Here is a 49,213-nt window from a genome sequence, read left to right as displayed (position 1 = left end):
TCTTCTGTTGCGTATTGCTTTCTTAAATATGCAATTCTTTCTTGATTAACCTCTAGGATTGTAACACTACATCCAATTCCAATTGCCATATCACAGGCATTAGTTGCAGCATTCCCTCCACCTAGGATTACAACTTTTCCGGCTGGGATTCCCTCAATACCTGATAATAAAACCCCCTCTCCTTGATGTTGTTTTTCTAAATAATAAGCTCCCATAAATACCGCACGTCTTCCAGCAATTGCACTCATAGGTTTTAATAATGCTAAATTTCCATCCTCACTAATAGTTTCACCAGCAATCGCAGTAGTTCCAGCTTTTCTCATCGCTTCTACACACTCTTTCGACGCAGCCAGATGTAAAAAGCCCCATACAATTAGATCCTTTTTAAAGTAATGGTATTCTGCAGGTAGTGGTTCTTTTACCTTTACTACCATATCAACATCCCATGCCTGACTTTGATTTACTATGCTTGCTCCTGCATTTATATATTCATCATTTGTATAACCAGAACCTAATCCAGCATCTTTTTGTACTAAAACTTCATTTCCAGCTGAAACTAATTTTTGAACATTTTCTGGAGTCATCCCTACACGAGCTTCCCCTTTTTTTATCTCTTTCACTACACCAATTTTCATATCTACACATCCTTTTTTAGAGTGAGTTATAAATTAAATTAATTATTGTCAGATAAATATAAGATTCAAAATATTCACCCTTAAAATATTTTTCAAATATAATTTAATTTATAACATTGGATTGCACCTACAAGATACCATTAGTAAAAATAAGAGGTCAACAATTTTGTGAAACATTTCACAAAATGTTTTATTTAGTTGATTTTCTGTATTTTATATCGAAAATATGATTGAACCCCTCAATACTTTGTGATATTCTTCACAAGAATATATCTTCTCTTTTGAATTTTGATTTACCACTTTACTATATCAAAATATTAAAATACCTCATTTATCCTTATTATTCATATAAAAGAAATCTCGTTTTTAACTTCATGTTTCGAGTTAAATTAAAGAATTTCTTTTAATGTATAATTCATGGAATTTTACTCGCCTCAAATCATGTGAAAATTTTCACATGATTTGAGGCGAAATTAAACTTTCTTTACTTATACGTTTAATTTCTTTTTTATTTAGTATCTGAAATGTATTCAAATTCTCTAGCTGGTAAGGATGAGGGGCGGCTATTTGTATGGATACAGGATATACTATCAAATAATTTAACAAACAGGATAAAGAATTCATAAGAGAATTTATATATTTTTCTAATTGGGAGTGATTATTTTGTCACAACAACAACTAAAAAAGGATATTGGTTTCTTTGCAGCATTAACCACAGTTATTGGTACCGTTATCGGCGCCGGAGTATTTTTCAAGCCCACTGCATTATATGGAGTAACAGGAACAGCTAGCCTAGGATTACTTGCATGGGTCATTGGTGGTATCTTAACCGTTTGCGCAGGACTAACTGCTGCTGAACTATCCGCCGCTATTCCTGAAACGGGGGGAATGATGGCATATTTAAAGAGGACTTATGGAAACTTAACTGCTTTCTTGCTTGGCTGGGCACAAACTGTCATATACTTCCCTGCAAATATTGCAGCTCTTGCTATTATTTTCGGGACACAAACGGTTAGTTTATTTGGCCTAAATGTTAATGAACACAAAATGCTAATTATCGCAATTGCAATTATCACAGCAACATTTGTAACTCTTATGAACTTTTTAGGAGCTAAAGCGGCTGGCGGTATCCAAATGGCTTCGACTATATGTAAATTGCTTCCACTAGCATTGATTATTATTTTTGGATTACTACACAAAAGTGACGTTACTTTTCAGCTTTTTCCAATTGAGGCAGGGCCGAACAAATCTATGATATCTGCCCTTGGATCTGGTTTACTCGCAACAATGTTCGCCTATGATGGATGGATTCATGTAGGGAATATTGCTGGAGAAATGAAAAACCCTAAAAAAGACTTGCCTAAAGCAATCGTATTAGGATTATCAACAGTAATGGTTGTGTATTTATTAATTAATGTCGCGTTCCTAATGGTCATGTCTGCAACATCGCTCGCAGGTACTGATACACCCGCTTCTCAAGTAGCTACAATTCTTTTTGGAGCTATGGGAGGAAAACTAGTTACCATTGGCATTTTAATTTCCGTATTTGGAACGATTAATGGTTATATTATGACAGGAATGCGAATTCCTTATGCCATGGCTATTGAGAACAAACTACCATTTAGTAAATGGTTTGCTACACTATCTAAAAATAGTCGGGTCCCTTATAATTCTGGTCTATTTATGCTATTTATTTCAATAATTATGATGGCCGTCGGCGGATTCAATACTCTTACTGATATGTTGGTATTTGTAATATGGATATTCTACACAATGACATTTCTTGCTGTATTCATCTTACGAAAAAGGGAACCCGAACTTGTGCGACCTTATAAAGTTCCATTGTATCCTTTTATACCATTAGTTGCTATTATTGGCGGATTGTTCATTGTTATTAATACCTTATTCACTCAACCTCTGCTAGCTTTATGTGGAATAGGTCTAACTGCACTCGGCCTCCCTATTTATTACACTATGCGTAAAAAGGGACAATTTGGTTTAGAAAATCATAACGAGTAGACCCGTCTTTCTTAAAGATGTGATACAAAATTTTATGATTAGATTGCAATTAATAAATAGTCTATTTTACTTCTTTATCCTTCTAAAAGATGCATTAGTCTAACAAATAATAAACAAGGAGAACCCTTTTTGGGTTCTCCTTGTTTATTATTTGCCAGTGTTCTAGTTTTTTACCCTAAGTTAATTTACGCTTTATCCATGTTGCATTTCTACCTTTAGAAACTAATTTAATGTATCCCTGTGAATTTAAAGCGTGTAATGTTTTATTTATAGTACTTTCACTTATGTCTGGATACATGTTTCGAATATTTTCTTTAGTAAAAGGATTATCTTGTCTGTCTATGTATTTTTCAATTCTTTTTCTTTTAGTATGAGTGCTAATACAATTTTTTATTACATAATTCAATTCTTTATATGCAACTAAAACAATATCTAAAAAATTTTTCATCCAGAAAACTACATTATGATCGCCTTGATACCAGTGAGCTGCAGATTTATACAGAGCATCATAATAATCTGATTCATATTCTTTGAAATATTTATCTATACATGTATATTTTACAAATGTAAATCCACTTTCAATTAATAACCATTGAATTAATATTTTTGCTAACTTGCCATTCCCTTTATTAAATGGATAAATACATAGGAAATTTAAGATAAATTGAGGAATTAGTAGGAGCGGATGAAAATTCCCTTTAGCCCTTAATGCATTATATTGTTCGCATAGATGATACAAATATTGCGGAACCATATCATATAAAACAACTGTACGTAATTTGAATTGATCTTTTAACTTTGGAATAGAAGATAATACAAGTTCGCTTTTTCTCCAATTACCACTTTCAGAAGTTGAATAATTCATTAATTGGAAGTGCAATTCTTGAATTGTTTGCGGTTTAATAGGTAATTTGTGGTTTTCTTTTTGCACAAGTTCTAATGTTTTGCAATAACAAAATAAAGCGTCCTCTTCCAATGTTTGAGGGCTAGCATGATGAACAAATAATTTTTTTAACTGTTTATTTGAGAATGTAAACTTTTCATATATATTAGGAAAAGTTTTAATATATTGCAGTGATATATTCTTTTCCAAAAGATTAAATATCTCAGGTTTTTGAGTTTGATATGCTGATATTGCTCCTTTATATTCACTGATTTTACTTATAATATTTATTAGTTCTCTTTTAAATTCTAAATTTGTATATTTTTCTTCAAAGAAATTTCTCATCTCGTTCCCTCCTTTTCCTAAGGTTTATTACCAACTTTGTATGCTCTATTATCCCCCTAATTTTCACATTTCCTACTGTATGCTCGTTGTTTTATAAACGTCCAATAAGAATGTAATTAAACGATAGCCAGATGCACATAGAAATCACTCTCTTCCATAAATGTATGTAATTTAATAGATTTCTAATGTTTATTAACAAATAAAAACGCACTTCCTTAAACTTCTAAAAAAGTGCTTTTTATTTAATCAAATATATCTGTCTTTAGTGACTTAAAGGAAACTATGCACAAAAGGTATCAATCTTTTGTGAAAATCATAACATATTTAGCTATAAATAATTATGTCGCTTCTAAAAACGTTCAATCTTGATATGTTATGAACTAATGTCGCACAGAATCTTAATTTCTTAATAATGTTTATAAAATGATTCTTTACAAGATGAAAGTACTTTATTTCTATTTAAACAAACATTTTTTCTATACTATTTGCTTTCAGAGTATATTAGATTAGGTCCCTTTAAACTATTGCTAAGTATTTATATATTCGACATAATTTTATACGATAAATTCATCTTATAGTATTGGTGACATGGTATCTTTTAATGTATGTACAGAATGATTAAAGTTAAACTTTTCTTCCGCATTTAACTCAATTTCTATAATTTCTCGAATACCTTCACGATTAATAACAGCAGGAACTCCTATATATACATCATTATGACCATATTCATTTTCAAGGTATGCAGATACTGTTAATACACTATTTTCATGATGTAGAATTGCCTTTGTTATACGTAATAAAGACATTCCAATTCCATAACAGGTTGCTCCCTTACGTTCAATTATATGATAGGCCGCATCACGTGAACGAACAAAAATTTCGTCTAAGTCACTTTGATTATACTGACTTTTATTTTCTAAAATGGTTTGTAGCTTTTGAACGCCCACTGACACATGACTCCAAACCGGAAGCTCCGTATCACCATGTTCACCAATTATATAAGCATGAACATTATGAGAATCGATCTCAAAATATTCTCCTAACATGTAACGGAAACGTGCAGAATCAAGTGTTGTACCTGAACCAATTACACGTTCTTTCGGCAATCCAGATTCTTTCCAAGTTACATATGTTAAAATGTCCACTGGATTTGTTGCAATTAAGAAAATACCATCGAATCCGCTTGACATGACATTACGTATAATTTCTTTAAAAATCTTAGTATTTTTTTCAACTAAGTCTAAACGTGTTTCACCTGGTCTCTGTGGCAATCCGGCCGTTATTACAACAATTTGTGCATCTTTACAGTCCTCACAGCTACCCTTCCATACTTTTGTTGGTGATGGTGAAAAAGGAATTGCATGACTTAAATCCATTGCTTCTCCTTCTGCTCTTGCTTCATTTACATCTACAAGAACGAATTCTTCTGCCAACCCCTGATTAATCATACAATATGCATAACTACACCCTACGGCCCCTGTACCAATTAAAACTACACGATTAATATTTTTATTCATTTATAGATCCCTCACTATTTATGTTATGTTTTTGTGCATTGTTGTTATTCTAATAAAAAGAGATTTAATTGATTTTGAATAAACAAATAATGAATTCGAAATACATTAATGTTCAATACCAAATAGTTAAACTTAAATTCCTTTTCATATGTATTTCCAGCAAATATTGCTCCAACTTTATTTTTTATTTAACTTAAAAAAATATTATGTATAGCTTCACTAGATAAGATAATTTTTCTTTATCTACATTCCAAAGATTCATTGATATTCTGTGAAAAATCTAGTTTATACATCTAGTCAAATAAAATTGTTAACGCTTACATTTTTATTAAGATTCATTAACTGATTATCACTTCTCATAATGACATTCATGCTTATACTATCTTCATTCAAATCTAATTACTGCAAATTTTAATTTTGTATATCGAAGGTTATCTCACCTATTTTAGCAATAACCCCCTAAAAGCACTTCTATACCAAACAAACTTTTTCAAAATTCATTTTCTAATAAACCTCCCACTAATTTTTTAGAGTTTTCTGTAATAAATTCGACATGTGATCTTGCATTTTATATTAACAAATTTAAGTCACATAAGTTGTGAATGTTTTTTGTATATTTCCCTTCCCTTATATGTCTAACAAAAACAAATAATATATTTTATAAAAGAAAAAAATATATTTAAAAGAATTATTAAAACGGTATTTCCAGCTAATTAAGCCAACTGATATAAAAATAACATTCAAAATAATTATGTTATTTTTATACGAAAAATGATTATATTAGTAGCTTAAATTTTTATTTGTGTTTGTAATGGGATGTTTTCCTCACATTGAGATTCAACTAAATCGCCCTTCTCTTCAGGGGTAGGATTGTTTTGGGTTATATAATGATATACCATGCCAACAAATACAGATCCACCAATAATATTTCCAATTGTAACTGGAATTAAATTATAAATAGCCCCACTAAAAGAAATTGTATTGGGATGTGGCGATACCAGGGAGATTGCAAATAGCGATAAATTTGCAATGCTATGTTCATATCCAGATAAAAAGAATGTAAAAACCAATAACATCATAACAATTATTTTTGCTGTATCCCCTTTTACTTGAGAAGGAAGGAAACATGCTAGACAAACAAGCCAATTACATAAAATAGCTTTGAAAAATAGCTGTATTGTCGGAGTATTCATTTTTACTTCAACAACATTACTTATCAAATGTTCATATTCAATTTGATCAAAAATACCAGTACCATAAAATAATAACGCAAAAAATATTGCACCTACCAGATTACCTAAAAAACAAGCACCCCAGTTACGACAAGTATCTAAGACCGTTGTTTTTTTTCGTAAGGTCGAAATTGTAAAATACATTGTATTCCCAGTAAATAATTCCGCTCCACCATATATTATTAATATAAGTGCAATTCCAAAAAATAAAGAAGCACTTAAATAAGTTGCAGGTGAATTTACAACGTGAAAAAAATCCCCTAATTTAAAACATAATACTATAATAAATCCAATATAGATGCCGGCTAGTAATGCACGAACAAAATATTGTATTGGGTTTATATCTAATATTTGTTTCTTCTTTTGTGCAAGTTTTATAGCATCAGCTATCCCTTGTTCTAACATAAAATTACACACTCCTTTAGTCCATGGTTATTATAAATAATCCTAAGAATAAACTACATGTTTCAATATTCACTTTCAAGATTTTGTTCAACATTTCACAAAATAAACACACTCACTTTACGAAATGATTCAAATGATGTGCAATCTGCTATATTCACTAAATCCTAGAAGTTGCATAATACACGAATATACCTATTCAATTTAGATTAAAAATCTGGCTCTAACCTATGAATTTATTGGGATCCAATTTGTATCCCAATACCCGAATAAAGATAATTTGTGACATATTTTAAAATAAACTACATATCAAGCACTCTGTTTTTAAAATTGGTATAATATGAACGGACATTATTGCTCAATACTTCACAATCGAAAGGGGAAATTGATATGAGAAAACGAAAACGCTTAGTAATAATCGGTAATAGTATATCTAGTTTACGTTGTATTGAACAGATTTTAATACAAAATCCTAATATGTATAGCATTTCTATTTTCAGTGATGAACTCTATCCTCTCTACAATCAAATAAACACTATTTCATTACAATTAGATATTAAAAATAGAATACAAAAGCAATATAATTGGTACAAACAACATAATATTAAGCTTTTTACAAACGAAAAGGTAATAGAAATTGATCGTGAGGACGAGGTCATTGTTACAGATAAACGCCGTATTGTTTTCTACGATAAACTCATCATTGCAACAGGATCTACTGCTTTTATTTTTCCCGTTAAAGGACTGCAATTATTTGGAGTAAATAAACTTAGAACAACTGAAGAAATCCAATTTCTATTAAATATTAAGAAGCATGCAAAAAAAGCTATTATTATTGGTAATGGCATGCTCGGTCTAAAAATTGCACAAAAATTATTTGATTTTGGAATAGACGTCCACGTAGTTCATTTCAGTTCACACTTAATGGCAAAACAAGATATCTTGGCTTGTTCATTACTATGTAACAAGCTAAAAGCAAAAGGGATTCAATTTCTCATGGAAAAAAACACGGTTAAAATCCTAGGTACAGACTATGCAGAGGGGATCCAATTCGAAGATGGCACTATTAAAAAATACGATTTAATTGTAATACCTATTGGTAGGCGACCTAATACACATTTAGCAAAAAAAGCTGGCTTATATGTTAAACGTGGCATAGTTGTTAATAAGTATATGCAAACAAATGATAAATTAATTTATGCAATTGGTGAATGCACTGAACACAATGGTATTACATTAGGATTTCCAGCCCCCCTCCACACACAAGCTACTGTATTAGCCGAGCATATAACAAATGTACAGACAAATACTCTTTTTGCATAATTTCTTAGTTAATTAAAACTAATTCTTTATAACTTTTATCTAAAAAACTCTTCTTAATAATTGTTTAAGAAGAGTTTTAAACCTTTGGAAACACATTAAAGAGAACACTTTAATATTGACACAATTGCAACCCCATTACGTACTAAATTAACGTATCAATTTAATTAAGGAGACATACTAAAATGCAACGACACAAAAATATGTATCTATTAATTATTTTATGCACGGTATTATGTATAATAACTCTAGTCCATAAAGGTGAAAATAATAGCGTTAAAAATACAACATATGAGACGGATAAACTTGTTAAACCCGATAAAAAAAAATCATATTCTAAAAAGAATAATCCTTTAGAAGTCCCTTTAATTCTACAAAATCCAGAATTAGAACGTGGATGCGAAGTGACAAGTTTAGCAATGCTTTTAAATTTTAATGGGCTATCCGTTGATAAATTAGAGTTAGCTGAAAATATTAAATATGTACCTTTTCAAAACAATGGATTTATGGGAAATATGGACGAAGGATTTGTTGGAGATATGTATGACATAGATATGCCTGGTTTAGGTGTGCATATTAAGCCGATTTTAGAGTTAGCCAAATTATACATATCAGAGAATTGTATTATAGATTTAACCGGAAGTAATCCCGAGGATTTATATAAAGCAATTGACAGAGAACACCCTGTTTGGATTTTAACAAACGCGAGCTTTCGCAAACTACCTGATTATGAATTTCGTACTTGGAAAACAAATATGGGTGAGAGACAAGTTACATACCGTCAACATAGTGTTTTACTAACTGGATACACCGATCAATATGTATACATTAATGATCCATTAGATACGGAAAAAAATAAAAGAATTGATAAGAAGTATTTTGAAGAAGCATGGGTTCAATTAGGCAGACAAGCCCTAACTATCATTCCTAAAAAAAACACAGAGCTATAAGATTTGAGATAAACTTAAAATTACTAATTTTTAATTATATAATTATTATATAATAATATCTAGTTTACATGAGAATCACTAACGTTATTAATTATATAAAAATTAAAGGACACACCTATACCATTGGAGTGTTACATAAGGTGTGTCCCTCACATAAATCAAAAATATAAGATAAAATAATTTGAAATTTATTTTTTAAGTTTGATTATAAGGCATGTGATATTTTGTGGCTCAAAAAATCCATACCTTATCAATTAAACCGATTGGTAACACATATTCCCTTTTTTGTGATTTCCTCATATATAATGATTTTAAGAATTTATACAATTAAAATACTTGCTAATTTGTAATAACTCCTCTTTTATATTCTGAGAAAGGGGGCTTTTGTCAGAAACTGATAAATCTTCTAATAGCTAACTGATTTTTTATTATTATTTTCTTATTTCCAACAGAGGCCATGAGTCCTAAACTTTCAAACTTATTCAATTTACGACTAATAGTCTCTCTTGTTACCCCCGCATAATTTGCCAATTCCTCTCGTGTCAATGGCAAGTTAATAAGTATTCCATCCTCAGTACTTTTGCCATATTTATCACAAAACTCCAATAGTATGTGAGCAATCCTAACTTCAGGATTGTTTGTAGCTAAATTTTGCACTAAATTCTCTATCTTGGCTAAACGTTTTGTGACAACTTTTAACAACTTTAATGCAATACTTGGATTTCGTTCCATTATATAATCCATATTTTCTTTTTTTAGCATACAGATATGAGTATCTTCTATAGCATATGCACTAAAATTACTTTTTTCATCATAATTAAATATATTTAATTCACAAAAGGATTCACCACTTGCCAGTATATGCAATATTTGCTCTTTCCCTTGAAAAGTTAATGTACATAGCTTTACTTGTCCACTATTAATAATAAATAATGTATCTGATTTATCTCCCTCAAGAATTAATGGCTGGCCCTTTTTAAACTTCCTATGTTTTGTCATTGAAGCTATATTACTAATTTCCTCTTCGGAAAGGGTCTTAAAAATTAGTACTTTTCTTGGACAAAGCTCTCTTGATTTTTTATGATTATCGTCCATATTTTCTCACCTTACTCTAACTATAGAATTAAAAAAATACTGATATCCAAGGTTATTATAGACATTTTTATCAAATATTGCAGTGACCCAAATCACAACTATATGTTTATGAAGACAGTGATATACACTATCCTCATAAACATATTTTGATATGGCATAGAAAAATATGGCCCTGAGGAGAAAGGGTGGCGTCAGGGCCATATAGAGTGTACCGAGAATGGCTGAATCGGTATAAGTATCTGCTACATAATTATTATAGAATTTTTTAAAGAATATTTCTGTGACCAGAATCACATTCAAAAATATAAAAAACAATGAGAATACTGTGCAGTATTCTCATTGTTTTTTCCTTCTTATTCATCTAGTGGTGCAAAATGATTTTTATCTTCTCCGCACACAGGACAAACCCAGTCCTCTGGTAAATCTTCGAAACTTGTTCCTGGTTCTATATCCTCATCTGGATCCCCTACCTCTGGGTTATAAATATATCCACATGGTAAACAAATGTATTTTTTCATGATTTCCTCTCCTTTTTGTACAGCTTTATATTTTTTCTTTTAACTTGCTCATTATTTCACTTATGTTTGTATTTAATAAATCTATTCCTTCTAACGATACATGCTTTTCAATCGCAGATTTGTAAGGAATAGATGCAGCAACTCCTTCTAATGAAATCACACCGACTATTTTATTATCCTTAATAAATAACCTTGTATACTTCTCCTTACCGTCTTCTTCAACAATTGTTGTATCACATTGCTCTTCATTAACAACTCCAATTGAAAATAAAGATACATTGAATGCGTTAAAAATAGTGGTTGGAATTTCTTTTTTATAAATGGCAGTTTTAGAGACCATATTACTACCTGCTACTCTTCCTTGTTCCAAGGCAGTCCCCCATAAGCCTTCAATTTCATTATTTACTTCTGCAACATCTCCCGCAGCGTATACGGAGTCTATATTTGTTTTCATCTTCTCATCTACAACAATACCTCTATTTAATTTAATAGCAGTATCATGTACAAGTTTAGTGTTCGGAGTAACGCCAATTGAGTAAACAATACTATCACAATTAATTTGAGAATTGTCGTTCATCTTTATGCCAGTTACAGATTCTTTCCCGAGAATAGAATCAATAGAAGTATTTAAATACACCTTTACTCCTTCCTTTTCAATTTTTCGTTTCAAGAGAAGCGAAGATTTTGTATCTAATTGTCTTCTCATTAATAAAGGAGCTACTTCTACAATGGATACCTTTTTACCAGCTTTCAGAATAGACCATGCTGTTTCTAACCCTTGTACACCCCCACCAATGGTCACAACACTTTCTTTGTCCTCTAAATGACCTTTAAGCTCATCTACTTCTTTCATGTCCCTAATAGTAAAAATATTTTTTTTATTAATTCCATTTATCTCTAATCTTCTATTATTCGCTCCTGTACAAATTAATAGTTTATGATAAGAAAATACCGCTTCATTGGATGTAACAATAAATTGCTCTTCTGTATTAATTTTTACCACCTTTGTATTTATAAAAACTGATATGTGATTATCTTGATACCACTTTTTCTTTTTAATTAACACTTTTTCACTGTGTAAATCTGAATACAGATCCTTTGATAATTTAATTCTTTTATAAGGTAGTAATGGCTCTTCACCAAAAATAAATATATTTGATCCTTTATCATACTCTCTAATAGTTTTAGCGGCATTTACAGCAGCTACACCACTCCCAATAATAACAAAATTCTTTTCCATGTTTTCACCTCCATTTTTCTATTAAATAGAACTCAATAATAAATCTGTAACAAATGTTGTTGCATGTTGGATTTTCTTTACTTTTCCCTCATCTTTTGGAGAGAATCTAATCCGAATAGGAAATTCAACATGAGTCATACCTGTAGATTTGATAACTTTTGATGTGCTTTGTACATTCATATTTGTTTCATTGAGGTAATCTTGTATCACTTCAATTGCCTCTCCACTCCAACCATATGAACCGAATGAAGCTGCAATTTTCTCTTCTAGGTTCATTTCTGTCATTTCTTTTAAAATTTCTTCTAAATTACCAATCATATCTGCATATCTAGTTGAAGATCCTATGAAGACTGCATCTGCTTCTTGAATACTCTTTAAAACCTCTAATTTCTTTGATTTATCAGCGTTAAATACTGATACACGAATATTATCTGCTTCTAAAGTTTCTTTAATAATATTTGCTACTTTTTTTGTATTATTTTTAATTGTTGTATATACAATTGTTACTTTCTTATCTTGATTGGTATCTCTACTCATATCCGCATATAATTTAATATACTTCTGTATATCCTGACGTAAAATGTAGCCATGAGATGGTGCAATCATTTGTACATCCAAATCTTTTAGTGCTTCTATTAATGTTCTTACATATCTTCTATGTGGATGAATAATAGCATTATAATAACCGATAAAGTCTTCCGTAATATCTACATTCGCTTTATCACTGAAAATCTCGTCATTTGCTATATGAGTACTAAAAATATCACAAGGAAATAAAATTTTATCCTCTACACAGTAGGTAATCATTGTTTCTTCAGTATGAAGATATGGCGTTTCTTTAAATTTTAATGTTTTTCCACCAATATCTAATGTATCACCGTCTTTTACTACTAAAAACTTTCGATTATGCAGTTTATACATCTCTTGTATTTCTGGTACTGCAATTTCTGTACATACAATCGTTGCATTAGTAGCTCTTGATGCTAATGCTGCCAATCCCCCTGAATGGTCGGGTTCTGTATGATTCACTACAATATACTGAATTTCTTGTGGATCAATTAATTTACTTAATGATTCTACAAATTCTCTTCCAAACTCTATATCAACTGTATCAATCACTGTTGGTTTTTCCGTTTTTAGCAAGTACGCGTTATAAGTTGTTCCTTTTGCTAAGATTAAACGATGAAATGGAACTTCTCTATTATCAACTTTTCCTACCCAATATATATCTTTAGTTAACTGAATTTCTTTGCCCATATAACTCAATTCCTCCTCAATCAGATTCGATTTACTACTGAATTATATAAACTTTTTTATAATTAAAAGAGGACTAGAATCACATTTTAAAAAAATTAATAAAAAAACACCTGAGTAACAGCTTTCTACTCAGGTGTTTTTAAAATTTATTTTGTTGCTACAATTACTAATGCCGGACCATCAAGTGAATATATTTTTTTATCAAAATTAGCGTAAGTTTCTACTGACTCAAATCCACAATCTATTAATATGGGAAGTAATTGTTTTTTTGTAATTGGATATAACTCTATACTATTTGAGAATTCTTCACCACTTGTATTTAATGTTACAGTAAATAGTACCTTTTTTCTCACGATTGCATAATCTCGTTTGAATGAGAAATGTTCTTTCGTAATTACTGGAAATATGAAATTTTTTTGATTTAATACTTTTTCATAGTTTACAATTTGAACTATGAACTTTCCATTTTTCTTAAGTTTTTTAAAAGAACGTTGAATGAAATCAGTAATTTCCTGTACATTGTCCAAATGAACCAACGTATTTCCAATACAATAAATACCATCAAATATCCCAGGCACATCGTCTATTTGCTGCATTCTAAGTGTATTTACAAAAAGTCTTCCCTTATGGGTTATAGCCTTCTCAGAAATTTTATCAGCCATTTTCTTCTCTGGTTCCATCGCAGTTACAATCATTCCTTTTTCAACTAATGCATTAGCCACATTCCCTGTTGCCGCACCTACATCAATTACGGAGTCCCCCTCTTGTAAATATGAAGCAATAAAATTCAATTGTTTTTCATTTTCTGGAAAAATTTCATCATAATACGGCATTAATTTTTGGTAAAAAGTCATTATTTATACATTCCTTTCTACATCCAGGATTGGAGAAAACATTAATACAACAATTAATCTAAACGAATTAATATATGAATATAATATAAACAATATGAATCATTATTAGTCTTTACGAGACAAAATATTTAAATACTATTATTGTTGTAATAAAAACGTAAATAGCATTTATACTCTCTAAAATCCCCACTTTTAAGATTGAAATATTTCTTCCATACAGTACTATAGACCGTATCAAACTTGGGATAAAAATAATGGTAATCGTTGGTGATAAAATAAGCGTAACAATCACAAGTAATAAATGGTACCACCATGACAGAATGCGATACGTTGGATTCTTTTTTTCACGTATCATTGTTTTTACATAAAACGTACTTCCTATAAAATATAAAAATGTTATAGTCGCTATTATCAATATATTTTTATCGACTGTTTTCATTGTGAAGTAATAACTTATAATGCCCCCTATACAAAACAAAAGAATTGCACATACATCATTTAATAAAGCTCGTTCATTTTTTTTGCTAGAAAAATAAATGTTTATACAAAAAAACGGGAGCATAATAATAGAAAAGTAAACTATACGCCATTCATAACTAAGAGCAATAGCTGTACATATACAAGCCTCACCAAAGTAAAGAAAAAAATAATATAAATAATACTTCTTTCGCGGCTGTTTTACATACATTAATAAGGGATATGTAGCTAAATACACAAAAAACCACGCTAAAAAAAGAGGTATATGATACCATGTCCATTTGCCAGTTAAAATACCTAAAACAAATGGAATAAGCAGCATTCCCCAGGCTCCATGCTGCTTTGGAATAATTAACTTCATTCTTCCACACCTCACATTTAATTTTTTATCAAAATGTTACGTAAGAATGATAATAAGTAGCATATATATCATTAAATTTATAGATAAAAAACTTTACCAGTGAGAGAATCCCCCCACTGGTAATCATACTCCACCAATTTAGGGAATACCCATCCCAAATAGTAAAATATAATGAATTTCTCATACTCACTCTTCTCTTATAAGATAAACTATGTTTTTAAAAAATACTGTGAGTGAAATCACTGCATTTTATTTTTATACCTTTTATTTCATAAAATATAACATTGTTCAGTGTGTTTTTACTCTCTATTGATATCCTCACTCTTTGAATCTAAAACAAAAGAATTTTTATCTATAAATAATTGAATCATTCTATATCTTTTTATTTTTTATGAGCAAGGTAATACGATAAACTTCTAGATTTAATCTCTTCTAAACAGAAAAGATTACATACTTCATTTATTAGTACCATTGCAGAAAAGAACTGTATATAGTATTATTTACCGATGTTATATACTACATATTGAGATGGAGTGAATTTGATGAACAACTCAGACAATGTAAAACAGCAAAAAAATACTTTATGGACAACTTTTGATAAAATTATAAACAGTTACGATCAAGACTTAATGCAAGAAAATGCAAATGTTGATGGTCGATCTCCAATGGGAATGATGGGAACATTTGCATCAGAGAGCGCAAAACTTTATGTAAGGGAACATTTGCTTTCTAAACAAGTAAAAGAAGCTATTAATCAAAATATTTTATACCCACACGATTTAGATTTTTATGCAACAGGAACAACCACGTGTTCACAAATCCCTTTAGCACAATTGCTGAAAAAAGGGTTCCACACTGGACACGGCCATATGAGACAACCACAAGATATTAAAAGTGCATTAGCACTCTCGTCTATTATTCTTCAAGCTAATCAAAATATGCAGCATGGTGGGCAATCTCTTGCCATGTTTGATATAGATTTAGCACCCTATGTGAGGAAAACATTTGAAAAAAACAAGAAAAAGTTAAAAGACTATCCACTAACAAAAGAACAAATTGAAGTGTTTGCATGGAAAGAAACAGAAAACGATACATATCAAGCATGTGAAGCATTTATTCATAATTCCAATAGTATGCATAGCCGTGGTGGTGGACAAGTTCCGTTTATTTCAATTAATTACGGAACAGATACATCAAAGGAAGGACGGTTATTAATTAAACAATTACTACAGGCAACACAAGCGGGATTAGGAAAAAGCGAAACGCCTATTTTCCCCATTCAAATTTTCAAGTTAAAAAAAGGTGTAAATTTTGAAGAAAAAGATCCAAATTATGATTTATTTGAACTTGCATTAGAAACAACAGCAAAGCGATTGTTCCCTAACTTTTCATTTTTAGATGCGCCATTTAATGCAGCGTATTATAATGGGCACCCAGAAAGTGAAGTATGTTATATGGGTTGTCGTACTCGTGTGATGTCTAATATTCATGGTGAGGAGACAGCAATTGGCAGAGGAAATCTATCATTTACCTCTATTAATCTAGTAAAATTAGCTTTAATAAATGATTCAAAAGAGGGATTTTTTAAATCGTTAAATCATTATATCAAACTTGGCATTCGTCAATTGCTAGAAAGATATTCATATCAATGTACAAAAAAGGCAAGAGATTTTCAATTCCTATATTCACAAGGGATTTGGCGCAATGGAGAAAAACTACAACCAGAAGACTCAGTTACTGAGATTTTAAAGCAAGGAACATTGAGTCTTGGTTTTATTGGACTTGCGGAATGCCTGGTTGCCTTAACAGGAAAACACCATGGGGAAGATAAAGATTCATGGCAACTTGGAAAAGAAATTGTTACCTTTATGAGAAATAAGATGGACCAAGCAACAGAAGAGCATTGCTTGAATTTCACCTTAATTGCAACTCCTGCCGAGGGACTATCAGGGAAGTTCATCAAAAAGGATCGTGCTGAGTTTGGAACTATTACAGGTGTAACCGATCATGATTACTATACAAATTCATTTCATATTCCAGTTTATTATCCTATTCAAGCAATTAATAAAATACGTTTAGAAGGACCGTTTCATGCTCTTTGCAACGGTGGTCATATTACGTATATTGAACTAGATGGGGCGGCAGCACATAATCTAATGGCTTTAAAACAAATTGTTCAAGCAATGGCACAGTATGAAGTAGGATATGGTTCAATTAATCATCCGGTGGATCGTTGTAAATGTTGTGACTATAATGGAGTTATTGAAAATGAATGCCCCAGCTGTGGAAATATAGAAGACCATTATATTGAAAGAATTCGCCGTATTACTGGATATCTTGTGGGGGACATGTCAAAATGGAACAATGCAAAGCGTAGTGAAGAAGCAGATCGTGTGAAACATAAATGAAGGTAATGAATATTATTCATGATAGTGTAGTAGATGGTGAAGGGCTACGGACAGTTGTGTTTTTTGCCGGTTGTCCGCATCATTGTTTAGGTTGCCATAACCCAAAATCATGGAATCTTTATAATGGTACCGAGATGAGTGTGAAAGAAATTATAAAAGAAATTTCCAAAAATCCTCTCACTGATGTAACATTTTCAGGGGGTGACCCATTTTTTCAAGCTATCGAGGTCAAAGAAGTTGCAAAGGCTGTAAAAAGTTTAAACAAAAATCTTTGGATTTACACTGGCTATACACTAGAAGAGATACAAAACTCACAAAACAAAGATATGATTGAGCTGTTACATTATGGAGATGTTTTAGTTGATGGAAGATTTGAAATCCAAAAAAGAGATTTGACTCTTCCATTTCGCGGAAGCTCAAATCAACGTATTATACGCCTAAAATAAGTATAATTCCCTTGCTTTTTTTCAATTATTAGTCATCACTAACCCAGTATTTATGAGCAGAAAGTATCTGCTCATAAATACTGGAAATATACAATAAAAAAATTTATAAAACAGGTTAAAAAAAGAGACATGCTCAATTCTTACACTTTTTCCGCAATACTTTTGGAACATATATACAAAAGGGTTCGCTTTCCATGTAATCCCCCGTCATCGCAAATGCCCTAGAACGAGATCCCCCACAAACATATCGAAACTCACAAACACCGCATTTTCCTTTATAATTGTCTGGATTACGAAGACTTTGAAAAACAGGAGAGTTTCGATAAATTTCAGCTATCGGTGTTGATTTAATATTTCCGGTTTTAATCGGCAATAGCCCACTTGGGTATACATCTCCAATATGAGAAATAAATACAACTCCATTTCCATCATTCACTCCTTTTGGAGCGCGTCCAAATCCATTAATTCCGTCCGTCATCCCTTCCATCAGCACATCTCTATATTGAATAATTTGATCTATTTTTTTAATTTCCTTCATTTTTTCTTGAAGAACAACGCGTCTATAGTGCTGAGCAGCTGTGGTTTTTATATCAAAAGAAACAGTTCTGCTTAGCTGGTATAGCCAGCGGAACACTCTTTCATGTTGAATTGGTGAAATCATATCTTTCTCTTTACCACGTCCTGTTGGGACTAAGAAAAATACACTCCACAACACACAACCTAATTCTTCTACCAAATTTGCCATATCTTTAAGTACGCTCAAATTATAATTAGAAACAACTGTATTAATTTGAATAGGGATTTTTAATTTATTTAAATGATGAATTGCATCCATTGTTAATTTAAATGACCCCTCTGTTCCTCTAAAATGATCGTGTACTTCAGCTGTTGGTCCATCTACACTAAATGCCCATCTAGCAATCCCAACATCTTTTGCTTTTTTAATCGCTTCTTTAGTAACCTTTGGAGTAGCACTGGGTGTCATGGAAACCCGAATACCTTTCTTCACCGCGTATTCAGCAATATCATATATATCCGAACGCATTAATGGATCCCCACCAGTAAAAACCAGCATCGGATTATCCATTTCATATATATCATCAATTAGTTTTTTTCCTTCTTCTAATGTTAACTCAAAAGGATCGCGATAATGCTGAGCTTCAGCACGACAATGTAGACATTTTAATTCGCATGCTCTTGTTAACTCCCATATTACAATAAATGGGTTTTTATTATAATCACGATTTATCAAAAAGAAAGCCTCCCATCAACTTACATACTATATTGTAAAATTATATGTGCATTTTTGTTGTGAGATTTATCACGCATAAGTTTTTAGCATTAAAAAAATCCCTCCTAAAATAGATGAAATTAAGATAAAAAAGCACTCTCCTATTTATAGGGGAGTGCTTTTTATTTTAAATATATCTTAAATATTTATATTTTATTGCTTTTTTATATAAATTTGATTTACTTATTATTTCTATTAGATTTCATCAAATCATTTAGTAATAAATCTAATTCTCTACTATAACAAATTACCTTTTCATGAGTGAATCCATACTGCTTAACAAGCGATATTAATTCTTCTTTTTTTTCAATTACTTGATTTAACTTCTTATAATTAGACATAGTTTTTGTACAATCCCGTCTTACCTACATACAGGTCATCTAGGCAGCATTTTTGTTAGATGCTCTATTTAGAACACAGCTCTTTATAATATTTATTTCCCCTTAACACCCATATACAATATATTTACAAATATCAAATACAAAATCTATGAACTAAAAAAGTTATACCTACTTAACTTATTACACACCTTTATATGCTTGTTTATATACTTCTTTTAATTCTGAAATCAATGGAAGTTTCGGATTTGCTGGTGTACATTGATCTTCAAATGCTCTTTCCGATAAGACATCCAAAACATTGTCAAATGCTTCTTGTTTTACTCCTTGTCCTGCAATACTCATATTAATATTTAATTCTTTTCCAAGGCTGATAATTGCTTGCACAAGAGATTCTACCCCTTCTTCCACTGTACTTGCAGATAGCCCCAATGTTCTTGCAATATATGCATAACGTTCATCTGCCACAAAATGCTCATATTTTGGGAACAATGCATGTTTTCTCGGCTTAATTGCATTATAGCGAATTACATGCGGCATTAAGATTGCGTTAGCGCGTCCATGTGGAATGTGAAATTCTGGTCCAAGCTTATGCGCCAAACTATGATTAATACCAAGAAATGCATTTGCAAAAGCCATACCTGCAATTGCAGAAGCATTATGCATTTTCTCACGTGCTTCTTCATCATTTCCATTTTTATATGCTCTCGGTAAATATTTAAATACTAGATCAATGGCTTTTAAGGCTAATCCATCTGTATAGTCATTTGCCATAATAGACACGTATGCTTCAATTGCATGTGTTAACACATCCATTCCAGTGTCTGCTGTTACATGAGGTGGCACTGTCATTACAAACTGTGGATCAATAATCGCTACATCTGGTGTTAATTCATAATCAGCAAGTGGATATTTTATATTATTTTTTTTATCTGTAATAACCGCGAATGGTGTCACTTCTGACCCTGTTCCTGATGTTGTTGGAATCGCAACAAATTGTGCTTTTTGCCCTAGTGTTGGAAATTTACATGTACGTTTTCTAATATCTAAAAACTTTTGTTTGATTCCAAAGAATTTTGTTTCTGGATATTCATAAAATAGCCACATTCCTTTTGCTGCATCCATTGCTGAACCTCCGCCCAATGCAATAATTACATCAGGTTTGAAGCTTCTCATCATCTCAGCACCCTTGAATACTGTTTCATCTGATGGATCTGGTTCTACCTCTGAGAAAACACCTACTTTTACATCATTTAAATGCTGTTGTAAGTAATGTGTAACTGTGTCCACATATCCCAGTTCTACCATTCCTGGATCCGTTACAATGAATGCTCGTGAAATGTTTGGCATCTTAGCTAAATATTGTGTCGCATGTTTTTCAAAAAAAACCTTAGGTGGTAATTTGAACCATTGCATATTATTTTTTCTATTCGCCAAACGCTTTACATTTATTAAATGTGTAGCTGTTACGTTTTGAGAAACAGAATTTTTACCGTATGATCCACACCCTAATGTTAAAGATGGAATAAATGCGTTATATATATCACCAATCCCACCTTGTGCTGACGGTGAATTTACTATAAGGCGACAAGCTTTCATTCTTAAACCAAATTGTTTTTGTACTTCTTTATTTGTAGAATGAATAACCGCTGAATGCCCTAAGCCACCTAAATTTAACATTTCTTCACAGTATTTAAATCCTTCTTCTTGTGAATTTGCTTTGATACAAGCTAATACTGGGCTCAATTTTTCACGTGATAGTGGATATTTTGCACCCACTCCCTTAATTTCAGCTACAAGTATTTTTGTATCTTCTGGTACCTTAATGCCTACTAATGATGCAATATAATGTGCTGATTTCCCAACGATATCACTATTTACTGCACATGTATTTTCATTAATAACAAGCTTCTCTAGTTTTATTCTCTCTTCTTCGGTAACAAAATAACAATTGTTGTCTTGCATTTCTTTTTTTACACCATTATAGATTTCTTTATCTACAATGATTGCCTGCTCAGAAGCACAAATCATACCATTATCAAATGTTTTTGATAAAATTAAATCATTTACAGCTCGTTTTACATGAGCTGATTTCTCTAAATAACAAGGTACATTCCCAGGTCCTACTCCTAAGGCCGGTTTCCCTGTAGAATATGCTGATTTCACCATTCCAGCACCTCCGGTTGCAAGAACAAGTGCAACCCCCTCATGGTTCATTAATCTTTTTGTTGCCTCAACAGAAGGTTTTTCGACCCATTGAATACAATTTTTCGGTGCCCCTGCCTTAATTGCAGCATCTCTTAAAATTTTAGCCGCTGCAACAGAGCATTGCTGAGCAGATGGATGAAAAGCGAAAATAATTGGATTTCGTGTTTTCATTGCAATAATTGCTTTAAACATAGTAGTTGAAGTAGGATTCGTTACTGGTGTCACACCAGCAACTACACCTACTGGTTCGGCAATTTCAATGACTTCTTCATGTGGATCTTCATGAATAATTCCTACAGTTTTATCTTTTTTTATGCTATGCCAAATATATTCAGTCGCAAATATATTTTTTGTACATTTATCCTCATACACACCTCGACCAGTTTCCTCAACTGCCATTTTTGCTAATGGCATATGTTGATCTAATCCAGATAGTGCCATTTCATGAACAATATGATCTACTTGCTCTTGCGTATAAGATTCTAGTGCTTTTAGTGCTTCTTTTCCATTTTCAACTAAAGTATTAACAACTTCTTGTACATCATTTTCATCTTTAATTACTACGTTGACCATTGCTTGTACTTCTTTTTCATCCGTCTTGTTTGTCATATTAAAGCCTCCAGATCACTATAAAAATAGATTTAAAATGTTGGAACTTATTGTTTTCATCTTGCCTATTAATTAAAAGCTTAAATCATGTGAAGTATTTCACAAATAATGATGTGAAATTTTCAACTACTCCTACTATACATGAAATGACTATTTTTTATTGTGTATTTTTTGTGAAGCATTTCACAAATATTTATAATAATTCTAATCAATAATTACTTATTTACACCATCGATATATACAATTACATTCTCAGTTGTATTATTTCTCAATTCAATGTACACCTGAGCATTAAAATACAATATTTGTTGATGCCTTAATATCTCAATTTCATTATCAATTATAACCATTGTTTCACCGAAAACTGCATATATACATATATCCTTCTTCAAATATTTTGGTATGACAACATTACCTGACGGATTAATGAAAAAAAATGATGGAAATGTATTTTCAGTTTTATTAATAATTGTTTTGAATACATCATCATTTAATCCCATAGGTGTTACATTTTTTAGTTGCATAAATATCACTCCTATTCATGTATAAAAAATTTAATAAAGTATAATAAATTTATACTCTATTTTTATAAACTTATAGCGAGGATCTCGACTTTGCCTATAAGTTTATAACTATTAATTTCCTAAAGCAACAGTAATTCATTCCTTGTAAAGGACTATTAATTTGTTATAGTATGTAAATCTCTTTGTTGTGATAACTCTACTAAAGAAGACACTTAACACTTATATGTAATTTATCTAGTAGTATTTTATTTGTATAGTAGTTAGAACTTTTTATTAATAAATTTTGAAAACATTAGTATATATAATATAAATTATTTTTTTATTTAAAAATATTTTGTTTGTCCCCATCCTCTCTAAAATATTCCCCCTTTTCTTAAAATCTTATATAAATATATATCTTATATATATTAAAAATATAAAGATAAAACTTTTATAGGTTCATAAAATATAGAATAAAGCTTGCTATGACAATGTTTTTAACATGCCCTACTGTAAAAAATCATAAATGGTATGTAATGGGAGTGTGAAAATAGACTTTGTTGTATCATCCTTTCTACATAAAATCATAAAATAATACCACTATACCTACATAAAAAACGAATAAAAATAATTCAGTAATAAGTATATTTATTCATTCATAAATAAGAAGAAATTCCCGATATTTGTCCCCAATTTGCAGTCATTTGTACACAATCTACACACAATGATCATTATTTAATCCACTTAATTCAGTTATTCATATTTAATCACATAAAACTTGATGAATTTTAGTAGATTTACTTATAGAACCCTTATATAGCAACAATAGTATGATATTTTTATTCACAAATGATACTTTTTATAAACATATCCACTAAAAATTTAATTTTTCTTATGATTTTATGTAGAGTAAAATCTTTATTTATATAGGTATTGGATGCCTTTTCAAGTTACTATTGTGGAAATTAAGAATGATGAATAATTTTTATTGTATAGAAGTGCATAAAAAAAGATTCTATTTTCAATAGAATCTTTTAAAAAAGTATATAAATGTATCTAATAGAAAGGCTTTGAATGATAGAGCCAACACGAATAGCCCTCTACTTTGATTTTTTTTCAAAAATAGAGAGCTGAAAATGATTACATTTCTTCCATTACTTTTAATACCTGTTCAGTTGATGTTACTTGAATCCCAGCACGTATCAGCTGTTCCAACGCACGTATAAAGGTAATTAAATTTATGCTACCAGGTACTTCAATTACCCTTAGCTTTTCTTTTGGTAATTTATCTATCTTTTCAATGAACAATTCACGTACATCACTAGGAATAAAGCGTTCTTTATGTCCTTTTATTTTTAGAAGTTCACGCATTTCTATTTCTAAAGCCATATAAGCATTTAGATTTGCACCTTGTTCATAAGCGTATTTTCTAAATAATGTTTCTTCTTGATATCTTAGATAATTACGATGGTAAGACTCCTCTGTAACAGGTACAGCAAATTTGTTCTTTAATAACTCAAATGTTTTACGGAACAGCTTCTTGATGCTTCGGCGAGAGTACATAGAGAAATGCAATCCGAAATCAAATATAGCTTGTTCTTTTTGTTTTGCTGGTACATGCTGTGTAATAAGAGGATAAATCCCTTCTTTAGCTGCAGTATCAAGAATATGATACTGTGATGTTTGATTTAATAATTTTTTCAGTGTATACACTAACTTACTTGGATATTTTTCAGTGCGATCAATCATGTCACGCAAACTATGTATTACACTACGAATTTGTCGATGACAGGTATTTTTAAGTACATGAATAAATTTATTCATGTCTCGTGTAAATTCCCCAATATGCATTTCTTGTAGTGTAGATTCAATAAATCGGGCTTTACGGGCATACGTAACCTTTGGAGTAAAAGGATCACGATACTGTAGTTCGCCTGATTCTTTTCCACATAAGAAGTCTGAATGAATAGATAAAAATAAAGTCGTGTATTTTTTCTTGTTTTGAACCCCTTTTTGTAGTTTACAGATTTTGAATAGTGGAGTTCCTGTACAAGGCAATACAGTCGTTAGTTCTTTCATAACTGCACGAATTTGATGTGGATACTTCTTATGTAGAAAGCGGTACATCCCACCAAAGTGAGTCTTATTACCTCTTTCATCCTGTTTGTCTAAAGAACGTTTTAATGTAGTTTCTCTATGCTGTTGCATAGCAATATCTAAGAATAGCTTCTTAGATGCTACTGAAAGTTCAAAGAAAGCTTTTGTAAAGACTACAGGACTAATGTAAACATAAGGATTTGCTTTTTCTGTTTCTTCATTCATAAAATGAGTTATTTTAATTGTGTATCGACTATCTAATTCATTTTCAATTGTAATAATGTTATGTAGGCTTAATTTTTTTAATGCAATATAGAATTGAGAATGCTGTATACATGCCAATTCTTCTTTGTATTGCTTATAGTCTTCCCAAAGCATATGTACTGTTACGTTTGGAATAATACCATTCGTATAGCATTTTTTATGTAGGTAAAGAAATACTTCAAGATCTGCATTTGTAATACCGTACAATTTATGTTTTCTTCCCATTGTCTTTGAAATAGTATGACGTGAAAAAGATGGCTTCGCTTGTGCAACAAATCCATCGATATCCGCAATACGTTCTTCATACGACATTTGATTAATAATATCTTCAAGGTATGTATCTTTATAGCTATAGTATTTTCCTTCCAATGCATCAACAAGTGCTTGCCAAGATTTTAATGTAACTATAACCGCATTAGTAGATTGTCCATCTAGACTACGTTGATTACGAATAACAAATGATTTGCTCATCTTTTTCACCTCCTATACAAATTAAAATATACATATCCGTACAATATAAAATATACCGATTTTAATTATAGCAAATCAAAATTTGATGAAATGGGCCCCTTTAAGAGCCAACATGAAAAAATGAAATGTACGTTAATCCCTTTCATATCAAGGGGTTTCGGGTTTTGTCCTATTTTTTTTATGGACATGATATCACTATGGATTTTCATGTTCCGAATAAATAAGAAAATGAGTTGTAAAATGCTAATAAACGTTGTTCTAATAGGGTTGGAAGCTTATTTTCACAAAAATATAAGGGACATCATAGGGCTGTGGATTTTCATATTTCTACTTATTATAATTCATATGAAAATCGTCAATAAACATTGATATTAAAGGGATTTATATGAAATTTGGTATTTATAAAAGGAACGTGATACCGCTATGAATGATTCATCTTTTTAGATAGAAAGGGACATGATACCGCTATAAATTTTCATGTTTTATAATTCCCTGAAATTTGAGAAGATGTTGTATAAATGTATGGTATATAAGGGGTCTGGGAGGATTTATGAAACAAGAAAGGGACATGATACCGCTATAAATTTTCTTGTTTCATACCTTGAATATAGAAGAAACCCTTTTGTATCAAGGGTAAAAAAGATTATGAAAAAAATATATAGTTTAATTTCATGAAACATTTAAGACAGGATTTTTTCATGTTTTAGTCAAAAGGGACATGATACCGCTATAAATTTTCACTTTGTATGCAAACTTCAATGAGTATTACCATATATACAAGGGCAATTTTTAAACATGAATAACCTAGCTTTTTCATGTTTAATCAAAAGGGACATGATATCGCAAAAGAATTTCATGTTTCAGCTAATTCCTTGAAAAATATTAGGTTTCTTATAACGTCTTACCTTTTCCAAATGGATACAGTCTTGTATAATCAGTAAAAGAAGTGGTTATAAGCATACGTGCTAGATTATCACTAAAGGATGGTTGGATAGAACTTACTGTATTCTTTTTTATTTTCATGAATAGGAACATCATAAGGCTATATAGATTTAAGTTTAAATCATTCTCAATTGTAAATTAAATAAGGAGAAGGATGTATATGGATAATGTTCTACAATTGTTTAAAGATGCATTAGTAATATCAGCACCTATCTATAAACATAATGAACAATTGTGGTATAAATGGAATGCTTATTACTTAGAAGTTAAAGAAGATACTAGTAGGATCGTAACTTCGGACTATTTTTCCCCATCATTTTCAATGCTTGTACAGTGGCTTGAACAGCAACAAAAAAAGGGAATCTCCTCTTTGGAAATATTCACTAACATAGAAGCTTACCAAATTGAAATTGATGTGGCGATAGGATTATTTGTGGAGCAAGAGTTTTCAAGAGCTAACAATGAAACTGTGCAGGAACCAAAAGAATCTAATACAAGTTTAGAGAACGAGAATTACTATGAAGTGAATAATTCTGCGGTTTATTATAAATTAAGAGATGGCATAGCAAAGAATCAATTTGAAGAAGATGAAAATACAAAGTTGAAATCTTATCCAATTGAAACGAAAGATAGTAGTGGAGTTGCACAACTATCTTCACATAAAGATGAAGATTTAAGATTAATAAATATTGAAGAAGCTGCTCGTTGGAATACATTGGTTGATGGTGTAATGAGTAATATGGATGATTTAACTGCTGACTGTTTAGATGCAATTACTATTCAGTGGTTAAAAGAGGCAAAGTCTCCTGATGAATTCATAGATTTTTCATATAATCAGGTATTAGAAATGTGTAGCATACCTAAAGCAAAGGCTAATAACACAGAATATTATCGAGCAGAAGATAAAATAAAGGTTGCCAAACGTATTGCTGCCTTAGCAAGTATTTTTATCTATTTAAATGATGATAATGAGGTAGTTGTATTAAATGATCGAGCTGAAGCAGGTAAACATTATGAAGTAAAGCGAGAAGTTATAAAGAGGCTTTTTGTATTAGATTCTGTGGTACTCTGGAGAGATACTAACACTAACGAATATATGGGGATAGAATCTTGCAGGATTAAGCCAGGGAGCTTCTTATCAAGTTATTTATATGGTTCTAGTAGTACAACGGCACTATTATCAAAAAAAGCGTTAGAATATAATAGTTATAGACATAAATATCATAAGAGATTGATTCGTTATTTAACTTGGCAATGGAGAATTCGTCAAATGTTCTCTAGTTTAAAAAGGCCTTACTCTATAGGAGGAGATAAGGGATTACTGGCTGTCATGGGTATAAATCAAAATCAAAAGCCAAATCGTATTCGTGAACAGTTAGAAAATGTTCTTATTGATTTAGAGAAGGAAAAGGTAATATCACATTGGGAGTACAGTGAAGATTTAAAAGAGGAAATGTTAACAAAGAAGAATTGGTTTAAGAACTATTATGCTCAGTTAGGTATAATAATTTTACCGCCGAAAGAATTAATGAATTCAATAGAAAAAATAGCGAAGAAAAAAACAGTAGAGATCATACAAGAAGAGTCTCCAGTGAAAATAGAAAATAACACTTTAGATGTGGATGATTATGAAAATTCAATTAGAGAAAAAATATCATTCTTCCATATGAATAAAAATATTACAATGCGAGAACTTTCAAAAGAAATAGGTATATCACAACCTACCCTTTCTAGGTTTTATAATAAGAAAACAAAACGCCTTTCAGGCACGGCTAAAGATAAATTAAATCAGTGGTATAAAAGACAAATTATTATTGATAAGATGTAGAAAAACTTAAATCCATGATAAAAAAGAGTCCCTAAAATAGGGACTCTTTTTTATCATGGATTTATAACGTTAGTTACCAAATAAATTGGCTGTATCCAGGTCTTCATATTCATCTTTAAGTACCGCTTTTTCAGCTGTTGATTCATTTTCTATATGTGTATCTTTAGAAGTAGAATTTTTTTCATTAGATGAGATTATTCTATTTGAATCGGCTACCTCTTCTTCATTTGCTTGGCTTTCTTTTTGAATAGTAAGGTTTGAATTATTTAAAAGTATACGCTTAACATCATTTAAAAAGTCTTTATCTTGAAGTAAAATTTCTTTTTGCATTTGTTGCTGTATCTTATAATCAGCCACGTCTTGTAATCCGTGTTTATCAATAAAATAGCAAACAAGTTTATACAAAGAATCGGCTATATTGCTTTGTGACTCGAACCATTTAAAGAATTCTTCATTCTCAATCTTCTTGAGGTTCCAGAAGAAGGATTCTCTTTTTTTGTCGGACATACTATTTCACCTTTTTTCGAGAAAGAATTTTCTTGATAATTTGCATCCCCTTAGCATTCATATCTACAGCGTATTTCTCTGGAATCCACAATAAGTACATTCCAACTCGCTCACAATACTCTAATAATTGATTATATAATTCATCTTTAAAAGTAATACTTCCCCCACCATACACACATAAAACTTCAGCTTCACTGGCTGTATTGTTTACATATTTTTCATCTGTATCTTCTAGGATTAGTTCAGCTTGTTCCACTTTTGTAATATTAAAGTGGGTTGTTGCCTCTTCATGGTATTTATGATCTATATCTTGAAGAATCTGAGAGAATTGTTGGCGTTTAATGTTTGTGCCACGTTCTTGATTTAATAATTTTACAGCTTCTTCTGTAGCATGACCGACACCACGTCTTTCACCGCTACAAGCATCAATTACAGGGTTCACGCCAACTGTATAGATATACTCAGTTGTTCCATCCCCAATATCAGAATGTAAAATCTTTTTGTTTTTAAAGAAGGAGCCGTCAATTTTTTTGATTTCAAGTTTTTTTGCATATAGTTTAGTGAAATCAGTAAACATCTCCTCTTCCCCTTCAAGAATTGCAAATAACGGAGGAACACCCTCTTGTGTAATGTTTGCACTATTAAATGTTAAGCTAACCGTTACCTGCTCTTCTCCTACATAAACCACTACAACATGATTTGAATTAGTAAAACGTTGTTCTAAATGTTTAGCGTTTACGGGTGTCCATTGGCTTGCTGGGATAGCTGAAATAAGGTCAACAGTCACATTGATTGATTGTGGCAGTTGTTCTGTTCGTTCCCATTCAAGTTGAACTGATTTGTTTGCGATTAATCCTAGCATATTAATTAGTGGTAAATCATCATTGTATTTTTGACCGACTTTAATGTTCATGTTTTTAGGGTTTTTACCTGTTAACATCGCACGATTTCCAATGAAATACATCCCGGATCTTCGAATTGATTTACTAGCAATATTCACGAACATATTATCTACTAAATTAACTACGTTTTTTTGGATGTTTGTCTCTGTAACATTAGGCATTGAGTAAACACTTTGATATACATTTTTCATTTTTATGTATTCACCATTGATGTAACCTTTAAATGAATCGTTCCCAATATCACCTTCTATGTCTATATGAAGAGTTTTGCCTTTTAAACTTGCCATTATACATCACCTCTATGAAATTTATTTCTAATTTATATCTAATAAATATATTATAACCTATAAAACCTTTGACAACAAGGGTTTTATAAGGTTTATGAATAATAAATATAATTAAAATATAAAACAGATATAAAATAAATATAAATTAGATACTAAATCGAGATGGGTTGGGTTATTTCGGGATATTTCTGATCTTTTTCATTTTCAGAAATATATTAGATATCTTTTAGATATCTATAAAATATAAAAGGCGTTATTGGTGGGAGGAATACGTTTGTCGAAGATGCCTTTTAAAATATCAGGTTGTTTCTATGGTTTACGGATAGACTATTGATGATATATTTTGGGAATCCAAGGGATATCTAGTGGAATGAGGTATACATTTTAATCAGGAGGAAGAAAATTAGAATGCAAATAAGATTAATTACGAATACGACTTATACATACTTGAATAGTTAAAATGGTTAGCCGAATAAACGTTATAAAGGTGTTATTTCGGTGTTTGATATTATGTGAACGCTAGGCGTTATCAATGCGTTAACCCCCTTTATATCAACGATTTCAATGTTTTTTATAAACAAATAGCTGATAAAAGGAATGAGATTGGAAGATTAGATGTTTTTTGGTGTAGTAATGCATTGAAAGACGGTTTTAAACTGAAATCTTTATTATATAAGTTTGTTTTTAGCTATTTTGATGATAACTATAACTAAAAGACTAAAAAAGTAGTATGCAAATTAACCCTCTACATATCAAGTTACAATATGTATTTTTGTTGTATATGTTCTATTTGTATCTGCAGCACTCTTTTAAAAGAATAGAGAATCTATGAAATTTGATTTGAATATAAAAATTGAACAGGATTAATTACAGATTCATATATTTGCTAAACAAACGTTATTATGGTGTTTATCTGGCGAACTTAGCAGATGAACACTAGGCGTTTTTAAAGCGTTAAACATTGTAATAGCAACATTTAAAGGTGGTTTTAAAGAGGAAATGGTTTACGTAATGATAAAACCTATAAATTTATTTTTCGAGCTCAATAATAAAAAAAGTAGTCTGTATAGGCTGTAAAGAATTTCAATTGAAGTATTTCTATATAAAAAATCACATAGATATCAAAGTAGTCTCTACATACATACTTAGATCATAGTGGCGATATAAAGCTATGTTGAAAAGGTGTTTTTTTAGGAGATCCATTGGTAACATACTAAAAAAAATAAAACTTCTTTCTGAAGCAACTAATATAATATGATTTAGGATTGGGTATATATCTAGGCTGTTGATTGGTTTGCATACTTTTACTGTTTATAGTAGGAATGTTGTAATTGATTCTCCGTGAACGCATAGCGTTCACGGAGAATCGCAGGAATGCTGGCTTAAAGTTTAAAAGTAAGATGTTTAAATAGATAATGAATAACCTTTATTGCTCTTGTTTTATTTTTGAAATTTACTCTAAATTTTTATGGTAAGACATCAAATTTTTTAACCAGAATTATCTATTTAAGTTTCTTAAGTTACATTAAATACAATAGTTTTATTATATGAACGTTTTAGAAGTGTTATTTAGGCGTTGTTATTTTGTAATAGGGCCTACTTGAATCAATTTTTAGTTGCATATTTACATATTAATTAATTCGATGTTTTTGATGGATAGACCAGAAGCTTTGGTAAAGAGATAATATGAGTGTAATTTAAAAGAATCTTCTTTTTTATATAAGGAGATTCAAGATAGAAATCTTAGTCCGGAGAGAAGTACGATGGATATAAGCATATGTTTTTTGAAATGAATGACTCTAGTCCAAACAAAATAAAATTCTACAAAAGAACGGAAATATGGTTATAATAGGTGATTAAACAAAAATATCTATAATCTATAGTGGAACGCTGTTTGCAAAGCCTATGAATTAGTACGACTGTTAGATGATACATAAAAGAATTAATGAAAATTGGTACTTCTGTTGAGAATGATGTGGGATTAGGAATTAAAGAAGTTTTTTTGTTTATAAAAAAGCTAAATTTGTTCTAACAGTAGAAACTAGCTAATAAAAACAAAACGTATTCTTTTCAGAAGAACGAATGATACTTTGAACTGGCATATGTAGTCTAAAGAAGGCAATAATTTTTTGATGTATCTTAGATATAATTTCAATAACGTTGGAGTCGAAGGCAAAATGTAATGAGGAGAAAGTTATAGTTGTATCTAATCGCATGCTTTAGGCGATTATTTTAGAGGTTTCACGAATGAATTTTTCATTCTTATGGCTATATTCCATAATAGATATATTAATCAAGGATTAACTAAAAAAATAAATCAATTGATTTCTAGCTTTACAATATAATTATAAAAAAATAGAAAAATTTTATAATGGGATTTATGAGTGTAACGAAAGTTACTATCACACATTGAGGGTTTCATGACCGTTTGTATAACGGTCATGAAACCCTCAGGAAATATTTTTAAAACTACTAACAATTTTTTGTATAGAATGTATTTAATATGAGAATACTATTTATGTGAAACTGTGACCTCTTAACAATATTGCGATCTATTTAATATATGAGATTACTGTTTTATCCTGTTTTTCATAATTTCGTCAAGCATGGGACGATAGTTTACAATTGCAATGAGTTTTCTGCAACCGACATCCTATCTTAAGAATTCATAAAAAGCAATATCTACAATTATATGATAACAAGCCAAGTATTTTGGCTTACGTCAATTGGCATACACCTACCACGTTCACATTTTTGAGGAAATAGTTCTTTGTCAGAGATTGATAAAATTTATGCAATAATTTTGAGAATGCTACTTTTAAGCAACTATGCTTTTAAATGATGTTACCAAATCGAAGACGTTATAAATTTAAATTATTAATCCTAACTATAATCTAGAAAGGTTAAGTCAATATTTTAAGGTATCGGGATTCTTTGAGAATCTAAACGTTATCAAAGTGTTATTTTAGTGTTTATTTCCACGTGAACGCTATCCGTTATTTTACCGACTAATCCTTTAACTACAACGTTAGGAGTTATTTAAAGAGCGTTACACCTAACAGATGTATGAATAAATAAAATAAGTATTCATATGATGTTTTGTTCCATTCATAAATTAGTATTCTGTATATTATTTAATTAATATAATATAATATATTATATTTTTTTATAACTAGTACTAACTGTTATAAAAAATTTTCAACTAAATGAAGTAAAAATAGATCGTATTAAATTCTTTAAACAGGGATCAACTTGCAAGAAGCAAAGCATAATCTTCCAAGGGCGTATTTCAAGAAATCCCCTAATTTTAGCTGTGTTATAGATGTTCATGAGAGTTTCATTCTTATAACACACATTATGATAAAGGTATTAACACAAGTTTAAATCATAAGAACGAAGTATTTTATTTATAAAGTATATGAATTATGAGAATAGCCACCTAACAAATAAGAAATGGAGTGTCTTTTTATTTAGTAATCTTGCGTCTCCAAACATCTTTACAGGCTGTTTGAGGCGCAAGATGTTTAATACTGTAGGAATAAAAAAATGAACGCTTACAAAACGTTAATTTAACGATTTGTAAAACGTGAACGCTATGCGTTCACAAGGAATTCGGTACATTAATATTATACGTTTAGATATATTTATATCTAAACGTATAATGTGGCTTTAGGATAGATATGTCTTATTTAACAGTGTTGATAACGCGTATAAATTAGTAATAATGAACGCTACGATGGTATGGTGCTTTTTTATTATTACAAATCTTAAGATTTATCCTAAGTTAATGTTAAGCTTAATATAACAAATACAATCTGAAAAATTTATTAAAGTAGGCTGGAGATATATGAAGTATCTTTGGAATCCATAAGGCAGGACAAAGAGATAAGTAGTTGTGATTATGCTAAAATCTTTTTTAACTTAAGCGTTATTGAGTGTTTTTTATGTGAACACTACCCGTTTTTTTGGCGTTTACCTCTTTAACATCAATATCCTGAGTTGTTTAAAGGATACAATTTATGCTAAAGCAATATATAAAATCTGATAGGGTGTATCAATTAATAGTCCATAATAAAGCTGTATGTTTCTATGTTGTACTAATTAATGAACGTTATAATAACGACCCTGACTATGCTATATATGTCATAAAGTATTTTAAGCAAGTGGTATGAAATAAAGTAGTTGCTAAATTAAAAATAGTTGATGTTAGTAGACTATGTTCGAAGTATGATTACGGAAACATAGACATTAATTGGCGTGTTCTTCCTGTGGTACATATCTTATTTTATTAGCAAAGTTTTAAATTATAAGAGCGATAAGAATCGTCTAAAAGGCCTAGGAGCTATGTGATAGCGGCCTAACAAATTAAAGAATGGAAAATTTTCTGTGTTTAGTGTTTTGAACTTGAAACGATCTGTAAGAATATTAGATGGCAAGTACTTTAATACAATAAAAAAAACGATATGAGCGCTTACAAAACGTTAATTTAACGTTTTGTAAATAATGAACGCATAGCATTCATTAGAGATTCAGTGCATAAATATAGTAGTTTTCCTTTAAGGACGACATAATGTAACTTTAGTAGTAAAGATATGGCCTTTAATAATAGCGTTTATAACGCATAGGATTTAATAATAATGAATGCTGTGATTGATAACATTTACATGAAAAAATTTAGTCTGGCAAAATGAATTAAAGAAGACTAGAAAAAGCATGGAGTTTCCTATACAGGTTTATTATGTGGTTAAGAAATTAGAGGATTTGTCAATCTTCCCTGAAAATTGACAAAGTAAACACTTAACTAATTTTAGGAAATAGGATTAACATGTTTTTATTAGCGATATAAAGAGTTTTTGGAATCCATAAGAAAGGTCCAATAAGATATGTTAAGAAAAATATATTGTACAACTGAGTACTTAGTATCCTTGAGGTAATGGATACCTAAGTACAGAAGCCAAACGGTTTCTAATTCAGTAGGCTATCCCGATAGTTCTTACGTTTAGCTTCATTTCTAAGATTGAGCGCTGTGTTACGATCTCTATCATGACGTGTGCCACAATAAGGATAATCCTACTCACGAATGTTTAGATTTTTAGCATCTATGTTTTTATAGTTGCAATTGGAACATAATTGACTAGAAGCAAATGTTTTAGATATTACAACTAATTGTTCACTACACCACTTTACTTTATATTTCAACATTGTTTGAAATTGTGACCAAGACATGTCACTAATCGCTTTTATAAGCTTTCTATTTTTGAGCATACCACTGAATTATAAGTATTCTTTACCAATGACATGATGTTTTTTGATGATTTTAGTAGAAAGTTTATATAATTAATCAACCCTTATAATAGCATCATGTATCACAGGCTATTTATTCTAGTTAGGATTAGTAACACAAGTTGTAAAAAACTACACTCTTCGAAATTAAACAAGAAATAACATATCATAGAAATTTTTTTACAAAACTACATATTCGTGTTGTAAGGATGAGCAAAAAAAAAACGGTAGCTACCGCTTTTTTTTTGCTCAATTAGATATATTTGATAAAAAACGTATATCTGATTTAATTTAAATTAAATAAACGTTGAATGAACGTTTTTTTTGTGTTATCTTGCTGTTCTTGGCGATCTTCATTTAATAGTTCAATTGCTTTATCTAGTTTTTCTTGTAATAACTGAATCTGTAGATCTTTGTCTTCTTTTTCTGAACGTTCCTGTAATAACAATTTAATGATATCTTGGTTTTGTTGTACAATTTTATCTTGTTGCTCAAGCATGTGAGAAAATTTTTCTTGAATCATCAAAATATCAGTTTCTGAACGTTTTCTGAGCGTTACTTGAACTTCATTTTCCTCATGAACGCTATCCGTTTTCTGAGCGTTCTCTTCAGTATTTTCCATGCTTCTTGTTGCAGCTTCTTCTAGTTTCCAGTTTTGATTTAAGTATTCTTTCATTTGCTTTAAGATATCTATATCATTCTCATAGTAAATTCGTTGATTACGCTCATTTCTTTCAAATATATATTCCATTTTTTCTAGTTCAATTGACCATCTGCGAAGTGTATTGGTGTTTATATCTAATTGTTTTGCTACTTCTTGTGCAAAATATCCATATTCCAAACTTCACACCTCCATTATTTGTATGTTAGATATTGATTCGTTCTTGAAAAGATCTTTCCTTTAAGAGTAGAAATTTTTATAGGCAGCCATCTAATCATTTGTACTCATATCAGTTTGTTTGTATACATACTTATATATTAAGTCAGTCTATACATCTAGTGTTAATGTTTTTTCAATAATGAACGCTATTCGTTCTAATAGCGTTCATTGTTGGAAGTGAACAAGTATTTATACAACATTAATGTACATAGGAAACTATTTTAAAACTAACTATTAATATTAGAAGTTTGTTGCTGATATAAGAATTTTACTAGATATTTGCAATAGAATCAAAGCTTTCATTAATAGAATTAGCAATTAAGTACGTTTTTTATAGTACATATGCCTAAAAAGCAAATAAAAAGCTTTTTTTATGTGAACGCTATGCGTTAAAGTAGCGTTTTATTATTGTATAGAATCTTGCATAGGTAGTATTTGGATTTTTAAAAGGTGCTGATATTATTTGTTAGGTTGTGAATCTCAAATGAGTTTGTTTTTATATGTGAGAAATAATGAGGGTTATTCGGAGATTAAATGTGTTGTTTAAATATTAAATAGACATAGCTTTAAAAACTCAGTTTTAGGTTTTATGTGTATTAGTATGGGCCAGATTTTTGAATAATATACATCTATAATTTGATATGAAATGTACATAGGAGGGAAGGGGAAATTGATTTAGGTATTTATTAGTGTGACGATCATACTTTAAACTAAAATATATTAAAAGAAAAAATAAATGGAAGAAAGAATTTAATATTATTTTGTTAGATTTAAAGGAATACAATACAATGCAACTATACAATTTTGCATATTAACTGTTCCTTAAGGATAGACAATGAAAGTTTATATATTATGGGTACAATAATATACAAATCCTGCTTCAAAAAAGTAAAAAATGTAATACTATGAATTTCCATCCCTTTAATCTTAGCCTATCAAATAATTGTTAACATGAAAGATTTCCAATAAATGCTTAAAGCAATAGATAATAATATATTGAAGCAAAATATAGACTATGTAGTAGCAGTGGTTCAAGGAATAAAAAAATAAAATTTAATTGTATCTATTCAACTAATAGAAGTACAGTTTATCTAATTAAGTAAAAAATTAGGGAATCTTCTAGTAGTTATCCTAAGTCTCCCTAAAAATCAACAAAAAGAGACAACATACTAGATTTAATAAATCATGTTTAAGAAATTAAAAATTAATAAAAACTTAAAATTGAATTCAGTCATATTTTGTTATATTTACTGTATATTTAGAATACCTCAGTTTTAAGTGTATAACCAATATTAAATGCTATTCTGTCCTAACATTTAATGATGTAAGGTTTTTTATTCAAAGGTTTGTTAGATATCAAATAGTATTCCGGCCTAACAATAAGAAAAAGTGTATAAAGCCTATTAAATCAATAGTTAATAGCAGAATTAGATACCTGTTTAATGCTGTAACTTTGACGTACAAGACTAGGTATCCCTGAAGAGAAAAAACTCTTGTTTATTTTTTAAAGTTTTACAACAAATTTATAGATGAAATAGTATATATAATAATATCTAATTACTTTTAGTTTAATTAAAAGTATGTGGTGTATACAATGACGATAAAATTGTATAAATATAAGAATGATATTGAAAATCCTTACTATATTTTACTTGTTCTTTTATAAACGGCTATTTTACAAGCTCCTTTATAAAATGGATTATTAGTTATAAAATTGTTAAGAGGGGGAACAGAGAATGGATCGAAAAATCAATAAAGTGATGAACAATCTTCTATTTTTAATAAAGCAAGGTCAAGAGAATTAAAGAGTTTATGTTTTGTGATGCTGGGAAACAAGCATAAGTATGTAAAATAAAAGGTATTGATTGGCAAAAGAAAGCAAAGTGCAAAGTCATGAGTGATCATCAGGAAAAGAAATGGGCAGGTTTCTTTCATCTATGTTTTAACATATAAAAAGTTGTAGAGAAAAGGGGTGTGTAGAATGGAAGAAGGTTGTATTTTGTTTTCAGCAAGGGTTTAAAGAATTTCTTATTATGATGGTCTGTTTTTAGTTCATTATGTTTCTTATGTATGGCGAAATCCTGTTACAATAGTTAAGAATAACTTGGTACAAATTGATAATGAAATGGAGAAAGAAACTAGATGAAAGCAACCGGAATGACTAGAAAAGTAGATGAATTAGGACGTGTAGTACTTCCAAAGGAACTTAGAAATACACTTGGAATTAAAGAAAAATCACCATTAGAGATTTTTGTAGAAGGGGAAGATATTATTTTACAGAAGTATCAGCCTGGTGGTGTATGTGCATTAACAGGAGAAGTGTCAAATCATAACATGGCATTAGCAAATGGTAAGATAACATTAAGTCCAGAAGGTGCAGAACTATTAATAAAAGAAATAGAACAGTATCTTGTAAAATAAGTGCTCCTTTCAAGGGGCTTTTTTAGTAAAGATATTTAAAATTTCACGTACCGTAATATTTAATAAAAAACAAGATACATAATCAATAGTCTACATTGAATCTTATGTTGAACTCATCTGCTAAATGGAGTCCCTTCTCTTTTGTCCAGAATCCTGTAGGCGTTTTTTTAAAAAATTCCCACTCTTTAAAACGATTTGGATATAATTCATTCAACATATGATAAGGACGACTACCCAAAAATTATAGCGCATTTAACATAGCAAATGGACTTGATTTCCAAAACTTTATACAAGGAGTTTGGAGTCGATGTTTTAACAACCATTTTTGTGAATATACATCTATTAACTCTTCACGAGACAAGTAAACGGACCTTTATTTAATACTTAAATTATCATTCCGATTTTTACCACAAATTCTTTTTAATTGTATAGCAGGTGAGAATTTTCTGTACTTATTTCGTTTTAGCTTCCATACTTTATGTATGTAGTGCATTCTTATCAATTTTCCCCATTACTTTAACTCGTAGGGGCATTAACTTTAGAACTCTGCTAATGGATAAGCAAGTTAATAATTATACTTGAAAATGGAGTGATACGATGAATAAGACGTATGATGTCATCATTACCGGTGCTAGATGTGCCGGCTCTACCTTGGCAATTTATCTTGCTAAGGCAGGTTTCCATGTGTTGTTAGTGGACCGAGCGAATTTTCCAAGGGACACATTATCAACCCATACCTTTTTCAATAATACTGTCGCTCTTCTTCGAGAAACCGGTGTCCTGGACAAGTTATTGGAAACAAAAGTACCGCCGGTACGGGATATTAAATTTCAATTTGAGGATACCGTGATAGAAGGTCTCATCCCTGAGGTTTACGGAGAGGAAAGTTGTTATTGTATTAGAAGAACTTATCTCGATCATATTCTACTTGAACAAGCCAAATCCCAAATGAATGTAACTGTTTTAGAAGGATTTCGTGTGACGGATGTCATCCGTGATGACGAAACAGTGATAGGCGTGAAAGGTTTAGACGGCGACAACGAGAAACAAGAATTTTTAGCTCGCCTGGTAGTCGGGGCAGACGGCCGATCCTCTATTATTCGCAAGCTGGTAAAAAGTGAACTCAAAATAAGTATTCCGGCAACAGTCGGCATCTATTTCGGGTATTTCTCTGGATTTCGCCACGATAATGTCCCTAAATTTGAAGTATACAAGATAAAAGATAACACAGCCATTCTCTTTCCAACGAATGATGATTTATATGTAATTGTCGGCATTTTCCCATTAGAAAATAAGGAATTGATAGAACGGTTGAAATTAAATCCGGAAAGCTGTCTACGCAATTTCTTTACAGATAACTTTCCGAATACAACAATTGGGGCGCGCTTGAAAAATGCAGAACTAGTAGAACCGGTCAAAGGCATTCTCGGATATGATAATTACTGGTATAAAGGAATGGGAAAAGGATGGGCGTTGGTTGGAGATGCAGTTTGTTTTAAAGATCCTGGTATGGCGCAGGGTATCCATGATGCTATATGTGGAGCACGTATATTATCCAATATTCTATCAAAATATAAGGGACAATCCGATCAATCAAATCAAATGTCTGAAGAATATCAAAAGGCAATAGAAGATGAGTTTATGGTTCGGTTTCACATGGGATGCCAAATTTCGAAGAATGAACGCATATCTGAACAACAGGATGCTGTCAACAAGCTAATCAGTTCCCATCCAGAGGCTATAGAGAAGTTTTTAGGGATTTACAATTATGCAAACGAGCCCGCTGCTTTAGAAAAAGAACTCGCACGAATTATGCAATCGATCTAGCAATGATTTTAGAGATTAAGTGATTTAAGGGGTAGCACGCACATTTTAACTTTTTTATACGCTAAGGGATTCTCAAAACTCAATAACACGATTTGAATTGAGTTTTTGATTTAAGGATGAGTTTTGAGACACTACTTAGGCTCTTTTCAGCACCTTTTACATTGGAACGCACTTGTCTCAAATACATACGTTTTTGAGATCAGATGATTCTCTTAGAGTAGTAAAATCAACGTTTTTTCATGTTGAATTTTGCTTAGCGTATATTTTCGTTAAAATGTTGGTGATACGCCTATCAAAAATTACAAATAAAAAAAGATAAGATCGGCGAACACGATCTTATCTTTAGCACAAGGAGTAACCAAAAGGATAACCATCATATTTTTATTATAATTTATTTTTTGTTAATTTTGAATATTAGAACCATAATTAACAAGTATATCAATATTGAGAAATTTATTACAAAATTAGCTATAAATGATTCAAAACACCAAAGTAAACTTTTAGCCATTAGTTTACTTTCAAATTTGTTAAAAGAAAAAAAGACAACTTTACATTAGTCGCCCTTTTTCTAAAAAATCATGTTAAACCAATTGAATGATTAAGCATTTATTTTATTTAAGATTGAAACCTTATTCGTAGTAAATAATACATAATCTTGCTTTTTAGTTTTAATTACGATGCGATCAGTTGTGTTATAAGCTGTCCCAATTCGAATTGCATCTAATTTTTCAACACCAGCATAAGTATCATCTTCAGTAACTTCAATAATTTCATTTAATGGAATACTAACTTTTGCTAATTGCCATTTAATAATTAATTCCTCTGTTGTTTTTATAACATCAATACCCAACATATTACCAAGACCTTTCCATTCTATTTTCTAAATATAATTATAAATCAAATAATTGCGTTTGTAATTAAGTATCTTTATTGAATATTTATGTTTATTAATGATATGAATACAAAATTTTTTACCCATTTCCCAATGTAAACTTTTATCAAAAAGTTTACTTTCATTTCCCCTTAAACATTGACTTTCATCTAATTTCGTTGATATTATAAAAATAGACAAAAAAGTATACATTCAAATCATTGAAAACAAAGGGATTGAAAAACAGATGGATAAAAAGCAACATTTAATAGATGTACAACCAATTCGGAGCAAAGAACAGCTCGAAGATATGAAATGGTCTCTTAAACGTCATTGTTCAGATCGTGATTACATTTTATTTCTAATTGGTATTAATACGGGGTTACGTGTAAGTGATTTACTTAAAATGGAAACGAATGAAATTTTAAAACTGAAGCGAAAAAAACGGAAAGAATTTAAAGTGAAAGAAGGTAAGACAAAAAAGGAACGTATCATAAATATTACATCCATATTTGAGGAAGTATTGCCATACGCTGAGGATCTAAAAAGTACCTGGTTATTTCCTTCTCGAAAAGGTGATAAACCTATTAGTAAAATACAAGCCTATCGACAGTTACAAAAAGCCGGTGATTTTGCCGGTGTAGAATCTTTGGGTACCCATACAATGCGTAAAACATTTGGATATTGGTTTTACAAGCAAACAAAGGATATTGCTATGTTACAAGAAATATTGAATCATAGTACACCACAAATTACACTAAGATACATTGGTATTAATAAAGAAGAAAAAGATAATGTACTTGATACATTCCGAATCTAATTTTAATTAGATTCTTTTTTAGGGGGACGGCAACCATTCCTTCTTTTTGGAGCCACTCGCAAAAGTGGTCTTTTTTATATGTAGATTTGAAATAAAGTCATACCGTTTATAAAAACAGCTTGCCCCAATTAATAATCACAAGCTGTTTTTTTGTTCTAATTAATATAAAATTAAAGTTTTAAAGTATGTTAGATTAATGGGACAGAAGGGTGTTTTTTCGAATGGATAAGCTACAACAAGTACTAGAAAAATTTACTTTGAATGTGTTAACAGGGGAACTCTAAAGGTGTTTTCGTAAATAGAAAACACCTTTTATCTTCATAAATTTTGTTAATAAAAATAATTTATCGTTTATTTGGAATTATTAAAGAGTCCCACAACCAGAAAAAAAATCCGGCTGAGATTATATAAACATATAATAAAATTTGTGTAAAAAAAGTAATATTAAGTTCAAAATCAGAAACATTTATTGCAAAGAAAACAATCAAAGCAGCAAGTATATAAATAAATAAGGTTAAGATATTAAATCGCTTAGAAAAAATAGTATTGGAAAGCAATAATTGGACAGGGACAGCAAATATAGTAAAAGCACATGAGTAAGCTAAAGTATATATGGGTAACAAATTAAAGTTTGCTGCCGATAAAGAGTCACGGGATTCAACAATGATACTAATAACAGACATGGATACCCCGGACAGCAAGATCACTTTTAATCGTTGTAAAAACAACTAATTCTCCTCACTTCTTCATTAATTAATATTAGTTTTATAATCTACTTGAAATTACAAATAAACAACTAATATTTTTCACCATTTAGTTAAAGTCACTTGAACTTTGAATATATTATCTAAAAGTTTGAGATTTTCCTTTCGGAATACTTAATATTTCCCACTCTGAACCTTTTATTTGTTTACCAATATATAGGATTTGACCTAAATGATTGCTACAGTGCGCTATTTCAATTTGAATTGCTTCTAGGACGGTTAATGGGTTATTTCTAATTGTTATAATCTTTAGTAAGTCTTCTGTTTGTAATTCTTTAATTGTTTTAAATAAAAGAAACCATCCTATTTCCCAAATTTCAATCAATTCTTTTTTTTCAATGAACGTATCAATAAATTCACCATCACGATCTCTATATTCTTTTTCGCCATCTGTTGTTAAAAAATTAGGCCATCTTGAATGCATGTTTCCACTTAGATGTTTTATAATGATTGCGATACTATTGGATTCACTGTTAGGACGCCAATGTAAATCTTGCTCTGTTAACTGATCTATAGCTTTCTCAACACGTTTTTTTATGTGCTCAAATTGAAAGATTGCTGTAGATAGAAACTTTTCTTCTACTGAACTCATAAAATTTTCCCCTTTCAGTTATAGTAGTCAATTTTATTGATAAGTAATTAATTTTTTCGGATTGTATCAATTAATAATGGTAATTCTTTCAAATCGTCAATTATGTATTCATCTGTGAATGGAGTTCCCCAAAACGCATCTTTCTTCCATATTGCATTCATTCCCGCATTTCGAGCTCCTATTACATCATTTTCTGGATGATCCCCTATGTATACGCTTTCTTCAGGGGTAACGCCTAATCTTTCTAGAGCTCTCATAAAAATTTCAGCTTGAGGTTTTTTAATTCCCTCTTGTTCAGACACTAAAATAGTATCCATGTATTTCTCAATTCCTAAGGCTCGGATATTTAGAAGTTGAAATTCAGTCAATCCATTTGTAATCATACCTAATAACATGCCTTTATCTTTTAACTCTTTTAATACATGCTCCATGTTAGAAAAAGGAACACAGTGATGTTGAAAGTTGTTTATGTAATCCTCTAATAATTGCTCCCATGTTAAATCGGAAATAGAATGTTCGTGGAGTAATTGATGATATACTTTGTCCTTCCAAACGTATCCCCTATTATCTAACTCAATAAATCGAGATACATATTGTTCTTCAGGTATATGTTTTAGTTTATTGATATACCGCTTATATTGTTCTTTAATAAAGAATTTAAGTGAACTGTCTCTATCTAATAAAGTTCCATCTAAATCGAAGATAATTGCTTTAATCATGTATTCTCCCCCTTTTATCTTAATATAACATAAAAAGGTACTTTATCCTTTTTATAGATTTTTTGTCTTAAATTCATCAAGTTGGTATCTTTATGTTGTTAGACATAAATTTAACTATACCGAACTAGATTTCGGTATAGTTTTCAGTTGTAATACATTGTTTTTTCTTTACCGAACACGCTAACGTAAAGAGTATGTTTAATGAATTATATAGACTTATTTCAATGTTATTGACAGGAAGAGGGAAAACGAAATCGTACAATTCAAGAATATATAACATCTGTTGTAGCTTTGGAAAAATGGGTAGTTGAAAGAACTGGTGAAAATTTCAATCCAGATTTTCTTACATCCAGGGACCTACATGAATGGGTTTCTTTTATGCAAACAGTAGAAAAGTTGGCACCAGCTACAATCAATAAAAGGGTGGCGGCTATTAAGGTGTATTGGTCTTATTTAGTACAAGCTGGATATTCTACCCTAAATCCTACGATTAAAGTAAAAAGAAAACGAATCTCACCTTTAGCACAAGCACTTAGATGGCTTAGTCGTTTAGAGCAAGATAAATTTTTACATCAGATACATAAAGAAAAAAATGCATGGAAAAAAACGAGAAATCTTGCTACAAGCTGGACTCAGGATTTCAGAGGTAGTATCACTAGATATCGAAGATATAGATTTAAAACGCCGAACAATAACCGTAATTTCCGGAAAAGGTGGAAAGAATCGAATTGCCCTTATGAATTTAGAATTATGGGCATGAAATAGTTCCACAGTTACAAAAAATACTTTAAATTAAGTGGAATTTTGTAACTGTGGAACTATTTCATTACTTACATTGTCTATTAAATGTTACAACACTTTTTAGCTAATTTGTTAGGAAAGTAGTAATCGTTAGGAAGGGTGGTTTTAAAAGTAGGTATATGTATAACTGTTTTAGAAGTAAGTCAACTTACCAATGTAGCAATTTGAGTAAAAGCTGTAGAAAAAATAGAACAGGCTTCCAATATAAATCAAGAGAAGGGTGCTTCTATGCCACAAATACCTTCACAGGCATGGATACATTATATTGATAGAATAAACTCTTACTTTAATGTTTTTCACCGTATGTAATAGATAAATTTTGACAAATGTAAAAACTCCATTTAAAAAACGCATTAAAGGTACAAAAGGAGGATGTATGAAAAAGCAAAAAGAAAAGAAAACCCACTCATATATAAATATCCGATTAAATGTTTTATTTCTTTGTATATTTTTATTATTTTCAGCTATTATTGTCCAGCTAGGAAATTTACAAATTGTTGATGGAGAGACTTATAAAAGAGAAGTAGAAAAAAACAACAATGAAACAATAGGTCTTTCTGTACCTCGTGGGAAGATTTTTGATCGAGAAGGGAAACCAGTCGTTGATAATCGCTCCCTTCGCTCTATTACGTATACAAGGTTAAAGGGGATAAAACTTGAAGATATGTTAAAAACGGCGGGAAAATTAGCAAATGTACTTGAAATTCCGGACGAAGACATAAATAAGTTAACTGAGATAGATAAAAAAGATTTTTGGATGCAATTAAATAAGGAGCAAGCAAAAAAAAAGGTTACTAAACAAGATGAAGAAAATCTAAGAAAGAGAGGCATAGAAGGGAAAGAGTTAGACAAGAAAATTGAAGAGTTAAGACGAAATCGTATTACAGAAGAAGAATTAGCAAAATTAACGCAGCAAGATTTAAAAGTGTTAGCAATTAAAAGTAAGATGAGTTCTGGTTATCAAATGACTCCTCAAATTATTAAAAGCGACGTGACAGAAAAGGAGTATGCTCATATAAGCGAAAACCTAGCAGATTTTCCAGGTGTGGACGCAACAGTTGACTGGGAGCGTAATTATGCAAATGGTGATTTATTTCGTTCTGTATTAGGCAATATAACAAGCACAGAAGAAGGATTGCCTAAAGAACAATTAGATTCTTATTTAGTACGTGGATACAATCGTAATGATCGAGTTGGAAAAAGCTATATTGAACAAAGATATGAAGATGTATTACATGGTAAAAAAGAAGAAGTGAAAAATATTACTGATGGATCTGGAAATATTATTAAAACCGAAACAGTGTCGAAGGGGAAAAGTGGTAATGATTTAATTTTAACAATTGATATGGAATTGCAAAAAAAGGTGGAAGAAAGTATTGAGAAAAATTTAAGAGCTTTTAAAAATTCGGAACCATTAATGGATCGTGCTTTTGTGGTTATGATGGACCCTAAAACGGGACAAATTTTATCTATGGCTGGTAAAAAATTTGCTGAAAAAGATGGAGTAATAGAGCTGGAAGACTTTGCATTAGGTAACATGGTATCTTCTTATGAGTTAGGTTCAGCCGTAAAAGGTGCTACCTTATTAACTGGATACCAAACAGGAGCTATAAAGCCAGGAGATATATTTTATGATGCACCTATGAAATTTAAAGGTACGCAAGCTAAAAAGTCATGGAATGTATCTGGTTTTGGGAATGTTAATGATTTAAGAGCTTTACAAGTATCATCCAATGTATATATGTTCTATACAGCGTTACAAATAGCTGGGGTCAATTATGTGCAGAATGGTAAATTGGATATCAAACAATCTGCATTTGATACAATGCGTTATTATTTCAAACAATTTGGCTTAGGAGTTCCAACAGGAATTGATTTGCCAAATGAAATAATAGGACAAACGAGACAGTATGATACTCAGCCTGGATTTTTACTAGATTTCTCTATAGGGCAGTATGACACTTATACACCACTTCAATTGGCACAATATATTTCAACAATTGCAAATGGTGGATATCGAATGAAGCCTCAAATTATACAAGAAATTCGAGAACAAACAATAAAAGCCGAAGACATTGGCAAAGTAGTTCAATCTAATGAACCTGTTGTATTAAATCGAGTTGACATGGAGAAAGAATATATTGAGCGAGTAAAAGAAGGTTTTAGATGGGTATTCCAAGAAGGAGATGGAACTGGCGTTCGTTACTTTAAGAATGCTTCCTATAAACCAGCAGGCAAGACAGGAACAGCTCAAACAGTATATGGTGGGGATAATAAAATTGGAAGGGATGCAGCAGGTGAACGTATTAAGTGTTACAATATAACACTAGTTGGATATGCTCCATACGATAATCCAGAAGTAGCTTTTTCTGTTGTGGTCCCATGGGTTTATAACGATAATGTTGGTATTAACTCATTAATTGGAAAAGATATCTTAGACGCATATTTTGATTTGAAAGAACAACGTATAAATGGTGAAAGTAGCAATACCGATAGCTCTAATTCGAAACAGTAAAACTTTTGCATATTTCTACCTAGTAAAGATTTTGATTGTCCGGATATTAAGAGATCTTATTGAAATTAAAATCCTTACTGATAGAAGAATACAAGATAGTAGATTTAAAGTTTAAAATAGCAGCTATTGGGTTTTTGTGCCCATCCCCCGAAAAAGGGTAATAATACAAAATATACCAATTGTGTATTGGCCGGTTTGTTGTATAAGTAAATTTAGTTATGTACTATCAAAGAATGAATCCAAACATGTTTGGATTCATTCTTATTTTTTTATAGCAAATACTTACAATTTCATCTGTCACAAAAATGAACATTTATGTTGCAAATCTCACGTAAAAATAAATTTGGTAAAAAATGTATCACTATAACCTATTTTTACACGTATCTCGGCTGTACCCCTTAAGTTGATGGGCATGTGGTGCTTACCCCACATCCATCAACTTAAGGATTTAGACTATTTTTGAAGTTAAAAGCACGTTACTATTTTCTTATGTTAATGAGAAAGGGTGACGTGTTTTTTATGAATATGAATCAAAAACAAGAATTATCTTTATTCGCTGAAGAGTTATATCGATATATGTCTCCCGCTACACTTAATCAATTAGCCATAGAAGCAGGCGGAATGAAACGAAAACGTAAGTGCCACGGGCACCATTTCTTATCTTTGTGTGTATGGCTAAATCAACAAGTCGCTACTACCTCTCTTACTCAACTATGTAGTCAATTAGAAACTTCAACAGGAGTTTTATTAAGTCCGGAAGGACTTAATCGGCGATTTAACTCCTGTAGCCTTCTTTCGAACTGTATTTACTACACTTCTACAAGCTAAAATTGGAGGCGTATCTAAGATTTCTCATTCTCTTTCTTCCTACTTTGAGCGCATTCGCATCCTTGATTCTACAACCTTTCAGGTTCCAGATCGATTCGTATCTACCTATCCTGGTGCCGGAGGATGTAGTCATAAAGCTGGAATCCTTATGATAAGGATTCTTTTTTTGTATGAAAAATCCACAAATAAAAAAAGATAAGATCGGCGAACACGATCTTATCTTTAGCACAAGGAGTAAACAAAAGGATAACCATCATATTTTTATTATAGTTTATTTTTTGTTAATTTTGAATATTATAACCATAATTAACAAGTATATCTATATTGAGAAATTTATTAGAAAATTTGTTATAAATGATTCAAAACTCCAAAGTAAACTTTTACCCAAAAGTTTACTTTGGAGTTTTATGTCTACGGAAAAGGCATAATCCCTTTGTTAGACCTTAATCTAGCTATTAGCTTATACTTAAAAGCAGGGGGAATACCTTTGTTTTTAGTGAATCTATATTACATTTTTAATGGAAATAAACAAAAACTTTTTCTTATAAAAATTTTGTTTTATTAAGGAAATAAAATATACTAGACTATAAATCAATTTATAGAATGAGGTATAATACATTGAATAAACGACATATTTTTATAGGTGCTGCAATGAGCAGTATTTTATTATTATCTGCATGTGGTAA

General features: G+C 30.7%; 33 protein-coding genes and 2 pseudogenes. 12 read left to right on the top strand and 23 right to left on the bottom strand.

Translation table 11 applies throughout. The features are described from left to right. A partial coding sequence (locus QO049_RS26020) for a Rossmann-fold NAD(P)-binding domain-containing protein (RefSeq protein ID WP_481748639.1) occupies positions 1–635 on the bottom strand: 635 nt, incomplete at its 3' end. 663 nt (positions 636–1,298) lie between these two features. Here QO049_RS26020 and QO049_RS26015 point away from each other — a divergent pair. Next, a complete protein-coding gene (locus tag QO049_RS26015) occupies positions 1,299–2,654 on the top strand; it encodes an APC family permease (protein ID WP_087964769.1) in 1,356 nt (451 codons plus the stop codon). A gap of 175 nt (positions 2,655–2,829) precedes the next feature. Here QO049_RS26015 and QO049_RS26010 read toward each other — a convergent pair whose 3' ends face one another. From QO049_RS26010 to QO049_RS26000, 3 genes are all read right to left on the bottom strand, one after another. Then, complete coding sequence (locus tag QO049_RS26010; RefSeq protein ID WP_284489633.1) at positions 2,830–3,882, bottom strand: Fic family protein; 1,053 nt, start codon at positions 3,880–3,882, stop codon at positions 2,830–2,832. A 572-nt stretch (positions 3,883–4,454) separates the two neighbouring features. Continuing rightward, positions 4,455–5,399 carry an L-lactate dehydrogenase gene (locus QO049_RS26005; protein ID WP_098212948.1) on the bottom strand — a complete coding sequence of 315 codons (945 nt, stop codon included), beginning with the start codon at positions 5,397–5,399 and terminating at the stop codon, positions 4,455–4,457. A 788-nt stretch (positions 5,400–6,187) separates the two neighbouring features. After that, positions 6,188–7,036 (bottom strand): formate/nitrite transporter family protein, encoded by an 849-nt coding sequence (locus QO049_RS26000; RefSeq protein ID WP_016083475.1) that lies wholly within the window; start codon positions 7,034–7,036, stop codon positions 6,188–6,190. Positions 7,037–7,423: 387 nt separating this feature from the next. On the opposite strand from QO049_RS26000, the gene QO049_RS25995 reads away from it, so the two are divergent. Next, complete coding sequence (locus tag QO049_RS25995; protein WP_284489632.1) at positions 7,424–8,356, top strand: FAD-dependent oxidoreductase; 933 nt, start codon at positions 7,424–7,426, stop codon at positions 8,354–8,356. A gap of 182 nt (positions 8,357–8,538) precedes the next feature. Then, complete coding sequence (locus QO049_RS25990) at positions 8,539–9,303, top strand: C39 family peptidase (protein ID WP_284489631.1); 765 nt, start codon at positions 8,539–8,541, stop codon at positions 9,301–9,303. A 387-nt stretch (positions 9,304–9,690) separates the two neighbouring features. Here the strand turns inward: QO049_RS25990 and QO049_RS25985 are convergent, their stop codons facing one another. From QO049_RS25985 to QO049_RS25960, 6 genes are all read right to left on the bottom strand, one after another. After that, entirely contained in the window at positions 9,691–10,398 is a 708-nt protein-coding gene (locus tag QO049_RS25985; RefSeq protein WP_284489630.1) for a Crp/Fnr family transcriptional regulator, read from the bottom strand. Between the two features lie 353 nt (positions 10,399–10,751). Further along, entirely contained in the window at positions 10,752–10,916 is a 165-nt protein-coding gene (gene rd, locus QO049_RS25980; RefSeq protein WP_000759867.1) for a rubredoxin, read from the bottom strand. A gap of 25 nt (positions 10,917–10,941) precedes the next feature. Further along, on the bottom strand, positions 10,942–12,156 hold the full coding sequence (locus QO049_RS25975; RefSeq protein ID WP_284489629.1) for an NAD(P)/FAD-dependent oxidoreductase: 1,215 nt from the start codon (positions 12,154–12,156) through the stop codon (positions 10,942–10,944). Positions 12,157–12,177: 21 nt separating this feature from the next. Then, the gene (locus QO049_RS25970) at positions 12,178–13,413 is read right to left on the bottom strand and encodes an FprA family A-type flavoprotein (protein ID WP_284489628.1); all 1,236 of its coding nucleotides are present in this window, start codon (positions 13,411–13,413) and stop codon (positions 12,178–12,180) included. Between the two features lie 146 nt (positions 13,414–13,559). Next, the gene (locus tag QO049_RS25965) at positions 13,560–14,267 is read right to left on the bottom strand and encodes a class I SAM-dependent methyltransferase (protein ID WP_000145190.1); all 708 of its coding nucleotides are present in this window, start codon (positions 14,265–14,267) and stop codon (positions 13,560–13,562) included. Positions 14,268–14,379: 112 nt separating this feature from the next. Continuing rightward, a complete protein-coding gene (locus tag QO049_RS25960) occupies positions 14,380–15,105 on the bottom strand; it encodes a YwiC-like family protein (RefSeq protein WP_000766863.1) in 726 nt (241 codons plus the stop codon). A 542-nt stretch (positions 15,106–15,647) separates the two neighbouring features. Here QO049_RS25960 and QO049_RS25955 point away from each other — a divergent pair. Further along, a complete protein-coding gene (locus tag QO049_RS25955) occupies positions 15,648–17,513 on the top strand; it encodes an anaerobic ribonucleoside triphosphate reductase (protein ID WP_284489627.1) in 1,866 nt (621 codons plus the stop codon). Next, positions 17,510–17,959: an anaerobic ribonucleoside-triphosphate reductase activating protein gene (nrdG, locus tag QO049_RS25950; protein WP_284489626.1), complete on the top strand. Its 450-nt coding sequence runs from the start codon at positions 17,510–17,512 to the stop codon at positions 17,957–17,959. Before QO049_RS25955 ends, nrdG begins: the two co-directional genes overlap by 4 nt. Before the next feature lie 133 nt (positions 17,960–18,092). Here nrdG and QO049_RS25945 read toward each other — a convergent pair whose 3' ends face one another. From QO049_RS25945 to QO049_RS25925, 5 genes are all read right to left on the bottom strand, one after another. Then, positions 18,093–19,211: a TIGR04053 family radical SAM/SPASM domain-containing protein gene (locus QO049_RS25945; RefSeq protein WP_284489625.1), complete on the bottom strand. Its 1,119-nt coding sequence runs from the start codon at positions 19,209–19,211 to the stop codon at positions 18,093–18,095. 218 nt (positions 19,212–19,429) lie between these two features. Next, complete coding sequence (locus QO049_RS25940; RefSeq protein ID WP_080451699.1) at positions 19,430–19,591, bottom strand: aspartyl-phosphate phosphatase Spo0E family protein; 162 nt, start codon at positions 19,589–19,591, stop codon at positions 19,430–19,432. 180 nt (positions 19,592–19,771) lie between these two features. Continuing rightward, entirely contained in the window at positions 19,772–22,369 is a 2,598-nt protein-coding gene (adhE, locus tag QO049_RS25935) for a bifunctional acetaldehyde-CoA/alcohol dehydrogenase (protein WP_284489634.1), read from the bottom strand. A gap of 251 nt (positions 22,370–22,620) precedes the next feature. After that, positions 22,621–22,929, bottom strand: coding sequence for a hypothetical protein (locus QO049_RS25930; RefSeq protein ID WP_284489624.1), 309 nt, complete (start codon positions 22,927–22,929; stop codon positions 22,621–22,623). A 1,119-nt stretch (positions 22,930–24,048) separates the two neighbouring features. Next, on the bottom strand, positions 24,049–25,740 hold the full coding sequence (locus tag QO049_RS25925) for a hypothetical protein (RefSeq protein WP_087966526.1): 1,692 nt from the start codon (positions 25,738–25,740) through the stop codon (positions 24,049–24,051). Between the two features lie 1,102 nt (positions 25,741–26,842). On the opposite strand from QO049_RS25925, the gene QO049_RS25920 reads away from it, so the two are divergent. Then, complete coding sequence (locus QO049_RS25920; protein WP_246963639.1) at positions 26,843–28,510, top strand: helix-turn-helix domain-containing protein; 1,668 nt, start codon at positions 26,843–26,845, stop codon at positions 28,508–28,510. Positions 28,511–28,579: 69 nt separating this feature from the next. On the opposite strand, the gene QO049_RS25915 is transcribed toward QO049_RS25920, so the two are convergent. The 4 genes and pseudogenes from QO049_RS25915 to QO049_RS25900 form a co-directional block, all read right to left on the bottom strand. Continuing rightward, positions 28,580–29,017, bottom strand: a complete 438-nt coding sequence (locus QO049_RS25915) for a hypothetical protein (protein WP_061660634.1) — start codon at positions 29,015–29,017, stop codon at positions 28,580–28,582. Between the two features lies 1 nt (position 29,018). Further along, entirely contained in the window at positions 29,019–30,206 is a 1,188-nt protein-coding gene (locus tag QO049_RS25910; protein ID WP_000157618.1) for a ParM/StbA family protein, read from the bottom strand. 4,965 nt (positions 30,207–35,171) lie between these two features. After that, a pseudogene (locus QO049_RS25905) lies at positions 35,172–35,543 on the bottom strand (zinc ribbon domain-containing protein); the annotation flags it as partial. A gap of 232 nt (positions 35,544–35,775) precedes the next feature. Further along, positions 35,776–36,330, bottom strand: coding sequence for a MerR family transcriptional regulator (locus QO049_RS25900; RefSeq protein ID WP_000455689.1), 555 nt, complete (start codon positions 36,328–36,330; stop codon positions 35,776–35,778). A 2,181-nt stretch (positions 36,331–38,511) separates the two neighbouring features. Here QO049_RS25900 and QO049_RS25895 point away from each other — a divergent pair. Then, on the top strand, positions 38,512–38,790 hold the full coding sequence (locus QO049_RS25895) for an AbrB/MazE/SpoVT family DNA-binding domain-containing protein (RefSeq protein WP_246963641.1): 279 nt from the start codon (positions 38,512–38,514) through the stop codon (positions 38,788–38,790). Between the two features lie 597 nt (positions 38,791–39,387). Then, positions 39,388–40,617 (top strand): NAD(P)/FAD-dependent oxidoreductase, encoded by a 1,230-nt coding sequence (locus tag QO049_RS25890; protein WP_086389219.1) that lies wholly within the window; start codon positions 39,388–39,390, stop codon positions 40,615–40,617. A gap of 598 nt (positions 40,618–41,215) precedes the next feature. Here QO049_RS25890 and QO049_RS25885 read toward each other — a convergent pair. Further along, complete coding sequence (locus tag QO049_RS25885) at positions 41,216–41,470, bottom strand: SunI/YnzG family protein (protein ID WP_087966600.1); 255 nt, start codon at positions 41,468–41,470, stop codon at positions 41,216–41,218. Between the two features lie 265 nt (positions 41,471–41,735). On the opposite strand from QO049_RS25885, the gene QO049_RS25880 reads away from it, so the two are divergent. Beyond that, positions 41,736–42,308, top strand: a complete 573-nt coding sequence (locus tag QO049_RS25880; RefSeq protein ID WP_098601102.1) for a tyrosine-type recombinase/integrase — start codon at positions 41,736–41,738, stop codon at positions 42,306–42,308. A 344-nt stretch (positions 42,309–42,652) separates the two neighbouring features. On the opposite strand, the gene QO049_RS25875 is transcribed toward QO049_RS25880, so the two are convergent. The 3 genes from QO049_RS25875 to QO049_RS25865 form a co-directional block, all read right to left on the bottom strand. Further along, positions 42,653–43,036, bottom strand: a complete 384-nt coding sequence (locus tag QO049_RS25875; protein WP_214632085.1) for a UPF0715 family protein — start codon at positions 43,034–43,036, stop codon at positions 42,653–42,655. Positions 43,037–43,151: 115 nt separating this feature from the next. Further along, complete coding sequence (locus QO049_RS25870; protein ID WP_284489623.1) at positions 43,152–43,664, bottom strand: DUF1572 family protein; 513 nt, start codon at positions 43,662–43,664, stop codon at positions 43,152–43,154. Positions 43,665–43,711: 47 nt separating this feature from the next. Then, positions 43,712–44,383: an HAD family hydrolase gene (locus QO049_RS25865; RefSeq protein ID WP_284489622.1), complete on the bottom strand. Its 672-nt coding sequence runs from the start codon at positions 44,381–44,383 to the stop codon at positions 43,712–43,714. Positions 44,384–44,674: 291 nt separating this feature from the next. Here QO049_RS25865 and QO049_RS31020 point away from each other — a divergent pair, with 291 nt between their 5' ends. From QO049_RS31020 to QO049_RS25845, 3 genes and pseudogenes are all read left to right on the top strand, one after another. Further along, positions 44,675–45,148 (top strand): hypothetical protein, encoded by a 474-nt coding sequence (locus tag QO049_RS31020; RefSeq protein ID WP_481748638.1) that lies wholly within the window; start codon positions 44,675–44,677, stop codon positions 45,146–45,148. A gap of 412 nt (positions 45,149–45,560) precedes the next feature. Beyond that, positions 45,561–47,699: a peptidoglycan D,D-transpeptidase FtsI family protein gene (locus tag QO049_RS25850; RefSeq protein ID WP_284489621.1), complete on the top strand. Its 2,139-nt coding sequence runs from the start codon at positions 45,561–45,563 to the stop codon at positions 47,697–47,699. A 519-nt stretch (positions 47,700–48,218) separates the two neighbouring features. Continuing rightward, positions 48,219–48,672, top strand: a pseudogene (locus QO049_RS25845) (transposase); the annotation flags it as partial. Positions 48,673–49,213 lie beyond the last annotated feature (541 nt).

Origin of the sequence: Bacillus sp. RB3 (assembly GCF_030164735.1) — a bacterium.
GTDB classification, from domain to species: Bacteria; Bacillota; Bacilli; order Bacillales; family Bacillaceae_G; genus Bacillus_A; species Bacillus_A cereus.
The sequence above is the reverse complement of the archived record's forward strand: the minus strand, read 5'-3'. Positions and strand labels throughout refer to the sequence as shown.

Coding starts and splice junctions, on each gene's coding strand:
- QO049_RS26010 (WP_284489633.1), bottom strand. CDS start 3,882: ATGAGAAATTTCTTTGAAGAAAAATATACAAATTTAGAATTTAAAAGA.
- QO049_RS26005 (WP_098212948.1), bottom strand. CDS start 5,399: ATGAATAAAAATATTAATCGTGTAGTTTTAATTGGTACAGGGGCCGTA.
- QO049_RS26000 (WP_016083475.1), bottom strand. CDS start 7,036: ATGTTAGAACAAGGGATAGCTGATGCTATAAAACTTGCACAAAAGAAG.
- QO049_RS25995 (WP_284489632.1), top strand. CDS start 7,424: ATGAGAAAACGAAAACGCTTAGTAATAATCGGTAATAGTATATCTAGT.
- QO049_RS25990 (WP_284489631.1), top strand. CDS start 8,539: ATGCAACGACACAAAAATATGTATCTATTAATTATTTTATGCACGGTA.
- QO049_RS25985 (WP_284489630.1), bottom strand. CDS start 10,398: ATGGACGATAATCATAAAAAATCAAGAGAGCTTTGTCCAAGAAAAGTA.
- rd (WP_000759867.1), bottom strand. CDS start 10,916: ATGAAAAAATACATTTGTTTACCATGTGGATATATTTATAACCCAGAG.
- QO049_RS25975 (WP_284489629.1), bottom strand. CDS start 12,156: ATGGAAAAGAATTTTGTTATTATTGGGAGTGGTGTAGCTGCTGTAAAT.
- QO049_RS25970 (WP_284489628.1), bottom strand. CDS start 13,413: ATGGGCAAAGAAATTCAGTTAACTAAAGATATATATTGGGTAGGAAAA.
- QO049_RS25965 (WP_000145190.1), bottom strand. CDS start 14,267: ATGACTTTTTACCAAAAATTAATGCCGTATTATGATGAAATTTTTCCA.
- QO049_RS25960 (WP_000766863.1), bottom strand. CDS start 15,105: ATGAAGTTAATTATTCCAAAGCAGCATGGAGCCTGGGGAATGCTGCTT.
- QO049_RS25955 (WP_284489627.1), top strand. CDS start 15,648: ATGAACAACTCAGACAATGTAAAACAGCAAAAAAATACTTTATGGACA.
- nrdG (WP_284489626.1), top strand. CDS start 17,510: ATGAAGGTAATGAATATTATTCATGATAGTGTAGTAGATGGTGAAGGG.
- QO049_RS25940 (WP_080451699.1), bottom strand. CDS start 19,591: ATGTCTAATTATAAGAAGTTAAATCAAGTAATTGAAAAAAAAGAAGAA.
- adhE (WP_284489634.1), bottom strand. CDS start 22,369: ATGGTCAACGTAGTAATTAAAGATGAAAATGATGTACAAGAAGTTGTT.
- QO049_RS25930 (WP_284489624.1), bottom strand. CDS start 22,929: ATGCAACTAAAAAATGTAACACCTATGGGATTAAATGATGATGTATTC.
- QO049_RS25925 (WP_087966526.1), bottom strand. CDS start 25,740: ATGAGCAAATCATTTGTTATTCGTAATCAACGTAGTCTAGATGGACAA.
- QO049_RS25920 (WP_246963639.1), top strand. CDS start 26,843: ATGGATAATGTTCTACAATTGTTTAAAGATGCATTAGTAATATCAGCA.
- QO049_RS25915 (WP_061660634.1), bottom strand. CDS start 29,017: ATGTCCGACAAAAAAAGAGAATCCTTCTTCTGGAACCTCAAGAAGATT.
- QO049_RS25910 (WP_000157618.1), bottom strand. CDS start 30,206: ATGGCAAGTTTAAAAGGCAAAACTCTTCATATAGACATAGAAGGTGAT.
- QO049_RS25895 (WP_246963641.1), top strand. CDS start 38,512: ATGAAAGCAACCGGAATGACTAGAAAAGTAGATGAATTAGGACGTGTA.
- QO049_RS25890 (WP_086389219.1), top strand. CDS start 39,388: ATGAATAAGACGTATGATGTCATCATTACCGGTGCTAGATGTGCCGGC.
- QO049_RS25885 (WP_087966600.1), bottom strand. CDS start 41,470: ATGTTGGGTATTGATGTTATAAAAACAACAGAGGAATTAATTATTAAA.
- QO049_RS25880 (WP_098601102.1), top strand. CDS start 41,736: ATGGATAAAAAGCAACATTTAATAGATGTACAACCAATTCGGAGCAAA.
- QO049_RS25870 (WP_284489623.1), bottom strand. CDS start 43,664: ATGAGTTCAGTAGAAGAAAAGTTTCTATCTACAGCAATCTTTCAATTT.
- QO049_RS25865 (WP_284489622.1), bottom strand. CDS start 44,383: ATGATTAAAGCAATTATCTTCGATTTAGATGGAACTTTATTAGATAGA.
- QO049_RS25850 (WP_284489621.1), top strand. CDS start 45,561: ATGAAAAAGCAAAAAGAAAAGAAAACCCACTCATATATAAATATCCGA.